Genomic DNA, 57,671 nt, shown 5'->3' with positions numbered 1-57,671 from the left:
AACCGATGGAGCCCCTGTTGAGAATTGCACAATATCGTCTGCCTGGCAGGTAGGTGCGTCTACAAACGAGAACGGTGAGTTCAACTACCGAATGTTGCCAGAAGAATTCGACTCAACAGGGAAACCAAGAGATGTAATGTTGCGAATCATTCCTCGCGACATCTCGCGAGGCCTGCTCTTGAAATCGCTGCCAATTACAGAATCGGAAGCAAAGTCGGGAGACGCGCTGTCGATCGAACTGCAGCAAGGAATCCCGTTAGTTGGCAAAGTGCTATCTGAACAGGGACTGCCTATCGGGGCGATAAACATTATGGCTTTGCCAAACGGAACGCGTCACTATGATCATCGATCCAGTTTCCACCAATCATCGTCCACTGCGTCCGATGGAAGCTTTCGAATGATCGTCCCGGAGGGATCCTATGATTTGTACGCCTGGGGATCCAAGTCGCCCTACGCACTGGCCGACGGACGGACACGTGCGATCGACCAAGGCCCAGCAAATACGATAACGGCCAGCCTGAACAAATTCATTTCCAGCGGTGAACCCCTGCAACTTCCTGACATTAAGATCCCCGAAGCTGCTCGAGTGCCTATCCGCGTTATGGATGAAGATGGCCGACCGGTAGTGGGCGCAGAACTAACGCTCATTCACCGTCCACCACCTTTCGAGAAGATGCTACCGCAGCAAGTGAATGCTGCACCGAAAGGAGTGTCCGATGTGCATGGTCGATTCACCTTCCGGCCGCCAGTGGTCTACGCTTCGTACTTGGTCGCTCGTGCATCGCTTGAAACCGACAGCGAGCATTTATGGGGCGAGGTCACTTTGCCTGCCGATCCGATTGGCAAGGACAACGTCTTGATTATGAAACCAATGTGGCGAATTTCCGGAAAAGTCACCGTCGACGGCATGCCAATGCAAGGTGTTCGCATTATGGTCTGGAGAGACAGTCCAGGTGTAATGCACGCGGGAGGCCATTCCATGAACGGCGATGGCAAACGAGTGGATGTCAATGGACATTACGAATGGTTTGTGCCGCCGGGCGGCAGCTACCATGTCGTGATGTGGGATTCACCGTTCAATGGAAATCCCCAGGGACACTATTCGGTAGTCAAGACAGGTGAAAATGAATTGCAGGCCGAAGAAATCAAATTCACGTTCGCCGAAGGTAGAATTTCTGGTCGGGTCACGCTTGCCGACGGAACCCCGGTCAGCGGAATTCGCGTGAACTCGTTTCCGAAGTTCAAAGACGCGAATCGCATGCTGCTGGCAAACCCCAGCCCGAACACGCGGCGATCGGTTACGCGAAAAGATGGAACATTCACCATCGAAGGACTACCCGATGGCCAATATCAGCTTTCCGCCTCTTCGGTCACCACACCCAAGACTCACTATACCGCAACGACGCACGCAAACGTGGGTGATCGAGACGTCCACATCGTCGTTACGCCGGTCGCAAAAGACACTGGCGAGCGGATCTAGACAACGACTTTGGTAGCGGCACGGCGCGAGCCGTCCGGTTGCAGCGTGAAAAAACGTTCGATTTCGACTGGGCGGCTATCGCCGCTTCGCTATCACGAGCTCCTGGTTTGGCGCCAAAGTAGATCGCATTGGGGCTGGCGGTTCTTGAAAAACATAGCCCAGCGGGCGATACAACCGCTGTCAGTGTGTCGGCCTCCGGCCTGCGGGTGATAGGTCGAGCCAGGAACCGTTGGCTTACGCCAACGGCAGACTGAGTGTCGGCCTCCGGCCTGGGGCATTCGCAATTATTTCCAACAGTCTCGCAAAAGTGTTGAGGGCTCTCGCCGTGGGTCGAAAGTCTTGACGACTTCCGCTACGTTAAAAAATTTCTCAATTAACGGCAGCCAGCACTCGCCACAATCCGAGTAGGCTGACAAGCACCACCACTGCCCAGGCGGCATAGACACTCGCGGGCGACATCGCTAGTGGCGAGCCCGCGGTGCGTTTTTGGATGACGACCAACATCAGCGCAGCGACGATTGGCAAAAGCATCCCATTGGTGACTTGCGCGACGACAATCGTGAAAACAGGGCTGCCATGCATCATCATGGCCGCTGTCACGCCCGCGGCGATTACCGAGATCGCGATCGCTCGAAACGCTTTGCTGCTGGGATCAGCCGGCCACCCCAAACAACCGCAAACCGCATAGGCGGTGGCCAAGGGCGCAGTCACCGCGCTGGTTAGCCCCGCACAGAACAGTCCGATCGCAAAGGCATGTCCGCTGAAAACGCCCAGCGTCGGTCGCAGTCCGGCGGCGATCTGATCGGGAGTGTCCCAGCGGATTCCTTGATCGAAAAACGCTCCACTGGCCGTCAATAGAATCGCGGCCGTGACCAACCCGCCGAGTGAAATCGAAACGGCGGTATCCCATCGCGAGTGACGAATCGCATCGCGTTCCGGAACGCCGCGCCAAGTCGACGCCGAGCGACTGGCGTGCAAAAACAAGTTGTAGGGAACAATCGTGGTGCCAATCATCGCCAACACCAACGTCAGATTCTGTGACGTAACCCGGGGCACGAATAATCCTGCGGCCACTCGCCCAAGCGAAGGCATTCCGGCCGCCGCGGTATACAGAAAAGCGACGCTCAACAGCACAACCAAGCAAACGAGCACGCCTTGCAGCAACCGCTCGCGGCCCATTGCGATGATCAACGTGGTGGCGATCCCCAGCACCGCGGTCCAGGCTTGCGTGGATCCACCCAACAACGCAGAGACGCCAACCACGGCGCCTGCCAGATTCCCCGTTTGATAGGCGGCGTTGCCAAACCCGATCGCGATAATCACCAACCCCAGCATAGGACGTAGCCAAGGCGATGTTTTCAGCACCGCGTGGATCGCTTCGCTGAGCCCGCTGCCGGTGAGGATCCCCAATCGTGCTGCCATCGATTGCAACAGAATCGTGCCGATCACCGCAAACAGCACCGTCCACAGTAACGTGCAACCAAACTCGGTGCCCGCTCGACTGGCCGTGACCACGGTCCCAGGGCCAATGAACGCGGCGGTGACCAGCAGCCCAGGGCCGCTGGCCAGCCGAAATCGCGGCTGCGTCGGTTGCTCCGCGTCACTCATGACCGTTTTCGCTCGCTTGAGTGCCTTCGCTTGCTTGAGTGAGCGCATACAGACCAAACGTGGCTAACCAGTGGTCACCCTCATAGTGCCCGCTGTTGACGTAAGCCAATCCCGCGGCCAGATGTTTCGCGGCGCTATCCAGCATTGGCTGGCGCAACCGATGATCATCGGGCAACGCGTTGGCGACGGACCGCAGACACCAGGCGCGGTTTAGATTCAGCCCCGCCAAATGGACCAACTTGCCATCGGTGAGATCGCTGACGTGTACCGGCGCGATCGTCCCATCGCTGAGTTGCACGGCGACGTCGGGCACAAATTTTTCGAGCCAGCGAACGAATGCTGCGGTGGGCATCACGCGGCGCATCAAATCCGCTTCGTTCCATCCCGACGAAAAGAAATCGTGCCCCGACGGTTCGTACTGCACCGGATAATCGACGTCGTTGCGGTAGAACGCACCGGCGCGATCGATCACCAGTTGTTCCAGCGGTTCGAGCTGCATCGCGCGGGCGTAGTCGAGAATTTGCCCCAGCGCAAATCCGGTATCGGTATGTTGGCCGGTGCGGATCGGAAACGTCAATAGCGGCAAATAGGCCGTGATCCGCTCGACGAACAACGTTTCCAGCGGCCTCAAGTTCTCGCGCCAAATTTGTGCCTCGGCGTCGTCCCAGCGGTCGAGTTCGAGCACCAATCGCAAATACCAAGCCCATCCGTACATGCGTTCGAAGGTCTTGTGTTCATCGCGGCGAAAGAACTCGGTTTCACGCTGGATGTTTTCTTGCGTCAAGTGCGCCGCCAGCGCGGTGCGGATTGTCGGGGCGGTCTGCATCGTGGGATGGGTGCGTAGCAATCGCGCCAGCAGCCAATGCCCATGCACGCTGCTGTGCCAATCGAAGCAACCGTAGAACGCTGGAAAGTTTTCCTGCGGCGTCTTGATCTGGTCCGCATCGACGTAGACCAGCGACAGCTTGTTGGGAAACTCGGTATCGATCGCCCCCAGCACCAACGCAGCCCACTCATCGGCCACCGCAGCGTCGATCGTTCCAAAGCGAGTCGTCGCGTCGTCGGTCCCCCCATCACTGGTCTGCCCCCTCAAGGAACTCGTCTGCGCTGTGAAGGCGAAAAGTGACAACAGACAGACTGAAATCGGACGGAAGTGCGGCATGGAAAACCTACGGGGGTGAAGAAGTGAAGTCGTTTGACGTGAACATCGCCCCCGCCATTCTAAGCCACGCCCGGCCGACGTTGCAGGCCGGAGGCCGATACACCCTCTGCCGGTGGCGTGAGTCACTGGCGAGCGGAGGTGAGAAAAAATAGCCCAGCGGGCGACACACTCTGCAGTCAGTGTGTCGGCCTCCGGCCTTGGGGTGGTAGGTCGACCAAGGTACCGTTGGCTCACGCCAACGGCAGGTCATGTGTCGGCCTCCGGCCTTGGGGGGCATTCGCTGTTGATCCGACCGTTTCATGAAGAGTTTCTGGGGAAGCTTGATGTGGATCGAAAGTCTTGACGACTTCCGCTACGGTAGAAAATGCACTATGGCTGGGCTGCGATTGGGATGGGGGACGCGACAGGGTGAGAGTTTTCTTCGGGCCAGTACTGCGGTTACCTCTCCACCGACGAAGTCAGGGGGAGAGGTCGAGCACGCCCTTAAGGCGTTGCTCGGGTGAGGGGGCGTCCGCGCTATCGACCGAGAAACTCCGGTGCAAGAATCGTTTTCGTCGCCATCGACTTGCTCGGTCAGCCCCCTCACCCCAGCAAAGGAGACTGCTGATTTAGCAGCGTTGACTACAGGCCGGAGGCCGATACACCCTCTGCCGGTGGCGTGAGTCACCGACTAGCGGAGGTGAGAAAAAATAGCCCAACGGGCGACACACTCTGCCGTCAGTGTGTCGGCCTCCGGCCTTACAGCGCCAGGTCGCCCCCTATACCGTTGGCTCACGCCAACGGCAGGTCATGTGTCGGCCTCCGGCCTACTCGTTTGTTACTACACCAGCAGTCTTCTAAGTTGATGGAGAGTTTGCAATGAGACTCCGGCCTTACTTGCTCGGTCGGCCCTCACCCGAGCATCGCTAAAGGCTCTGCTCGACCTCTCCCAAACTGCGTTTGGGAGAGGTGACAGCATACTCGCGCAACGCCGGATTCTAACTTTGTAATGCAGCGATTGAGGCTCGCGTATTTTTAGAATGCAACGTGCAAGTTCAGTGTCACCCGCCCTCCCCGGAAATCTCGCTGAAGGCTCGATTTCCGACCCTCCCGACGCAAGCTGGGAGGGTGAAGCAGGTGGTTGCTACGGTGAGATTCTAGCGGTGCACGACCTTGCGGTTGATGGAGAGTTTAAAACGAGACTCCGGCCGGTAGACTGCGGCCTTACTTGCTCGGTCGGCCCTCACCCGAGCATCGCTGAAGGCTCTGCTCGACCTCTCCCAAACTGCGTTTGGGAGAGGTGACAGTACACTCGTGCAACACCGGATTGTATCTCAACAACCACCAAAGTTGGTGGAGAGGTGACAGAATCGCTATTCACGCAAGGACTTCGTGGATCACGTCGCCTTCGACGTTCGTGAGCCGGCGTTGGACTCCGTTGTGCTCGAACGTCAATCGCTCGTGATCGAGGCCCAACAGGTGCAGGATCGTGGCGTTGAAATCGTATAGCGGACGAATGTCTTGCACCGCTTTCTGGCCCAGTTCATCGGTCACGCCGTGGCTGACGCCTGGCTTCACTCCCGCTCCGGTTAACCAACACGTAAAGCCGTCGGGGTTGTGGTCGCGGCCTTTTGCTCCCTTTTGAAAAAACGGCATGCGACCAAACTCGGTACACCACACCACCAACGTGTCTTCGAGTAACCCTCGTGACTTCATGTCCTTGATCAACGCAGCAGTGGGTTGGTCCAAGATGGCCGCGTGTTTGTCGTATTGTTCTTTTAATTTGCTGTGTCCATCCCAGTTCAACTCACCACCGCTGGCGTAGGCGCCGTTGAACACTTGGACAAAGCGGACGCCACGCTCGATCATCCGCCGCGCGAGGATACAGTTGCGTGCGAATGCGGCTCGCGTTGGATTCGATTCATCGTCGGCACCGTAACTGCGAAGCACATGTGCGGGCTCGGTACTCAGGTCGCTGATCTCGGGAACACTCAATTGCATCCGTGCGGCCAATTCGTAACTGGCGATCCGTGCCGCCAATTTTCCGTTGCCAGGATTCTGATCCTGATGTCGTTCGTTCATTCGCTGCAACAGCGACCGGGTCGCTCGATCGGCGTCCGTGGCAACGCCGTCGGCGGTCAGATGCCGAATCGGATTCTTTGAACTCAGCGGCGTGCCTTGGAATGCGGCCGGCAGGAAACCTGGCCCCCAATTATTCGATCCATTTTGAGGAACGCCGCGAGGGTCGGGGATCGCCACGTAAGCAGGCAGGTTCGCATTTTCACTGCCCAGCGCATACGTCGCCCACGACCCGAGACTCGGGAATCCGTCCAAAATATTACCGGTCGACAGGAAATTCTCGGCTGGTCCGTGCGTGTTACTCTTGCTCGTTAACGAATGAATGAACGCGATGTCGTCAGTCAATTCCGCCAAATGCGGGATCATGTCGCTGACCCATTTTCCGGTTTGACCTCGCTGCCGGAACTTGTATTGGGGGCGAGCCAAGTCTCCGGCCGGTCCTTGAAACGTCACCGCCGGGCCACCGGCAAGCGGCTTGCCGTCCTGTTTGATTAGCTCGGGTTTGTAGTCCCACGTCTCGAGTTGGCTAACCGCTCCAGCACAAAAAATCACCAGCACCTTCTTGGCCTTGGCCGGGTAATGCGAAGCACGAGGAACAAACGGCCGAGCGGGATCGATCTCGGGCGATGCGGCTTGGGCCGTACCGCCACCGAGTAAATCGAGCAGCGCGACCGAGCCGAGTGCCGAGGCAGTGCTGCTCAGAAACCCACGTCGATTCAGGGGCGAGAATTCGCTGCGGGATAGCATTGGATCGTGATCGTTCATCAGCGAGGTTTCTTCGAATCAGGGCAAGAACAAAAATTCGTTACTGTTAAACAGCGCTCGGCAAAGTGATTGCAGTCCGTAATCGCGAACGACGGGGATCGCGTCGGAGACCTCTTCCGCCGCGGGTTCTCGGTTTAGTGCAATCTGGTACACGCGGCGAATCTGTGACTCGAGTTCGTCCGAATTCGATTCAGATTTCACTCTGCTCGCGAACGCTTCGGATTGCTCGATCGTGAAGCGACTGTTGAACAGATTCAGGGCTTGAATCGGCGTGGTCGACTCGATTCGCCGAGCGGTACTCTGTCCGCCATCGGGACAATCAAACGCGCCAAACACGGCATCGCGTTCGCGGCGGACCTTGTGAGCGTAAATCATTCGTCTGAGCCCGTCGCCGCTGAACGACTCGACCGGAGTGAACCCGGACAAACCGCCACGCTGGTTAAACAGATTAAATCCGCGTCCGCCCATCTTGTAATCCAGTCGGCCGCCGGTCATCAGCATCGCATCGCGGATCGTTTCGGCATCCAAGCGACGCGTGGGGAAACGCCACAGCAACCGTCCGTCGGCATCCGTCGCAAACGCATCCTCATCGAACTGGGTTGATTGCCGATAGGTGGCTGATAAGACGATCGTGCGGTGCATTTGCTTGACCGACCAGCCAGAGTCGATGAATTGCTGTGCCATCCAATCCAACAGTTCGGGGTGTGTTGGTTTCGTTCCCATCCGGCCAAAATCGCTGGCGGTTTCGACGATCCCCATCCCAAAGTGACTTTGCCAAATCCGGTTCACCATCACGCGAGCGGTCAGCGGGTTGGCCGGATCGATGATCCAGTCCGCCAGCACGGCTCGCCGCTGTTGCTCGGGCGCGTCGACGGGTAGCGAGACCGATCCGAATGAAGCCAGCACCGTGGGTGGCACCAAGTCCTCGGGTTGCTCGGGGTCACCTCGGCGAAGCAAATGAATGGCGTCGGGGGTGCGGAATTTACCGGCAAACGCCAATGGAATTTCAGCTAAGCTGGCAATCCGCTTTTCCAGTTCCGTCCTGCGGTGGTGAAGCTTGGTCGCTTGTGCAGCTTCGTCGGCGGCGAGTCCTTCGGTCGAAAACGCAGCCGGCTTGGACTTGCCCGCGTCAAACGGAGCTCGATCCGACGCATCGGCGACCGTTGTCCACGCTCCATTTTCGTCCGCTATTTCGATCGTGTACTCCGTCGCCAACCGGTCGGCGAATTTGCCTTCGCGATCGCGGCCCCAGGCGACGCGGTCGATTTCCGCTGTTTCGGCAAGCTCGATCTCAACCCAGCCTGCGCCGGTTTGATTGGACATCCAGCTTCGCGAATTGCCGTAGCGTCCGTCGTTGATAAACCGCAGCTCGTGACGATTCTTTTGAGTTTTGTTGCCCGACGATGTGATGGTCGCACCGCGATTGTCCAATGCGAGATTGTTGCCCGCGGTATCAAAGATCTCCAGCTCGTCGATACACGGTTCTAACTTGTTGGTCGCGTGGATCGTGAACCGCACTCGTTTGGTTTGCACCGGGGCGAAACGGTCGGTATTCAGTCGTGCGTTGATAGCGGGACGCACGGCTGCGGAACCAGCCAGCGGTGTGAAGCGAGCAAGTTGGTTATCGAGATCGGTCAGTTGCTGTTTCAGCTTCGCCGACTCGCTGCGTCGCGACTTGGCTTCGGCGGGATCAAGTTCACGATCAGCATATTCGACTCCGGCAACAAACGCCTGCATCGCGTAATAGTCGTGCTGCGAGATCGGATCAAATTTGTGGTCATGACAGCGTGCACAGCCGACGCTCAAACCTAGAAACGTTTGGGTGATGTTGACGACGATCTCATCAATCGAATCTTGCCGTGCCAAACGCTTTGACGGTTCGTCTTTGCCGATCTGTCCCGGCAACAACACCGATGCGGTGATCAGAAATCCGGTCGCCGCATTCTGATCCAATGCATCGCCAACGATTTGTTCACGAATAAATTGGTCATAGGGAGTGTCATTGTTAAAAGCATCAATGACGTAGTCACGATAGGGCCACGCGTTTGGCCGTTCCGTGTTGACTTCGAATCCGTGCGTATCGGCATACCGCACGACGTCCAACCAATGTTGAGCCCAACGTTCGCCGTAGCGAGGCGATTGCAGCAAGCGGTCCACCACGGCTTCGTAGGCAGTGTCATCATCGCCCACCGCTTGCAGAAACGCATCCACATCCTCGGGCGTCGGTGGCAAGCCGGTCAAATCCAAGGTCACTCGTCGCAGCCAGACACGCGGATCGGCGGGTGGCGCGGGGGCGAGTCCTTCGCTTTCTAGGCGAGCGAGCACAAAGCGGTCCAGATCGCTGCGAGGCCAAGCGGTCTCATCGACGGCCGGTGCAACCGCGTCCGAAATCGGATGGAACGACCAGTGATCGAGTCGATCCTCGAGCACAGCGAGGTCAACGCCATCGGGCCAGACCGCATTTTGTTCGACCCAGCGAGTCAAGGTCGCGATCTCGGCAGGCGAGAGCGGATGGTCGCCGGGCGGCATCCGTGAATCTTCGTCGTCGCTGCTGACCAGTTCAATCAGCGGGCTGTCGTCCACGTCGCCTGGAACCACCAACTCGCCATAGCCATCGCCCCCTTTGAACGCTTCGGATTTGATATCCAGTCGCAGACCGCTCTTTTGCTTCGATTCGCCGTGACAGGAATAGCAATGTTTTTCAAAAATCGGCCGAACATCGCGAACGAAATCGACGACTTCGGCTGCAGCTTGGCTTTGCAGAATGCAGGCGAGCACGACGAAGGCGAGAGCTCTTTTCATGGGATTTCTCAGCACCATTGGCAAGCGACACAGGGTGCATCGTCGGGGAGGGTAGGATTCGGACAGGGCGAGGCTACTATCTTACCCTCAAATGCGACGGCGTGCTGCTGATTTAGCGGCACGCGGTGAGATGGCTGCGGCGAAGCGGGTTAGGTGGGTTTGAGGCAACGCTGCAGTGAGGCGCTGAGCGTGCTTCACCTCTTCGTGCTTTACCCTCCCAGCTAGCGTCGGGAGGGTCGGAAAACGAGTCCACAGCGAGTTTTCCGGGGAGGGCTTCGTCGCAGCTAAATGGAACGCTTTATCTCTAACACTCCGAGGCCCCACCCAGAGCTTGCTCCGCTCGCTCTGACCTCCCCAAAACAAGTTTGGGGGAGGTGAAGAATGCTGAGCGAAACTTTACTTCAGCTAACAGCATCGCCGCTACTTACGCAGGCGGCTTGGGGCGTTTTGATCGCAGAGCGATCAACGACAATCGATATTAGAACAGCGTGACCAGGTCGTTGTCGCCGCGACGCTCGCGACGGTCGTCGCTCAACTCGGTGAAGAACGCGTCTTGGCCGCGATCGCCATCGGAATTGTCGGTCGCTCCGTCGCTCGAGATCGCATTGGAGAGATCGCTGATCAACGTCGCCAAACGATCGGCCACTGACAAGCCCGTTCCGGACCAGCGATCGAGGATCACGTCGGGGTCGGTCTTTCCAGCATCGGTTCTCATGAACTCGGTGATCATTAAATCATCGCCATCGCCGCCGTCGAGCCGATCGGCTCCCCAACCACCAACGAGCACATCGTCGCCGTCGAAACCATACAGCCGGTCATCACCTGCACCGCCGTCCAGGAAGTCGTCTGCCGCACCGCCACGGATCTTGTCATCACCAGCACCGCCAAACAGCCGCACTGGAATCGCCAGTTGACGATCCGCCGAGAGGTCATCACTGCCTTCGCCACCGTACACATCGATGCGGCTGATGTTGGTGTACGTGGTTCTTGTCCACGCATCACCACGACTGTGACGGACTTCGACCGAGTTGGGTTCGCGGCGAACGTCTTGCAGCTTGATGTCATCATTGAACTGACTACCGCCCAAGATCAAAATTGATTGCCCAGGATGATCTGGATCGGGGACGATGCGAATGTCTTGCACGTCCAGCGAAACCGATGCCGTGCCCAACCCATTCTCACTGTCGGTCGCGGTCAGAGTCGCGGTGTACGTCCCGGCTAGTGCGGGCAAGAATTCAAAACTGGCTCCCTTGCCAATCGCCACGGTTTCCCCGGCGGCGTTTTTCACTTCCCATAACAAACGCGGCGTCGCTCCGGTTGGCAGATCCGTGATCGCTCCGGAAAGTACCATCGGTTGTCCCGTGACGGCAACGGTTGTTCCAGTCAACGATGCGGTACGAGCCACCGGGGGTGCGGGGGCATCGGGTTCACCATCGCCGCCATCGGATCCGCTACCCGATCCGCCGACGGCCCAGCCCGCTAAATTGTCGGCTCCGTTGGCCGCATCCAACAACAACTGGGTCGTCGTTGGTGTCAGCGTCGACGAGACGATAACGCCCATCGCATCACTCAAATCGAGTCGAGGATAGTCACCACCATCACGACGAATTTCGTTGTTGCCGGTGCCACCACGGAGGCTGTCGTTGCCGTTGCCACCGAGGACGACATCATCGCCCGCTTCGCCATTGAGATTGTCGTCACCGCCACTGCCCATCAGCACATCGTTGCCGTCGCCACCGGTGATAGAATCGCCACTGATCGACGCATTGACTCGCCGGAGCACGGGATTATCGACAAACGCTTCCATCGCATCATCGACGTACGCGACGACGTAGCCGGATCGACGCAGGGTCACGGATTGACCAGGATTGTTGACAACAAACGGCGCGACGACCGAAGCGTTGTCACCGAGCAGTGTGTCGTCACCCACATTGCCATCAATGTCGTCTTCGCCGATTTCCCAGCGACCATCGATGGCGTTGTGACGCGACTCGGGAGCCATCGCGTCGGTCGTTGACGCGGCGTGACGCTCTCGGCCTAAGTGAGTATCAAAGCTTCGCGGCACATCGTTACGATCCGCGTCGGAATATTGCTCCAACACCACTTCGACATGAGCATCCAAATCACGCAGCTCGGTCGCGGTCGTCGGTGTGTCCAACACCAACGGAGCGGCGATGACGCCATAGTCGCCGATCACCAAGTCCGCTCCATCGTCGCCTTGGATATCGTCATTGTCGAGCTCGCGATCAAGCGACGGAACATAGGCGATCCGGTCCAAGGGAGTTCGACGACCGAGTTCAGCGTCCATTTTCATGAGCCGTAGACCACGTCGTTCGGCAAGTTCACGTTCCTGCTCGCGAGCTTCGGTCCACAATTGCGTTTCGACCGCTTCGATTTCATCCGCCGTCAGTCCTTCGACAATCTTTGCGTTCGGCAAATCGGCCGTCGTTCCAGTGATCAGCGGAGCCACAATTTTCGCATCACCACCGACGATCGTATCGTCACCTTCATCGCCGCGAATAACGTCGTTACCGACGATGATTTGGTGGTGCTCGACAAAATCGATTCCAAATCCGCTGACCGCAGGCAACGACGGGCGAGCGGCCGCGGCGTCGGCAAGCAAGCGATCGATCACCCCAAGGTGAGCGACGCTGAGCAACTGCGATGCGTCATCGGCGATCGTTTCGAGGTCCGCCAAATGCTGCTGTAGAGCAGCCGATTTGACGACGACTGATTCGCTGCCCGAAAGCGTGCGAGTGATCGGCAGGGCGTAGGTGGCATTGTCGCCAACCAGCGTGTCGTCGCCGTTGCCGCCTTCGAGCCGGTCGTTGCCCACTTCGATTCGCTGTTGGTTATTGACCAAATGATCGATTTCGAAGTTCACAACGCTTTGGTCCAGTGCAAGTCCTTCGAACGCGTACACCACACCCGCGACCGCGCCAGTTGCTCGATCGATCGCTTCGTTGATCGGAGTGAGTCCGGTTTGCAGGTCACTACTGACGATCATCTTGTCGCCAAACAGCAAATCGGCACCATCGTCACCAAACAGCGAATCATTGCCATCGAGTTCACCGGCGTGGTCGATGAAGTGAGGCGTCATCGAAATCGCCGGTGAGAGCAACAAATCGTCGCTGGTCTTCAAATCGTCTTGCCCGACGATCTCGGCAAGCTTTTTGTTAACGCTGGTCACACGATCCCAACGAGGACGCTCGGCCACCAAGTCGCCTGGTTCGGCTACCATCTCGGGCACAACCACTTGCCCAAATCCAGGCAATTCCACCGTGATCCCGGACAATTGGTTTGCTGTCGCATCAACGCCAATCAAGCGGATCGAGTCGATCATTTGCGGCAGATCGGTTTCCATCGGAGCGGTGTTGATGCCGTGATCGCCGATCAGGGTGTCGTTGCCATTGCCACCACGCAGCGTATCGTCGCCGCGTTGGCCCAGCACGATATCGTCCCCATCGCCACCGTCGACGATGTCATCGTCCGCATCGACCAAGTCGATCAGAATTGCCACGGTTTGCCACTGGCCAGTCAGGTCGTCGGTGTTTTTCCACCCGTTCGATAGATTGACGCCGGACAGCAAGACGCGGTCGGCGGCGAGCAAACGAGCAGCCAAGTCGGCTGGCGGATTCGCCAGCCCCGTCGGGTCGATCGGAATGATATCGGTGATGCGTCCGATTTCTTCGGTCAACAAATCGCGGTGCCACGTGCCGTCGCTGTTCAATTGCGGAGTGCCATCGTCATTGAAATCACGAAGGATCTGGCCTGCGTCGGCAAGAATAAAGTCTTGTCCACCGTCGCCAAAGATCGTGTCGCTGCCGAGCCCGCCGATGATCTCGTCATCGTCGTCACCACCATGAATTTCGTCGTCACCGCGTTGGCCGCGAAGGATGTCCATCCCGCCACTGCCTCGCAGCGTATCATTGCCTTGGATCAGATCACGATCATCAAACGGTTGAACTTCGCGAATCACGATCGAGTCAAACGGAGCGAGGTAGGTTTCCCAAGTGCCCAGCCCGACACTCAGCAGCGTCCGCGTGATGATCCCGTTGTCGCCGAGGATTACGTCGGCTTCGTCACCGCCGTCGATCGTATCGTCGCCATCGGCACCAAATGGCACATTATGTCCGCCGACGATATCGTCTTGGCCTGTGCCACCGTTGATGGTGTCATTGGCTTGGCCGCCAAAGATAAAGTCGTCGCCACCATCGCCGTCGATTTGGTCGTCTCCGCCACCATCGGCTGCGGTGATAAAGCGGCTGACGACATTGCGATCGACGGGGCGTCGGTAGTCGATTTCGGCATGATCGCCAAACAGGATGTCATAGCCATCGCCGCCGTGAATCTCGTCGCCAGCGGTACCACCAATGATAATGTCATCGCCGGAACCGCCCTGAATCGTATCGACATCCCCGAGGGTCGGATCGATGGTAATGATTTGATCCAGCGTCGTCGGATCGGAATCAAACGCGGTAAATTCGACTCGCCCGTTATCCCCGAGGATCACGTCTTGCAAATCGCCTCCGGTGATATGATCCGAACCGCTACCGCCAAGCAAGATATTAAAGGCGTTGCCCGCGGTGATGGTGTCATCGCCACCGATGTTGGTTGTGGTGGTGGCGACATGCGTACGAATGCCGCTGGTCGGATCAAAGAGGGCGATTCCCTCATCGCCGATCACGATATCGGGCAGTGTGTCGCCGCCGGCCAACAGCGTATCATTACCGGCACCGCCAAAGATAATCTTCTCGCCTTCGCCCGCCGTGATGAAATCGTCGCTGCCGTGCGTCGGTTCATTGGTTTCGAGCTGCACCAGGATCGACACACCGGCCGATACACCGGCCGATACATCAAAGTCGGCGTTGCCGTTGTCGCCCACGATCAGATCGTTACCGGATTCGCCGGTTAGCGCGGCCGCGGTGCGATCAAAATTAACGTAATCGGTCCCAAAGCCGGCGAAGATGATATCGTTATCCTCGTCGCCCGAAATCATGTCGCTGCCGCCGATCGACGGCGATTTGGTACGAACCGATTGCACCAAACTTGCAACGGCCGTTCCTGTGACCGGAGTCACGGCGGCCCGATCGATCACGCCGGTATCGCCAAGCAAGATATCGTTGCCTTGTTGGCCCGACAAATCATCGTCGCCGGCACCGCCAAAGATTTGGTCGTCGCCGAGCCCGCCACGGATCACATCGTTACCACCGGCGGCATCGTTAACCGTCAGGATCAAATTGGCTTGCCGAACCACGCCATCGGTTTGGTTCTCGGGATATGTCGAGATGCGATAGGTGCTGGTGACGTCGAGCGTTTCAGTAAAGTCCGGCGTAATACTGAGCGAGGTTGCATCGCCACCGGTGATCAATCGCGGCGTTTGCAGGAACCCGGTGCCGTTGTTGATATCGACATACAGACCGACCAACCCAATATCGAAGCCATCGGCGATTGGGAATGCCGCGTTCGCATCGACCAGGTTCGCGTCGTTACCGAAATCGCCGGTCACCGTGCCGCTGATCGGCTGAGGTGTCGTTCCCAAACGCGTGACGATCGGGTGATTTCCGTTGCCATCATCGTCGCCAAAGAAATCGACACGTCCTTGGTCACCGAACAGGATGTCTTTGCCGTCGCCGCCAATGATTCGGTCATCGCCGAGTCCACCAAACGCAACGATACCGAGAGTCGATCCGCTGGCGTCAATCGTATCGTCACCGTCTTGGGCGTTGACTGCGAAGGCACCATCGGCCTGGTTCGTGATCGTGTAGGTATCGCCAGAGACTGGAATTTCGCTCCACACTCCATCCAACCAAAGAGTGTCGGCGGTATTGTCAAGGATCGTTCGTTGCTGCACGCTGCCGGCGGCATTGGTCATCGTCATTTTGAACCCGATCATGCTGTCGTCGCTGCCAAACGGTGACGTTGCATCGACCAGCTTGGTGAACTCGGTTGCTGATGCATTCGCACCGCTGGTCACGGTTCCGCCGGTGATTACAGCATCATCCAGCTCGTTCAGCTGGACGTTGACCACATCGCCCTTGCGATTGGTTACAGGCCAATAAACATCGTCGCCGGAATTGAGGAACGTCCATGTTTGATAGGTCTCGTCGGCGGCCGTGTTCGGATCATCACGACGAGTGTGAGTGCCAAGCACGTGGAAATCGTTGTTGCCGCTGCCCAAATCGATCTGCAGCACTTCCAAGTTTCCGTAGCTGATTCCGCCAGCACGCATCCGGCCACCGATGGTGATATCCGGCCCCATGTTCAGTCCCCACAAACGGGAATCGGTCAGATAGCCGGTGCTGTCCGCCGGGCTGTCCTCGTCGTGAATGAACATGTAGTCGACCGAGTTGGATTCGGTAACGAAGAAATTCAAACTTTCCGAAGTGATGGCGTAGCTCTTGATCAAGTCGTCCGAGCGGATAAAGAATCCATCGATGTCGGCAGCGATTACGGTAAAGTCGGCTGCGACCGTGATTGTGATCACGTCGTTGCCATTGTCGACGGCACTCAATATTTCACCTTCGCCGGTTTTCACGCCGGCTGCATCGGTGACTTCCAAGTAGCGACCAAGCAGGTCATCCGCACTACCGATCCCCAGCTTCAATTGCTGTTCACGCGAGAGCGTCACCTCGACATCCGACGTCGCTCCGGGAGTGATCGTGCCTACGGTGTTGCCGCCGATGCCAAAACGCTCGTTCAAACTCAGCGTGATTTTGCCACCAATCGCGGTCGCTGCGGTGATCAAGCGGAATTGGCCCACGACCGGATCATTCGGGCTGCCCGTGGTCGCCGATGGGAACACGCTCAACCAGTCGGTGGTCGGATACGTCGCGACCACTTCGATCGTTTTACCGACCAGGTCACTGACGTTACTGAGATCCGATGCCAGACCCAACTGCGTCAATTGCTCCGTCGTCAGCACAGGCAGGTTCACATCCAAGCCATTGACCGACTCGACGTCGCCGGTTTTCTGTTTGACATTGGTTTCGTAAGGGAATTTTTCTGGAGGTCCGATGCCGACCAACGAACCTTCGCCACCGGCGCCATCGACGACGACTGGGCCAAGGATCTCGCTGAGCGTGTTAGGTCCGTCGGCGAACACCTTGGTATCGCCACCGTCAACCTTGGCATCGTCGATCGCTCGCACACCGATGCGAACCGGAGTGTCCCAGTTCGATTCATCAAAGCTGATGATCAAATTGTCGGGATTGCTCGGATCGACACGCACTCGGTCGGTCGGCAGACCGTCCAAGTTGTAGATCGTGACCTGTTTCGCATCGGTCCGAACACCGCCGGTGCGAGTGGTCTTGGTGATTTCCGGAGTCACGGTGACTTCGACGCGTCCCGAACCGGTGCCGTCGTCGGGAGCGGCAGTCAGCACCAATTCATAACTGTCCGTTTCGAACGATTCGATCGTGCTGGACGTCACCAACAAGACCGCGGGCGTCGTGGTGGTACTTAATTGATACGTCCCGGTCGAACCGCCAGCGGCCTGGGCCGACACATAATAAGTGCCGGAAATGGTAGGCACGTAGGTGATCCGAGCGTTGCGATTGGTCGCACCATCGACATCATCGTTGGTGATGATTTCGTTTCCGTTGCTATCGATCAATCGCAGTAGCGGGTTCGCGAGCGTTCCATGACCGGTCGCGGAACCTTGCATATCGAAGGTATAGATGTTGCCAACCGACATCGAGACGGCATACCAATCTTGATCGCCCCCCGAATCGATCCAAGTGACGGAGGAATCGGGAACATACAAGCGTGCCGGTGTCGTGGCGTCGCCAGGAATGTCGTGAGTGAACTGGGTGCTCAGCGTGTAACTGCCAGTGCGATTGGAGTAACCGCCTGCTGACAACACATACATTCCGGAGGTGCTGGGGGTGAACACCAGACGCGAATTCAATCCAACGCCACCGTCATCGTTGTGAGCGACGCGTCGGTTGGAACTATCAAACAGCCACAGATACGGATCGGGATTGGATCCTTTGCCGGTCGCCGAACCCTCGAGGTCAAACGTGTAGCTCGTTCCTGCGACCAGGTATACCTGGTGGGCTTCGCGTTGGTAAGCGACGGCGATCGTGCCGGTTGCCGTGCCAGGAACTGAGAAACCCGCGACCACATCGTTCGAGATCGTCAGCGTGCTGGTGTTGTCCAGCGACACGCTCCAGGTGCGGTCCAGCGTCAACGTGGTGGCGGTATTGCGAATGATCGTGGCGGTTTGTCCTGCACCGCTGCCACCGGATACGGTGACGGTTCGATCGACAAGGCTATTGTCGGCAAACGAAGCCCCGCTGAATTCAATCGTCAAGAACGAAGCGGCTCCTTCGACCACATCGGTTGACCCATCGGTTTCGCGCACTAGCACCGTTGGTGCGTCCGCATCACTGGTGCGGACCAGCACCGGTTGCGTGAACACGTCCTGGTACCCAGGATTGTTGTACGTGTAGCTGACGTGCAGATCGCTGCCCAACACGGTCGTGATATCGCCCCCGGCGCGGAACACGATCTTGTTGCTGATCGATTGCCACACGGGCTTGCTTGCCGTGCCCGAGGGTACTAGCGGATCGTATTGGCTCAGAGTTTGACCATTGTAGGTCACCGAAGTGATCGACAGTGGCTGTTTGCTTAGCCCGACAAACTCAACCGACTCCCCATCGGCAATCTTAAAATCATCGGTCCTATTGAGCACCGCATCGACGTCGGCCGAAGTCGTTACAAATTGGATCAGATTGGTATGAAAACCTTCTCGCAGAAGATCATGCGAGCCGACCACGACGACTTGTTGAGCGGTGTTCCAGTTCGCGGAATCGAACGTCAACACGTTCCCAGCAATGGGGCTGCCGTCCAGATTCTGCAGCGTCAATTGCGTGCCATCGTATTGCAGCGTGACGTTCACCGCCGCGGTCGGTTGACGTGAAAGTTTGACAAGTACCACGTCGCGTTCGCCCAAGTGATCACCGTCACCTCCTTCGATCACCGAGGTAATCGTGTCAAAGTCCTTAACCACGGAACCGGTGACGCTCGAATTGATCCCCTTGGTCTCATCGACAATCAAGCTGGCTTCGTCGTTGTCGTGAATTTCCACACCAACGCTGGCGACCGCCAAACCGTCGTAACGAGCGATCCGATACAAACTTTCTCCGGCGACTGGATTGGTTCGCCAATCTCCATTCAATATCAATGTCGTGCTGTTCAATGCCCCCAGCACCAAACGCTGCTGGCCAGCACCCGGGCCGCCAACGATTTCGATCGTAGCGCCGCGTAGCCCTTCGGGACCGAAATCGGGATCGGTAAAGTCCGCAGCACTCGCAGTAAAGGTCGTTCGCGTATCCAATTCCGCGGGGAAGCTTGGATCGACAGGCAACCCCACCGGGCTTTCGTTGATCCCGGTGACTTTGCCGATCAACGCATCGTCGATGCGAATTTGGAATTTGCTGTCGACATCGGGCGAATCGCCTTGCTTCCAGCCTCGGTCGAGTGTCAGATTCAGATCACCGAGAACCCCTTTGTGGAACGTCGCCGTGCTGGCGTCAGCGGTAAACTGCAAATCAAACGAGACCCGCGAGGTGCCGTAGTAACCATCAAAATTGTTCACGTTTGCCGACGGCGTAAATGACAAATCAATGTGCCCATCGTCGAGCATCGCTTGCAATTGTGCTTGCGTTAGCGCAATCGACGCCGTCATCGGTGTAAACCAGCGTCCATCGCTGCCACTGAAGAACGATTGGATTTCGCTACCATCGACGTTGACGGTCAAGTATTCGCTGGTTTGATCAAAGTCACCTTGCACGGTGATTTTGAGGATGGCCCCCGAGGTGACATCCACTCGCTGGTCTCCCGGTGTCAAATCCAAGGCGAACGTCGCGACATTGGGCGAGTAGATTGCGGTTTGCGAACCAGTCAAGGTAACATTGCCTTCGGCACCGGTAATGAACCGGCTCTGCCCCGTGCCCAAACCGTCGACGATCGTGACTTGGCGACCGAGCAGATCGTCAATGCTGTCCAAAAACGGGTTCGTCGGATCCAACGGATCGATGATCGAGAAGGTGGCATTGGCTGCTGACAACGGATTGCCCGACAATGTGGTGCCGTCCAAGTCGATGGAATAGCTGCTGGCCACATCGGGCAGCTGGCTGCCCGCCAACCATGATCGATCCACGGTCAATTGCATGTTCCCGTCGACCAATCGAGCGTCTTCGATCCGGCGTTCTTGCACGGTCACGCCGTCGGCCAGAGTGACTCGAATGGTTTCGCCCAGGAATTTGTAGAACGGTTCGTTGGTGGCAATCGTGATCGTCGGCTGATCAACCACGGCCATCGGTTGCCCTTCGACGGATGCTGCACTGGAAACGACTAAGTGATTGACGACTGCGGATTGTTTGCCTTCCAAAGCGGCATCGTTGTAAGTGAACGATGCACTTTCGGACAATTCAGGCCGTGTGAACAACAGCCCCGTGTCCTGTTGAGTGACCCCGTCGGCGCGAATTTCCACTCGTTGAGGGATCATCCAATTATCGGCGGTGAATCGCAGGGTCACAGCCGAACCATCGGCCTTTTCCTCCGCTCCGCTCGCCGGACTGGATAAACGGAACGCCAGTGCACCGAGTTCGCGTCGGTCGGGACTCGGCAGTGGGGCGAGTGCTTTGACGAGCACATCAAAACCAAGCAGCGGGGCTCGCGTGAGCACGACTTCGTAATAATCCAGCAGCGATGCATCATCCGTCGATGACGTCTCGCTGATGATGCTCGATCCACCACTGGTGCGAATCGAGACAAACGGTTCATCGTTGTCGGCGACATTCGTGGAAACGCCAAACAACTTCAAATCTTGGTAACGCAAATCGTTCGAAAAGGTGACATCGTTGGCGATGATCCCACTGTGGCCGAGCAAGTCATTGCTAACGACCGGCGGTGTGTCGCCCGACATATTGAAGGTGTCTTCGCCAAGCCCACCAAACAATTCGGTCAAGAACGTGACCGAGGTGCTTTGCACAAAGAAGCGATCATTGCCCTCGGCACCATCCACACGCAGCGATTCAATGTTGGTAAAATCGATCGTCAATCCGGCACCGTAAACCCCGGCATTGGTAATGACAAAATCGTCGCCGAATTCGGTCCCGATCACGGTCAGCGTGTCAAATCCGTCGCCTCCGTTGATATGAACCGGTGCATTGACGGCGTATTGCACAAGGTCCGCTCCGGCACCGCCGGTGATATCGGTGCGAGCACGTTCGGGTTCGCGTGAACCGACCAGTGCAAACGCACGGACTTCGAAATCGTCGTCCCCTTCGTCACCGTTTAGCGACAACACGGCCTTGTTGTGGAACACGACAAAGCGATCGTTGCCAAGTCCGCCATTGACTGTCATTGGCGAACTGATGCCGTTGGACAGAAAACCGCGAGTGGTTTCGATGGTGGCAAACACATCGTCGACCGAAACGTTGGCGTCTTCTTCGTTTCGTTGACTGCGGAACAATTGGCCGATTTGGAAGGTGTCTTCGCCTCCTTCGCCATTGAGCGTGATTTCGGCGGCGGTATCGTCGGCGGCAAAGTAATCATTGCCAAGGCCTCCGTTAACCACAATTCGCTCGACGCCAAGGTAGTTGATCCGCTGGACGGCGGGATCGTAGGCGGGATCGGTCGGAGCGTGATCAGGATCGCTCAACATCGCGACGAACGCGTTGGATCCACTGACGCTGGCTCGCAACAGGAAGTGGTCATCAAACAGTGTCCCGATAGCGACAAAGATATCGGTGTCTTCGGCTGGCCCGCTCTCGACAATTTTGATCAGCGAGTTGGCTTTTCCAGCGACGAACAGCACTTGATAGGTATCGTCACCGGATTGGCCATCGAGGATATCGTTGCCATCGCGTGATTTGATCAAATCGTCGCCATCGCCTCCTTGGATCCGGTCGCTGGCCAAACCGCCATCGAGCGTATCGTTTTCGGATCCCCCTTGTAGCAAGTCATTGTGTTGTTCGCCGTACAGCGAGTCGGCGCCCGCGCCACCATCGATGGTGTCGTTACCGAAACCGCCAAACAGCAAATCGTCGCCATCTTCGCCGTACAGTGTGTCGGCATCGCGTCCGCCTTCGATGCGGTCACGTTGGGCACCACCGCGAAGCGTGTCGCGACCGATACCGCCCAGGATAATGTCGACGCCCGTACCACCTTGGATCGTGTCGTTGCCGGTTCCGCCATCGATTAGATCGTCGCCATCGCCGCCATCGATATCGTCGTCGTCTCGCCAACCGCGAATGATATCCGGTCCCGCGCCACCGCGAAGCGTATCCGCTCCGTCGCCTCCGAACAGGATATCTGCTCCGGTTAGCACCCCTGCTTCGTCGTCACCCCACAGCGTGTCGTCACCGCCGGCGCCATCGAGAATATCGTCGCCGCTACCGCCAACCAATTTGTCGTTGCCCGAACCGCCGACCAGGATGTCATTGCCGTCGCCGCCATTCAGATCGACGCTTAAAAACACATTGGGCATGACAAATACACTGTCATTTCCCGTTCCGCCAACGCCTGTGATGCGAACCACGTCTTTGAATTCTTGGTGGAAATGACGTCCTGAGACCACGATGTTTTGTCGCCCGGAATCATCGGGCGCACTGGAGGCACCGATGTACAGTGCGGTGTCTTGACCGTCATGGAATACGAGCGTCAGCACGCCGTCGCCGCCTCGATTCCCTAGCACGATCGCCGAGTACTCAGCGGGATTCACTGGGATCGTAAACCCAATGGTGATCAGGTTCACGCGGATATCGATCAACTTGAAACCGATCGGCAGCAGTGGAAAATCGCTGGCAGAATGGGTCAGAAAAATCCCGACCTTCACACTGGCGAAGACATCTGCGCGGACTTCGATCCGCAGCCCATCATCAAACGCATCGTCTCCGTCGCCGGAATAAGTCCCCGCAGAATAGTTTTGCGTAAAGCTGGTCAGAATATCGAATTCATTCGCGCGGACACGTCCATCGCCGTTGGGGTCGTGAAAGTTTTGATCCTGGCCGAGATGCAGCGACAACTCAAAACCCACACGGGCTTGGATAAAGTCCTTCAGCGCTCCGCCAGCGATCACCAAAAACGGGTCGACAAAAACACCGAGGCCGACGCCTCCGAGAATTCGCACTTGCGGTTCATCCATCCGCGTGCTGGCGCCGCTGGCCCCGAGTCCGCTGGCGGCACCCGATTGGCTGCCTGCTCCGACGTTCAAATTTCCGATCGCGCTAGGATTCGGTTCGACGCCTTCGAAATCGTCAAAGTAGAATCCATCGACGATATCGTCCGCGTTGCCGGTAATGCCAAGCCGTTTCAACCCGGTGGTGTCAAAGGCCATTGTGTAATCGGCGCGGGCTTCGAAAGAAACCGAGATAAACGGCACCGCATACTTGTAGGAATCCAGTGGTTTACCGACGACCTTGGCGACCGCTTTGTTGACGAGCGTTCCAATCGTACTTTCCCACGTCAATGGTTGCAAATGATACAAGATCAACGACAACTCGGGAGTGCTATAGGTCATCAGATGGCTGTCTGCTTCGGAGCGTCCATCGAATCCGGTTTCACCGAGCAATAACCCAAACGACTCTTCAAAAATCGGCAACGCGATCGCGTCATACGTCAATCCGGATCCTTGTTGAAAGTGATCGTTGTTGATGATTTTGTTCGTGAACCCACCGATCCCCTCGACTTTCTTTCGTCCAGGCAATAATTGGGTGGCCACCAAACTTTGCGCCGCCTCGTGAGCCGAGCTCGACGTGTCGCGAGCGATCGCTGCGATTTGACCTAGGATCGAACCGGATCGCGAACCATCCGCGTTCTGCACGGCGATATCACTGCCACGGAATCCGACAAACGACCCTGTGGTCGCAAACGTTCCGCCGCTGATCGTCAGCACGGTATCGCTGACCGAAGCGATCGTATACGTCCCTGGATTGTTGTCTCCGGTGATACGGATCGTTTGCCCGACGGCAAAGCCGGCGTCGATCCATGTGGCACTCTCGGCACTTGTCAATGTGATCGTGGTCGCTGAAAAGTTCACGTCGATCGCGCCGGCCATCCGCAGCGGCTTGTCTTTGAGCGATCCAAAGCTTCGTTCGGCGTTGACGCTGGGGTCAAACAAATCGCCCGATTGGCCTCGCGCCACCGATCCATCGACAACGAAGCTGCCGATATCGATCCACTCTTCACCGGTCAACATCATAATCGGCAGCAAGGTGATGTCGTCGAATTCTCGGTTTTCAAACAGATCCGAAAAGAATTCACCGATCGCGTCACGTTCGAACGGTTTGCCTCCGTCGGCCAACGCACGAAGCGCTGTGGCGGCACCGGTGAAGTCCCCGATCTGAGTCTCGCCGCCAAACGTGCCGGGAGCACTCGCGTAGGAGGTCTTGCCAAACAACAGCGACACAATCGGCATCGCCTCGCTCTGCAAAAAGACCAAAAGTGGATCGACCGCTTCCAGTGCGACGCTCATCCGAGTGATCGCAGGACCTAGAAAATCGCGAACGAAACCGACCACCTCGAACTGAACATCATTGAATGCGATCGACGGCGTGCTCGTTTCGCTGAGCAACGACGACGTCACATCCCAATCCCAATTCGTGATATCCAATTGCATGCGATACGGCGGAAACGCGGCGCCGGTAGGCAGATCGGTCTCTAGATCCAATGAAATCGGGTTTACTGTGAACTCCGCTCCCACCTTCTCGCTGATACTCAACAACGTTGGCAGCGGGGCCGCACTGAATCCAGTTTGCGGAATGTTGGGAAACGGGGCTGCGGCAATCAGATCGTTCAGTGACAACCGCGGGGTGCCGATGACCGAAGGATCCAAGAAATCGATTACAAACGTGCCGGACATCTCGGATTGTTGTGGCGTTTGATCCCAAACACGAAACGGCAACACACCCATCGTGGCGGTCATGCCATGCAGTTCATCCTTTCGCACAATACCGGTCGACGAGGTTTCGTTTTGCAGTACGGTGTCGACTGTGATCGTTCGTCCCGAAGGATCAATTGCAAGGATGGTGTAGACACCGTTGTTATTACTCGTGCCGGTGATTGTGATCGAATCACCGAGACGAAAACCATCGTCGACCCAACTACCGCTGCTGCGAGTGATCTCGTCACGCAGATCGATCGTAAACGTCTGAGGTGGCAGATTCGCAAACTCGAGTAACTTCGGCGTGAAGTTTTCGGTCACGTCGGTGAACGTCAAACTAGGGCGTCCGGTCAGCGAGACCTGATACACCTCGATGCTGATACCACTTTTCGGTCCTTCGGCGACCACGCGGTCAAGCGAACTGGAGGTCGGAGCAAGATTGGCGTCGGTCGACTCGAGCGTTAATTCCAAACCGAACGGATCGATCGAGGCGATCACATATTGGCCGTTATTGGCGTCCGAATGACGAACCTCGATGATTTGGCCGATGCGGAATCCATCGAGGATCCAATTGCCGCGATCACGGCTGATCTTGGGTGCTCCGGTCACTGGATTGGTGAACGTCAATTGAGGGTCGCCCGTCATCGACACGGCCGCTTGCGGCAATGCGACGTCCAGGACAATCTCTAGATCATTGGCACGCTGGACGTCGATGTAGACGCCATCCGCAATGCTGACACCGACCGACAACGGCAGGTGAAATCCGAACATGACATCGGCGAGTGCGTCAATTTCCAACCCCAGCCCCGGCAACAACAGATCAAGATCGACCGGGGACTCGAGCGTTTCCGTCGGAGCGACCAAGTCCATTTGAAACTCGACTCCGACGACGAGTTCGCGTCCCTCTACCGTCACTGAATCGGTGACCATTTTGACATCGTCGATGTTGACGACACTGTCGCCGGACGCAGGGTCGTTTTGTAACCAATCGAAACCTCCGGGACCAAACGCGTCAAAAATGCCTTGACGCACCGAGTCGATCGAAATCGATTTGCCATACAAATTCAAGTTGTCGACAACCGAATCACGCATCTGCAACAGAAAATCGGCGGCCTCGGCCAATTGGTTGCCGACCAACGGCAATTCATTCCCCAACAGCGACGTGTCTAGCGCCGCGTCAAGCTTGGTGAATAGGTCGTAAAACCCAAGCTTAAATCCGTCCATCGTGTCGGAGAGCGAGAAATTCTTGGTCAGATCCTCGAATGTGGGCCAGTTGCCGTCGCCGCCGACAAGGTTCGTCGTCAGCGAACTGCTGCCGCCGGCGGGAGCGTTGATATTGCTGACGCTGGCGGTAATGAACGGCACCGTCGTGGGCGCATCGCTGGGGATCACTTGCTCAGGAAAGGCTAGTTCAAATTGGGCATCCAATTCACCTGCCACCTGGATCGCCGTCGACGCAGCCGAAGCAGCATTCCGCGCTTCGCTTGGCGATGTCAACGTGGTGTTGGTTTGCAGGTCGACCGTGTAGGTGGCCGGCGCGGTGGAGGCCCCTTCACCGTCAGCGTCCAGAATTACATAACCACTAATGACTTGAGCGGGCAGACTGCCCAGCAGCGTGGTGAAGGTCAACGCATCATCATTCACACCTTGAATGTCAAACGAAGCTTCGGTGCCCGAACCGGATCCAGCGGCTCCGGCTAGAAACGGCGATGGAGCATTTGGATCGGACAAATCAATCCCGAGGCTGACTTCAACCACCCCGTCCGCATCAACTTGCATCGGGGCAGCGCTAAGTGTATCGACGATCGCAGCGACCTTCTGCAGTCCCTGAGCCGTTAAATCGATCCCCAACTTGGTCAAATCCAAGGAAACCGGAAGCGTCGTGCTGATCGCGTCGAGATCAAGCTGCAAATCGAGCATCAAATGTTTGTTCGCTGCATCGAAACTTAACCCCGCAACCAGCGAGGCACCTTCCAAAGGCGCGGACAATTGAGCATTCAGCGACTGTAGCGACTTGGGTTGCAGTTCCTCAGGCAACGCTTTTAGTTCTTGCACCCGTTCCTGGAACGCTTTGCCAAAACCAAACAACTCTCCGAGACTTTTCGAGAAGCCCGGCAACCGATCCGCCAGCTTCGATTGCGTCTGAAGTTCGACAAGGTAATCGCCCACCGAATCGAGATAATCAAACATATCGGCGAGCGTGAGGTGCTCGACGGCGACAAGCAGACTTTGAACATCATCCACTCCGGGGATGACCGGCGTGACGATTTCAAGATTGTCACGCACGTTGTACAGGTTGCTGATATCGACTTCGAAATCGGTTTTCAGCCCACTGCTGACTCCCGTGATCGCGGGCACCGGCTGCAGCTTCATGTTCAGATCGAGCGAGTTGGTGAAGTTCACCTGGTCGTTGACTAACCAAGGGAACGGGTTGCCCAAACCGCCCCACAATTGACCCACCGTTGCTGGTTCCAACGTCAACGATGCCGCGACATTGGATGTCGCACTCGCAATCGTCAAATCCGAAAAATCGACCGCTAACGCGCCGTAATGTCCACTACCACTGGCCCCCGATGCGGAAACATCCAGATCAAATTGCAGCGTCGGTGTCGAATCGGACAGGACCTTCAAGTGGGCTGCTGCGGTGTCACCGTGCAACGGATCGCCTCCGAGCAGCTTCGCCGGTGACTTCAGCTCGATCACAAACTCGGGATCCAATTCGTTGCCGGCCGGGGTGCTGAAATCAACGTTCACCTCCGAACCGCTGGCCAACCCAAGATCGGTCGCGGCAAAACTGCCTCCGGCATTGGCGACCGTAAACGTCGACACTGCGCCGGCTCGTCCGCGATCGATCAGCGAGATCGTCCCAGTTCCTGAATCGGTAAAGACTTCGAAATCAGCCGTCGTCACGCCGGCACTCGTGGCGGCGTCCGCAATTCGGCCCGCCAAATCATTGATCGTCACGGGCGGCACACTGCCATCAAGATCGACACCAAACGACGCGCCTCCTCCGCTGAGAGTGATGGTTAAATCAGCGGCAGTCGTGCCGTTGGTGCGAACCACCACGCCACCATTGCCGTCAAACAGCCGCGAGTCGGAAACGGAGGCTTGATCCTTTGCCTCGGAGGCTAAACCAAGGCTGACGCGGGCTCCGGAATTGTTCAGCGATGCGACAATCAGCTCGTTAGCGATCGTGTATGTCGAAGTCGCATCGATCGCGGTGTCCCAATCGGAATCCAACGTCAACGTATCGGCGGTGTTGGCAATGATCGTTGCACTTTGCCCTGCGCCGGTGCCACCGGTGATCGTCACGACGCGTCCCACCAAAGCGTCTGCGGCAAACGATGTAAACGCAGCGGTGTCCAAAAGTTCGTCGGCTGCGGCGCCGCTTTCCGCTGTGCCGGTAATCGAGGCTGCGGTTGACGTCCGATCCACCAACACGATCCCCGCATCGGCAATCTGTACATCAAAATCCCAACCCGTTGAGAACGACGATGAACTCGGCAGCGTCAAACCGGCCGCCGTCGCTGCCGCTTCGATCTTGCCAATCAAGTCACCCAGTGTCACCAATGAATGTTCAATCGCGGTCAACGTGCTGCCGCCGAAGTTGCGTTGTTCTGCTGTACCGTCAATGCCGAGTGAGGCGGCGGACGTACCGGTCACTGCCAAAGCGGGCGCGCCGACCGGCGTCGTCGCATCGATCAAACTGAGCGTGCCACGCGCCGCATCAAGGCTGGCGAACCCCGTCAAACGGCTTGACACTTCGTAGTTGTCGCCAGCGGTGGGTGGCGTGTTCCAATCGCTGCTCAGCGTCAATGTGTCGGCGGTGTTGGCGGTGATCGTCGCAGTTTGCTCGCCGACAACCACTTGACGCCCCACCAAGCTATCGACCGCTCCGAAGGGTGCCGAGGAATCGATCAACTGATTCGCGGTGGCGCCTGCTGCGACGGTCCCGGTGATCGCGTCGGCGGCATCGGCGGCGGCTCCGATGGCTTCGACCAATTCACCCAGCGTCGCGGGTGCCGCGCTGGTCGAAGCCACCGCAGCATCCAAATCGACGTCAAAGGTAGTGCCATCGTTCAAAGTGAACTGCAAGTCGGCGTTGGCATCGCCCGAAGTCGGCACGCCCGCGCCTGCGTTGAGGCTTGCCAGTGTGACGGAGGCGAGCGTCGGATCAAAATCAACAGCGAACGTGGTCCCATCGGCAAGATGAACGCGAATGTCGTCGACACCTTCGAGCAGTGCGATGCCGGCACCCAAGTTTAACTGCGAAATCGGCGTCGATGACGAAAGCGGCGTGTCGAAGCCGACGTTCGTCAACGCGAGTTCGAACGGCAGATGCAGCGTCGCGGTGGGATTCAAAAGATCGATACCGCTTGTCGTGCTCAAACCACTCAGCGATCCAAAATCGGGCAGGTTCAGCGTGTCGGTTGAATCCGCAAAGGTCTTAGCGATGTCAAGCGTGAAACGGAACGTCGACGTCGACGCGTCGTAGCTCATTGGACCTACGGTCGTGTAGGCGGAACCGCCACCGGTGGGCAGCGAGAGCATCTGCTGAAGCGTTGCAAAGTTTGCGCCGGGGTTGGGTGCTAATTGAATCACCGATTCGTCAGTGTCATCGCCGACGACGTCCTTCTTCACCGCAACCGCGGTCAAACCCAACTTGGCGGCCGCTGCGTAATCCTCGCTCGATCCATCCTGTTTGGCGGTCACATGAAACTTGTCACTGTCCGACGCACCACTGGTTTTATCGACCAAAAACAATGCACCATCGGATTCGGTGATGACCTCAAATTTCGCGGTCCCTGGCGATGCAGTTTGGATACGGCTTGCGACATCGGCCAATGTCGCGGTGCCATCGAGATCGACATCAAACGCAGTCCCGTCACGCAAAGTGACCGTGAATTCGGGAGCACTATCACCGCTGGTCCCCAACAATGAACTCAATGTTTCGCCCGACTCAGGCACCCCGACGATGTCGGTTAGCGGCGTGGTGGCGGTGTGCGGTGGCAATTCGATTCGCTTGAGAAACTCGTCCTCGTACAAACCGTCGACGTTAACCAAATCACCGAGGATGGTGGTGGTCCCCAACAACAGTCGCTCATTCTCAAATGTCTTCGAACCCAACACGTCCAAGTAGCTGCCGAACTGCTGCATCACTTGCAGCACCGATTTTGCGTTGAGGTTGTAAAAGTCCTCGATCCCTAGCGAAGTCAAGTTTTCGCTGAACGTTGGTGTGGTGGCACTGAACAAATCGTCGCTGAAATGAATTGTTGCGGGGGTGCCATCGGTGACCCCCGTCACGCCGGTTGCCGTAGCGTAAAGGTCGATGTCCAGCTGTGCGGTCGCAGCGGTGTCCAAGGCGAGGACGTTCACTCGATTTGCGTTTTGCAGTTCGTTGATCCGCAGCACTCCGTCGGACGCGCCGCCGTTGGTGCCGTCCATCCCCATCAACGCTTGGGTATTCAATGTGGTGTCGACATCCAAAACGATCGTGCTGGACGCACTCGCCGGCCCGTGCGGCCCGACGCCCAAGCCAAGCAGCCCCGCATTGAGGTCAAACGAGGCATTGGTGACGTTTACGTCAGCAGTGACGCTGATATCGTTGTCAAAATCAGCAAAGAAGAACGGCGTGGCGGTGGCATCCACGCCAACGCTGAAATCCCACTGAAACCCAGTGGTCAGGTTGGCGGTCACGCCAGAGGTCGTCATCCATTCCTCGAGCGCCCCATCGAGCCCCCGGATGGTCTCGCCAAGATCAAGCGAAACAGCCGAGTGCGTCACCGACGCGACGACGCTGAGGTCCAGCGTCATCACATCTCCGCTCATCACTCCGCTTGCGCCGACCGTAAACGTCAAATTGCCGGGACCGGAGTAGCTGCTGCCGCTGAGCGAGTCCAAGGCAGTTAGCAGCCCAACCAAGTCGGGATCATCCGACCCTAGGCTAGAAAAATAGGCCGCGATGGGCTGCGTCAGAGATTGGTCGAGAATCTCGCCGATCGGTAGGTAATCACCGATCGATTGCCCTACCAGCTCGATTTTCTCGCCCAGCTTGTCAAACGACTCAAGCTCGCCACCCAAGTCTGCTAGTTCATCGAGCCCATCATTGAGTGCGTCTTGGGCGGCGGTTTGATCCAAGACAAGTGGCAGCCCCGAAAAACTGCTGGCCGCTGCATAGCTGACTTCGCTCGAATCACTCGCTTGGACGACGACGTTTCCACCGGACTGAGTCACCCCTAAGGTGGCGCTAACGTCCGAGAAGTCGACGGTGCCGCCACCGGCGTCGACGATCGTCGCGGTGCCCCAAGCATCATCAAACCTGAACGTGTCGCTGCCAGAACCTCCGTTGAGCGTTGTCGATTTGCCAGCGAAGTTTTTCAGCGTGATCACGTCGTTGCCGCCGTCCGCATTGACGTTCACCCCTGTGATTGACCCGATCGCGATCGTGACTTTATTGGGATCACTATCGGAATCTGCTATTCCACTGGCCGTGATCGGACTGTTATTAGAGATCACATAGTTGCCACCCGAAACTTCGATCACGAAGTCATCGTTCGCGTCGGTATTGTCGGTCACCAGCAAGCGATTGCTGCTGAGCGAAACATCCGCCGCCAGTAGACGGCGAAGTTCGAGCGATTCAAACGACGATCGTCGTGCGGCGAGCCGGTTGCGAGATTTTTTCTTGGCTAACGACTTCCGAGCGGTGGCATGACGAGAGCGACGGCGCAGCTGAGCAAGGAGTGAGTCGAGTTTCATCGCTGAAAATCCCAAATCCATTCGGGTCAAATGGTCGACGCCGGCCCTCATGGCCGACGCTTCTCGGTCAGAATCAAAGCGAGCTTGAGGCAAACTTCGAAAATTTCTGACCTTCTGTCGAGCTATTAGTAGTCGAAACGGCGACACAGCTCCAGACGAGTTTCACGCAGAAACTCAATTGTTGATTTTCTGATATCTCCCTATCGGTGACGGTTCCCATTTGCTAGTTGGAGGGGACAACCACGAAGATTTTCGCTTATTAACGCGATTTCCGTGGCCCGATCGCTTGCTCGCGGCATCCATCACGGTTGCCGCATGGGCGAAAAAAATTCATGAAACCGACCTTTCGCAATGTCATCAGGCTGAGCCCCCCTCCTAAAATCTTGTAACTGCCCAGAAATTCACCATGACACCGCATCCCACCTCGCCTCACCTAAATGTCCCCGCGTTTCGACGCGCTTTCGTTTGCCTCGGCTTGCTAGCAATTTCGATTGCATCCCCCAGCTTTGCTCAAGAGTTCGATGACGAGAGTCTTTCCGGATTCCTGACCGAAGGTGTCGGACAACCGACGGCGAGTGAATCCGAACCCCAGATCGTGCAAACCAGCATGGAGGACTATGCCGGATCGAGCGATCTAAGTATCCAGGTTGCGGAACTGCAGGCTCAGATGAGCGAACAAAATTTCGAGATCGCCTCGCTTCGCTCGGAATTGCAAACTCCGCTTCGTCACGCTCACAGACCTCAACCAGCGAAATGGTTTGTCACTTACGAAAGCGTGGTCGTGCAACCGATCCAAAGCAATTCGACCGGTTTGATTACTGAACGCGAAGACGATGTGTTTTCGCATGTCATGTTTCCTTGGGGGATGGAACACAGCCCGCGAATTCAGTTGGGCCGCGAAGCCAATGATGAAACACTGGGTTGGCGAGTCCGCTATTGGCAATTCCGACACGGCGAATCGTTCGAAGCGAGTGATGCCAACGGGCTGATCCCCGCCAGCTCGTTCACGCTTGGTACCGTGGGCTATCTGTTCGAAGATGGCGACGCATCAACGGGACTTCAATTCGTCGAAGAGGGGGTCTTCACGAGCAGCATTCGCACCGATGTGATCGATTGGGAAATGCAACGACAAATCGTCAAACCGCTGGATGTCTACGCTGGGATTCGCTACGCCAAGATCGCGCAGCGTTATCACGCGATGACCGATGCAGGCAACCTTGACGCCCGCAGCGAATTTCGTGGTTTTGGCCCCACGGTCGCCATGCGGTTCACTCATTCATTGCCACTGAATACATTGTCGCTGTTCGCCAATGCGAGAGGCTCGTTACTATTCGGGCAAAAGAGTTTCACTGCAGAGGATGATGTGAATGAGCATGCTCAGTCGCTGAACGCGATTGATTTACATTCATCCGAAGACGCTATCCACTCGTTCGCTGGCAATGCCGAGATCCAGCTGGGTTTGCGATATGCACCGGCGACATGGTTCTCGATGCAAGTCGCACTGGAAGCTCAGCATTTCATGGATGTTGGCGGCGCGAATCCCACCGGCGTGTTCACCGGTCCTGATGGCGGCATGTCTGGCGACAGCCCGCTGGACGACAACCTCAGCTTCATCGGCGTCAGCAGCGGCATCGAATTGGCGTATTAAGCGGTGCCCCGACGCGCCGCTTCCCTCCGTAGCGACAGTCGCCAAGACTTTCGTTCTGACCGCGTATTTTTTTAGCGGTCCAGCGTCAGCCGCCCGGTCAATTTCGAACGTTTTATCACGCCGCAACCGGACGGGCCCCGCGCCGTGCCGCTACCAAATTAGTTGACATTAGCCGTTAGGCACCGGCTAACGGGCAGGATAAGGCTGAGCCGCTCACGCGCAAGCGGCTCTTCAAAGCAACAAGCCGTTAGCGTTCTGTCACTATGACCGCTGCGTGTTCCAGAGAGCGAGCAGTTCGATGAGATGCTCGGTTGCTTCGACCATTTCGTCCAGACACGCGAATTCACGAACGCTGTGAATGTTGTGCTGGCCGCTGGACAAATTCGGTGTCGGCAATCCTTTCTCGGTCAATTGGCTGCCATCGGTTCCGCCCCGCACGATCTCGCGGCTACAGGGGCGGCCGAGGTTCTTGAACGCCTGTTCGGCAAAATCAACCGACTGAGGCAGTTTTTCAAGACCTTCGCGAAGGTTGCGGTATTGGCGATAAATCTTGACGTCGGCTTTGACACCCGGCGTTTTCTTTGCCGCCGTTTCGGCTGCCGCGCGAACGATGTCGGCGTAGCCGTCCAAATCCTCAGAGTCAAATGAGCGCAATATCAATTCCACCGTCGCTTCGCCTACTCCGCCATGGATCGCGTTGGGGTGAATAAATCCCTGACGCTCCGAAGTGGTTTCCGGGGTCATCCCGTCGCGAGGCAATTCGGCGACAAAGTCGGCGGCCGCGCGCACGGCGTTGAGCATCACGTCTTTGGCGATCGCGGGGTGAATGTTGTTCCCCGTGAATCGAACGGTTGCTCCGTCGGCGGAAAACGTTTCGACATCGATGTCACCCGCGCCACCGCCATCGACGGTATACGCGACCGTGGCATTGAGTTTTTGGAGATCGATTTTGTCGGTGCCGTGACCAATTTCTTCGTCACAGGTGAATAACAAACGAACGTCCCCGTGTTGCAGATGCGGGTTTTCGATCAACGTTTGGGCAAGCTCCATGATGATCGCGATCCCCGCCTTGTCATCGCCGCCGAGCAAGGTCGTTCCGTCGGTCGTGATCAACGTCTTGCCGATCATCGAAGCCAATTCGGGTGTGTCAGAGAATGAAATTTCGATTCCCGAAGCCAGCGAGATATCGCCTCCGGCGTAGGCTTCGATGACTTGCGGGGTCACGTTTGCACTGGGGGCCTCGGGCGAGGTGTCCATGTGAGCGACCAATGCGACCGCCGGAGTTCCGCCGCCGTTGGTAGCCGGAACCGTGCCCCAAACCAAGGCGTTTTCGTCCATGTGAGCGTCCGAGATGCTCATCGCAACCAACTCTTGCTCCAATAGCTGAGCGAGTGTTCGCTGTTTTTGCGTACTGGGATATTCGTCACTGGTGGGGTCCGCTGCGGTATCGATTCGCACGTAACGCAAAAATCGTTCGAGCAACCGTGATGCATTGATGGTGACGGAGGGGTTTTGGTTCATGGTTTATCGTGTGAATATGGCCAAGTTTTGATATCTTTACTGCAGGTGACGTCATATTAAGAAAGAATGGCTGGCAGTTTAAGCCGAGCAGCGTCCAGATTCGATCGAAATACTCCCGCAACGCCTTTAACCGCGTCTCGGGGGCGACTAACCGTCAACCCAATCATAATCCTGCTTCGCGAACGGCCTCGCGAACCCACACTCTAGCGAAGAATCCCATGACCGAAAAAGTTGCCCATTTCATTTTCGACGTGGAGAGTATCGCGGACGGAGAGTTGATTGCCGACGTCCGCTACGGAGGTCAAGGACTTTCACCCGAGAAGGCGATCGCAACGTATCAAGACGAACTTGTCGAACAAAACGGCACCACGTTTATCCCTTACACTTACCAGATCCCGATTTCGGTCGTGATTGCCAAAGTGGCCCGCGACTTTAGTTTGATTGATATCGTTTCGCTTGACGAACCCCACTTTCGTCCTCACGTGATCACCGAACATTTTTGGCGAGGCTGGGAGATGTACGGCCAACCTCAATGGGTGACCTTCAACGGCCGCTCGTTTGATTTGCCGATCATGGAATTGGCAGCCTTTCGTTATGGCATCTCGGCCGCCAAGTGGTTCAAGAACGATGGTTATCGATCGCCGCGAAACCGATTTACCACCGAAGCTCACTTGGATTTGCAAGAATTATTGACCAATTACGGCGCCGCACGCTGCAACGGCGGTCTGAACCTTGTCGCTCAGCTAGTCAAAAAGCCGGGCAAGATGGATCTGCGTGGCGACCAAGTCCAACAGCAATATGACGAGGGAAAATTGACCGAGATCAGCGATTATTGTCGCTGCGATGTGCTCGACACCTACTTTATCTTTTTGCGATCGATGGTGTTGATGGGCAAAACCACGATCGATAATGAGATGCAGTTGGTGCAGAAGGCGAAAGAGTGGATCCAACAGCGCGCCGATACCTCCGAAGCCTACACGGCGTACCTGAACGCTTGGCGTGATTGGGAAAAACCGCAGGACAAAAAGGAGGAAAAAGCGGAAGCAGCGGAGGTGACGTCAAGCGAAACCTCAACCGCCAGCGAGGGCTCTGACACCAACGAAGCAGCTGCGGCCAGCGAAACGAACGACACCCGTGAAACAACGAACTCGAGTGAAACCAGCGGAACAAACCCAAGCTAGCCAACAATCTAAAGAGAAACACAATGAAGGCCTCCCCCCTCTTTTCCGTCTGCATCGGTGCATGTCTGATCCTGTTTTCGTCAATCACTCCGGCACAAGAGAACGGAGCGGCACAAGAGAACGGAGCGTCCGACAGCGAGACACCGACGGAACGTGCGGATCGGTTGTACGAAACGTTTGCGAGCACCGCAGCTGGCCTGGATCTAAAATCGCAAGGTGGAGCGGACGTTTTTAAACTGCAAACCCAGCCCTTGTTTCGCTTTACCTCCGATGGCGACATCTTTGGCAGCGTCTACGTCTGGCACGACGAAAACCAACGGTTGGCGGTGCTCGGCACAATCGGTTCGCTGCCAATCCAAGGGGTGACCGTTGAATTCATTGAATTGCATTTGCTGAGTCCCAAACCGATCGAACCGGTCATGATCAATGGTTTTCCAACTAAACGTTGGACTCCCCGCGTGGACGATCTGACGATGCATCCCGTCCCTGATGCTCCCGAAGTTGCGGGCACCCCCGCAGCTCGGCTGCTGCAAATGCGTTCGATGGCTCGCCAATTCAGCAGCGAAATGGTCAGCAACGGTGTCAAGAATCAACTGCGTCTGCTTCCCAAACCGCTGTATCGATACGCCAACCCCACCCAACAGCACGATGGTGCCCTGTTTGCATTCGTCTGGGACCAAGGCACGGACCCCGAGCAAGTCGTCCGACTCGAATCGATCGAGGTCAACGGCAAGGTGGCGTGGTACTACCAGCCGCTGCGGTTGACCTATCGCGAATTAACCTTGACTCACAAAGGCAGCGAAGTGTGGCATGTGAACGAATTTTTTGATCGTGACCAGCCGCTGCAGAACACACCGTACATCACCGGGCTGACCGCCCCGATCCCGCAGCCACAGTGAACAATGGGTGAAGTGCATCGTCAGTGTCTGAAATTAGCTTGGGTCATAGCGGAAGTCGTCATGACTTTCGTTGTATCGACCGAAGGGGATTGCCGAAGCACCCGTTTCAGATGCTAGCACCCCCCCCTTTCAGAACTCATCTTTACCTGGGAGGCGGTTTCCAGCTAGGGTCCTCCATCGGACTTTTCGTTCCACGGATCTTCTCAATTACAAACAGGTAGCCTGCTAGGGGCATGTTGATGGCTAGACAGGGAAGTCTTTGCCGGCAATTTTCACGTTTCACCCTTATTTTCGGGGCGAGCCTCCCCTGCTGCGCGCTTTTTTGTTGCGGCACGCTGTTTTTGATTGGCATCCTCTTTGCAAACAGTGCCGCATCGACAGCGATCGCGCAGGATGCTAGCACGCTGTCATCCGAGCTGCCGGGCGGCGAATCGCGTCAGCCCGAGGTCGCTGCGACCACCGATACCCCGCTGCCCGCCGTCGATGGCGAACCGCTTGATCTCCATTTACAACTGGATTGGAGTGCCGAAACGCTTCATCGCTGGAACGTCGAAGTCGAAGTGATCGACTCTACTGCGTCCGGCTCCAACGCGTCCGACTCCAACGCCGCGATCTCCGAACTCCGCAATCTGTGCGGTGACCCGGCGACGTGTGGGTCCATGCATCATTCAGATAAGGGCGTAGCGTGGCATTTCCACTCCTCCGTCGCGATGACATCCGGTGCAGCGGCGTTCCGCGTCCATGCTGCGAAAACCGCCGAAGTTGTCGTCACCATAAAGGCGTCCAACAGCAATTCCCCCCCCGCAAACGAAGCCGGTGGTTCGGCGGAATCATCGTCCGACGACCAGACACCCGCGCCATCCGTGACGCGGATACCGATCACGCAACTGCTGTCGGACTCGCATTCGGAAAGCATTGGCGACGAAGGTTCCCGCTGGACGCTGCAGCGAACCAAGAACGATTCGCTACGCGTTTGGATCGATCCCGCCGAAGGGGTCTCTCCATCGGGTGTGATTTGTGAACCCCATTCCGAAATGTCACTCTACGTTCGCGGCAACGCGGCCCAAGTTCCCAGCGAGGGTGACCTACGAATACACAGCTCGATGATTCGAGTCGCGGACAATCACGTCGTGGCCACCAAAACATCTCCGATTTCACTCGACGCCCACGGCAACAGCGAACCGGTCTTGTTTCAACACGTCACCCCGACCGAAGCCGGTGTCTACGAAATTCGTTTTGAATTAGAGCACAACCAAAATCCATTGTGGTCGCGATGGCGTCGACACCACGCGCCGATTGCACGCGTGAACCATGTGTTCACCGTGCTGCCCGAAGCAACGTCACTGCACGGCGACATCGATTTCGAAGCATGGCACACCCTTTCCAAGATCAAACCCACCGAGGGATCTCAGTGGACGGTACCGACGTTCTTTAACACTCGCAACAACCCGCTGATTCCCAGCAGTTTGATCAAACAGGATCGCACTCGCAGCAATACGATTGATGCGGGACAAAAAATCACGATTGTCCCGGGCGGCAAGACCTTTGAATCGAGTCTTGCCAAACTTCGTCCTGGTCACCCGCACCACATCACCGTTCGCTATCCTGCCAACCGGTCCATTCACGTGCGGATGGAACTGACAAGCGATGTAGCCGGGAACCTCCCGCCGACGCATTATGTCCTGATTGATGAAAAGCGAGCGTCCGACCGTTATCGCAACGATCAAAATCAATGGCGAAGCCAATCGTTCCTGTATTATCCTCGTGGAAACGACCAACTCCGTTTGACAAACTTGGATCTTGACCAAGACGCTGCAATTGAGTCGATTGAAATCAAAGTCGGTCCACAGAATTTCGCGGCACATCCGCCGACGCTCGAAGCGATTCCGCAGAGCCGTTCGCGAATGTCAACGTTGAACGTCCAAGATTTTAATTGGCCCCGTCGATTGGCGGGCGATGAGGCACTGCGGCTAGCAAAATCGGATTTCAGTAGTGCTGCCATTTCGCTGCATCAATTGTTCGTGGCCACCAGTCGTTTACAAGAATACGCATCGGTGCTAGGCGTCAACTCAATTTGCATCTCGGCAAACGAGGGTGGCAAGACGTTATTCCCCACAGCTCAGTTTTCGCCAACCCCCGCGTCGCGAGTCGCTGCTGATCACAAACATCAAACACAGCAGCTCGATCTGATCCTAAGTTTAATGGACCGCAGCGATTTCCAAGTGGTCGTCGGCATCCAGCCCACGATGACGATGCGACACGTGGAAATGCAGGCCCCTCACCACCGCAGCGGCAATCCCTTGTCGCAATACACGTTGATTGACCCCGTGGTTCAGCAAGCGTTGTACGCATGGATCCAAGAATTATTGCAACACACGAATCCTCACTCCTGTTTTGCGGGCGTGGCGATTCCTTGCAATGCATCGCATCACACTGCCGCGTATGATTCCGCAACCCCGCCGAGCGAAGCGGTCCTGCGACAATTTGCAATCGCGGTGGGCAAACCAAGTGCGACGATCAGCGAAGTTCAAAGTTGGATCCACCAAGACAAGCACGCCTCGCTGCAAAAATGGGCGATCCAATCAAACCGAAATTTCTACACCTCAGTTTCGCATCTACTTGGCAGCAAACTTTGCCTGCTGACTGATCTGTCGCCGACTCATCTGTCGTCCGAAACGGGCCTCTCCTTGGTCGACATGACTTGGCCGCCCATTGAGTCGAATTTGGTTCCATTGGCGTCGCACAAACATGAAGGGTGGACCACGTTGGCTCAGCAGATCGAGGACCAACAGAACGCGAACCATTCGGTATCGCTGCTGCAACCGATCACCGGCCGCGTCGGGCTAAACATTACCCCTCATCCCTTTGCCCCCGTGCCGCAAGCGAACACGGGGAACGACACAGCGGTGTCGCCTCAATCGACATCGCCGCAAGCGGTGTCCTCACAAGCAGGGTCCTCCCAAGCAGGGTCGTCACAAGCAGTGTCGCCACAAGCGGTGCCCTCCCAAACCGCGTCGCAGCAAGCCACGATCATCGACCGCTCACTTTCACCGCAGCTAAGCCGACTGATCGATCGCATCGACCCTCGCGTGGTCGTGATTGACCACAGGAGCTTGGGTGGAAGTTTCCCGCCAAATCTGCGTCCGATCCTGCTTGCTTACAATGCGTCGCCGAGCCGACCGATGAAAGAATTTGGGTCACCCGACCAAGCATCGCAAACCGTCCAAGTACGTTGGGGAATTGAAAACCAACATCTCGTTCTCAGCCTTACCAATCATGCTCCGTGGCCGTGCGAAGTCGACGTGATTTCGAAAAAGGCGATTCACTGGAACGAGGTGGGTCAAAACACCGACGTGATTCGGCACAGCGTCGATCAGCTGACGTGCACGGTGTCCCTGAACGCAGGCCAATTGAAAGTGATTCGCTCGGAACTGCCACAGTCCTCCGACGCGCTTTCGACTTGGGTCTCGCGTGTCCATGGCGATAACCAAACGATTGAAAAGATAAAATCCGATGTGACCGTCGTCGTCGAACGCTTGGGAATGCTGGCCGACAGCGAGCCGTACGCGGTGCTTTCCAACCCTGGGTTTGAGGTCGTTGGCGGCATCGGAATCACCGGATGGATGCATGCCCAGTACCCTGAGGGCGCGGTACAAATTGATGAAAACGAAGCGATCGAAGGGCAGCGATCACTCTGTTTGACCACCGCCAACGCGATGGCGACCAAGACATGGTTGGTCAGCGAAACGATCACGCCCCCAAAAACGGGCCGCTTGGCGGTATCGTTGGCATGCCGAAGCGGAGCCAGCGAAGTGACGACGCCGCACCGTGTCCGCGTCTCGGTCGAAGGAACGCAAGCAGGCGCCTCGTTCCGCCACTGCGAAGAGGTCGACGTGCCTCGCAACGGAACCTGGCAACCTCGCAAAGTGCTGGTGGAAGCCGACAAGATCGACCCGATGACGATGGATTCGCTGCGGATCACGATCGATAGTTTGTCACCGGGCAAGCTGTGGATTGACGATGTTCATTTGCATGATTTTTTTCCGATGAACAAAGAGCGTGCTGAGTTGCAAAGCCAAGCGTTCCTAGCGGTGCAAGGGTTGCAGCGAGGCAACTTGGCTCCGTCAGCTCGCCTGCTGAAAAACCGCTGGGCTCAATTTTTGCTTAACGACACGCGAGTTCGGCCCACCCCGGTGATCAGAACCGTTCCCGACGAGGTCGCCCCGCCGACCGGCGTCGCCGAGCGAATCAAGGGCTGGCTTCCGAAGCCGATCCGCTTTTAAGTTCCAAATAGCCCGCTGCGATCTCGACGATGCGGGACTGCATTCGGCCTTGAGCGTCTCGCCACGTGATCTCGGCGACAAACAGCTCGGTGTCGATTTCGACCATGCGGAAATGCCCGGTGATCACCTGACGCACCTCGCCGCGGTCGCCTCCGATATCGCCCTGGAAATCGAGATAGTGAACCCGGTGATCGGCTAACTTCTCTACCTTCGTAGAAATCCCCTCTTGAAACGTTTCAAGCGGCTCGGTGGCCCAGGTTTTCAGGACTCCGTCGACTTCAAACATCCAATCGTAGTGTGTGGGAACCGGCTCCGACGGTGCTTGGCTGCGGGTCCCCTCCGAGCCGGGGGTATGCCGCAGGATCACGAAACGGGGTGGAATTGCATTCAATTTTGCGTGCCTCGGGGTCAATTCGCTGGCGAAGAATCGTGGTTTGAGTCGAGAAAAGAGGGGACCGATGCTCTGTCAATCCGATTCGGGATTGACGGTTAGGTAGCGATATCATCATCCTTTTGGGATCGATCCATGCCTCCGTAACGTATGGACGGTTTCCATTTACGAAAACGAGTCTGAACACTCATGTCTAACGCATCCAGCGCGAACGTACAAATCCAGCTCCCCGATGGCACCCTTCACGAGCATCCCGCCAACACCACTGCGATGGATATCGCCAAAGGGATCAGCGACGGGTTGGCCCGCGGCGTGATCGCTGCCGAGATCAGCGGCCGAGTGGTCGACGCCAACCGTCCGCTGGGCGAATTGAGCGAAGATGATCAACCGATCGCCCTGCGTTTATTGACCAGCCGCGATGCCGAAGCGCTCGATGTCCTGCGTCACTCCGCCGCCCACGTGATGGCTCGCGCCGTGATGCGGCTGTACAAGGGCGTCTCGCTTGCGTTCGGCCCCACTACCTCGGGCGGCTTCTATTACGATTTCGACATCCCTGAAAAAATCAGCGAAGACGATTTCCCCAAGATCGAAGCGGAAATCAAAAAGATCATCAAGGAAAAAGAACCGTTTGAACGCTTCATCCTCGATCGCGATGAAGCTCGCAAGCTGTGCGACGACTTGGACCAAGATCTAAAAGTCGAACACATTGATACCGGGTTATCGGATCAATCCACCGTCAGCTTCTATCGCCAAGGCGAATTCGTTGACCTCTGCCGCGGACCGCACATTCCGGACGCCGGCAAGATCAAGGCGATCAAGTTGATGAGCGTCGCCGGGGCGTACTGGAAAGGCGACGCATCGGGGCGACAACTGCAGCGGCTGTACGGCACCGCGTTCTTTGACAAGAAAGAACTCGCCGCCTACCTCGAGCAACTCGAAGAAGCCAAACGCCGTGACCACCGCGTGCTCGGCAAACAGCACGGTTTGTTTGCGATCAACCCCGAAGTCGGCCAAGGTCTTTGTCTGTGGCTTCCCAAAGGCGCTCGCGTCCGCGTGACCTTGGAAGAATTTCTGCGCAAGGAACTGCTGACCCGTGGTTACGACCCGGTTTACAGTCCGCACATCGGACGCGTGGAACTTTATGAAACCAGCGGTCACTTTCCGTATTACCGCGACAGCCAATTTTCGCCGCTGTTCGGCAGCGAAGCGGGTGGATTGGTCGACGCTTGGAATCAGCGGTTGGTCGATGGAACTCTCGACAGCGACAGCGAAGAAAAACTGATGGAAGCTGCCAAGGTGCTTGGCGCGGAATTCCCCGACTACAAGGCATCGGCATCAAACGAAGACAAACAAAAGGTCCTGCATCGTTGGCAAACCGTCCATGAGCGGTACTTGATCAAACCGATGAACTGTCCGCATCACTGCCACATGTTCAAGGCGATGCCACGTTCGTACCGGCAATTACCACTACGATTGTTCGAGTTTGGAACCGTGTATCGGCACGAGCAGACTGGCGAGCTAAACGGGATGCTCCGCGTTCGTGGCTTGACTCAAGACGACGCCCACATTTTCTGTACTGGCGATCAAGTCGAACAAGAATTCAAAGCGACCATCGAACTGACCAAGTTCGTACTCAACGCCGTAGGGCTGGACGATTATCGCGTGCAATTGTCGCTACGAGATCCCAATAGCGACAAGTATGTCGGCAGCGAAGAGAACTGGGACCATGCCGAAGGTGCTCTGCGTGGCGTGTTGGAGAACTCGGGACTGGATTTCAACGAAGAACCGGGCGAGGCGGCATTTTACGGACCGAAGGCAGACTTTATGGTCCGCGATTGCATCGGTCGATCATGGCAACTCGGTACTGTTCAGCTCGATTACAACCTGCCCGAACGGTTCAAGCTCGAGTACACCGGCAGCGACAATGCGACCCATCGACCGGTGATGATTCACCGCGCTCCGTTTGGATCGCTCGAGCGTTTCACCGGGATGTTGATCGAACATTTTGCCGGTGCGTTCCCAATGTGGTTGTCGCCCGAACAGGTCCGTGTGTTGCCGCTGAGCGACAAGTCATTGGACTATGCCGTGGCGGTCGCCAAACAATTCGACGAAGCCGGATTGAAGGTGACCATCGACAACAACGATGGCAAGGTGCAAGCGAAGATCCGCAACGCGCAGCTCGACTTGGTCAACTACATGGCTGTGGTCGGACCGAAAGAGGCCGAAGCAGGCCAAGTGGCGCTCCGAGACCGGATTGATGGTGACCTTGGATCGATGCCGATCGCCGAAGCAATTGCACGACTCAAAGACGAGATCGCGACTCGCAAAGTGCGGCAAGCGGTCAAGAGCAGCCTCAGCACTGCGGCCGCCGTCGACTCTGGTGCGACCGGCCACGAATATTAATTCGCGGCTCGTTCGTTCATCAGCCCCCATTAAGTCGCCGCTGCGGTGGCGCCCCCCCAGTGACCCCATGCAAACGGACCCCACGCAAACGCGTGGGGTTTTCTTTTTCCGCTACGAAGTTTTACTCTTCTTCTTCAGGTGCGGGCTCGGCGTTGAGTTCCTCGTCAGAGATATTCAACTCGGGGTGCTCGTCGATGTAAGCCTGCATTTCATCTTGGTCGGTGGGCACGGTCGGAGCGTCCGAGCCGCAGCCAACCATCACGAAGCAAGCGGTCAATGACAGCAGTGTTAATCGAATTTTATTCATACAGTTTTTCCAAATGATCAATGGAATGAGGGTGGTTAAATAAGATGGGCTTGGAGCTTGGTTGACTAGAATTCCTCGATAGTTTCTTTCGAAGCTCGAGTCCCCAAAGCTCCCCAAAGCCCGTACGGACTGGCGATTCCTGGCGTCGAATTCGGGTCCGTGTGTTGAGCATGAATCCCAACTTGACCACGCCCCGAGTCACCGGACTCAATCGAATCCGTGATATACTTCACCGCACCATCGCCCATCAAAACATGCACACCGCCTTGGTGGCGGCTGCTCGGTGGCGCGACAACGATCGAGTAATAAAAGTTATTGCCGCAAAGCTCGGCGTTAGGCGGCAGGATCGTCAGCATTTGCGTATAGATCGGCAACAACGAAGCCCACTTCATTCCACGACGCTCTTCTCCGCTGCCGGTCAAGCGGTTCGGTGCGGGAGATTGGGACCAGAATTGCGGACGTTCTGGGTCGATGCTTTGACGACAAGCCAGATTTCCACCCATGTTCAAGATGTTCGAGACCTGGTTATCGGCCAAGTGACTTCGCTTATCACGATCCCCTAAGTCCGTCACGATCTCGCCCGCAAAAATTGTGTTGGACAATCCGTCGAGCACATCGCGGAACTTGGAATCGAGCTGGACCATGAACGCCCCTCGCTGCGAAGCTCGGACCCGATTGTACATACTAGGCGTTCCACCCGTTTGAGTCGCTCCCGTCAAACGATTCAGTGCACCGCCATACCCTGTATCACAAGAGTCACCCGTACACATCGCGTAGTTCGTACGACCAGTCGCGGGAAGTCCCACCCCCGGATCGCTCGGGCAACGAAGCGTCGGAATGTTTGTCAACCAAGGGTCATAGTTACCCCAATTCAAGTGCGCCGAGAGAGGCATTCCGGGCCAAGGCCCCATCGCATTGTAGGTACGAACTCCTCCGCTACTGTCGGTCGTCTGAAATGGGTTGCTGATCTGCTCCCATAACGCTTGTTGTTCAAAAAACGGGGTCAATGCAACCAAGGCCGAACGCTCGAGGCGATTGTTGCCTCGTCGTCCGCTCTCGTGTCTGCCGGCATGGGTGCCTTGGGTACCGCCGCCGTGGACCGGCAGCTGTTTGTAGGCCGCGTGATAGTTGTGGATCGCGAGACCAATTTGTTTGAAGTTGTTGCTACAGCTCATCCGACGAGCCGCTTCGCGAGCAGCCTGGACAGCGGGCAACAGCAGCCCCACAAGCACCCCGATGATCGCGATTACAACGAGCAGCTCCACTAACGTGAACCCTTTGGATCGGCTTGATTTTCTCATCACGCTCTTTACCTTCGAAGAAAAGTACAATTGAAGAAATGGCATCAGACTCGACTTACCACTGCGAGCAGTACCTGCGGACCGAGCCGCACCGACGTAAATGAGGAGACAAGTTGATTAATCGTCGGATGTCGATGGATGCAGAACGACTCGTTCCGCAATGATGCCCTGCGATAGCAGTTCTTTAACCATAGGGGGTGGGGGATACGAGCGATTGGCCGAATTGATTGCCATGCCGTTAAACTGCGCACAAATCCAGCATTTTCCCCCTATTTTGAGAAAACTCGGGGTGCACTTAGTTGCTTTTCCACCCACAAATCAGCCGATTCGGGCTTGGTCTTCGAACCCCACCTTCGAAGCGTCTAAGGGGACATCCAGCGACTGTGCAAACACGCTCGATTGCATAGCCACGGTCCCGAACGATGAATCCGATCCGAGGGGGGATGAAATGCACCGAAACTCTCCGCAGACCTGCCGGCCCCCCTTTGGAAGACGATCCAACAGTGGTAGCGGCGGCTGCGATTTATCCGCCGCAACGTGACGACACGAAACCGATCGACGAGACTGGTCGTTGAGCCTGTGTGCTGAGCAAGCCCGTGACCCGCAACAGGCCAACGAAACATCCGGGACTGGGGTTAACGCGCGGGCCCTGACACCAATTCCTTCGCTTGAGGTACTCGCGAACCATCTGTGTCCGACGCCGAATCAGCCACCGATTCGGTGACGCTCGGTTCGCCAGCCGATGGTCGATTTTTGGCGTGTCGTGGCCGACGTTTCCGCCACCACACGATGGCACCACTGATGTACAGCAGCGCCGGAGTCAGCCCCAGAAACAAGACTGCCCAGCGCCCCATTAAGCCAAACGCCTCTCCGTTGTGAAGTGGAAACTGCCATGCGAAGAATGCGTCGGCGGCTGAAAAGTCAGCCGGGCTTCGGACACTCAAGACACGACCGGTGTATTGATCCAGAAAGACCTGTGAACGCCCGTAGCTTGTTTGAACCTCATCGGGCTGACGAAACGCGACTTCGTAGGTTCCATTCTCGCTTGCCGGTGGATGCAGGTGATCAAATTTCGCATTCGGAAATGTGGATCTCGCGATTGCAATCGCTTCGTCGGGTGTTAACGGTTTGCGAGAGTCTTGTGGTTCGGAGGTCAGATCGTGGGGCTCTTCACTCACCTCGCTGAAGACACCCGCAACGGCCGTGAACACGGCGGGGAATTCCATGTAGACGCCGGTGAAGGTGATCACAACCAGAAAGCTAGCACTGATGATCCCAAACGTCTTGTGAATGTCGTAGTTGAAACGCCGTCCACGACGGATCGCAAACGCGGCGCGCCAACTATGTTTCCACAGCGGCCACCAGAGCAAGACTCCGGAACCGATCGAAAACAAAACCAAAACGCCAATGATGCCGACAATGATCGAGCCGATTCGGCCGGCCACCAGTTGAAAGTGCAATCGGTAGATCCATGACATCAAATCCTCGCCCCAAACCCGTTGTCCGGTGACCGAAGCGGAATAAGGATCGACATAAACCGCAATGTACTTGGGCGATTGATCCGTCCCGCCAGCAAACCAGACCGCCCAAACGCCATCATCGACGCGAGGCCGGCTGACGGAGAGCGCGTGCTTAGCACCGTCGTCATAGGAGGCTTCCGCCGCCTCGATAATCTCGGCCACTGTACGCGTTTGTCCGCTACCCTTGGTCAGCAATAGATCCGAGTTCAGTTGCTCATCGATCGCGTGATCGAACACCAATAAACTGCCCGTCAATCCGACCAACACAAACACCAGGCCAATCGTAAGACCGAGCCAACGATGAGCGACCAGCCAAAGTTTGCGCAAGCGAAAACTAACCCTGCGGTTGCGATCGGCGAGCTTTGCAGTATCGAACGCGTTCATTGCCCTCGCTCCATCTCGGGACCACGCGGAATCCGACGTTTCTTGGTGTTTTGAACTTTGGATTGAAGCTTCACCCCGTCGATTGCGATGGTGGGAAGCAAGTTCTCACCGTCTTGGATCTCCACCTTCCACTGAGACTGTTCGGGACGAGCGAACTGGCCATCCAATTGGTCGATCATTGCCAAGTCCATTTTGGTGACGTCCAGCGGCCATGTCACGGTCACGTTGTACTCACCGATTGGCGCCCCATCGCCAGCTTCATACGTCTGCAATTCAAAACGGCCCTCTTGGTCCGCGATTGCCCAAGGCCGCGAGTTGCGAACATCCACCTTAGCGCCGATCGGATAAAGCGTGACGACTGCTCCGTTAGCAGCAACTCCATTGACGGTCACCGTTCCATTTGCAGGGTACGTCGCCGCTTGCCAACCTTCGCGACATCCGACGCAAACGCATGCAATCAAGACCAAACCAATACTGATTAGAAATTTCATGACGTTCCCCTAAAACTCGCCAACGACTTCATGACCATCAATCGAAGTCAATGCACTGAGAATGTCCATGTCGATGTTTTCTGTCATGAATCGAACCGAGCCGTCCGCCAAACTGATTTGCATCCCTCCGGTATGAAACGCGTAGGGAGCGCCGTAAAGATTGCTGACGTTGATGATGTCCGTGCCCACGAACCAAGTCACATTCGGATTGCCAGTATTGGGGTCCAATTCCACTTGGTATGGATAGAGCCATCCCGAATTAAAGTGCCCCGCCCATGCCTTGTATTCTTGAGTCCACCACGAAGGCGACACGGCAGTTCGGCCTTGGACATACAATGCGGCACGACCTGCCGATTCGTATTGCAAGATCGTATGGCTAAGACCATCGGTGACGTCGCGAAATTTGCGGATTTCGTTCTGCTCGAACATGGAACGATTCGGCGTCGGATCCGTGATCCATCCCGTATCGCTACGAATGTGGGCGTAGTCGCAGGTCTGAAAACCGCTATCAGGTTCGGTTGCTCCCGCTTCGGGATTGGACGGACACTGATACGTCACCGGCATATTCGTGGCCATATCGGCGTTGTCGGCATGATCCCATCGCACGTGGTAGTCGTATTGGCTCTCCGCGTTGCCGCCTTCGAGAAAAGGAAGCACGGCGACATTCGCGTGTGCGACATGCAGGGGATCGGCATACAATCCGTCCCAATCGACCCATGCCGGAGGAAGGCTGCGGTGAGTCGATTCGTAGTTGTGCAGTGCCAAGGCAACTTGTTTCATGTTGTTACTGCATTGCATCCGCCGGGCTGCCTCGCGGGCCGCTTGCACGGCGGGCAAGAGCAAACCGACCAACACACCAATGATTGCAATGACAACGAGCAGCTCAACGAGCGTAAAGGCCGATCGAGGCGAGTGGGCCGATTTGCTGGCGCATAGCGAGCGTGGGTACATGAAAAATCTCCAGCCAAGAGAAAGGGAGGCGCGTGATGCTTCAAACCCCGCGAAAACGCGTCGGGGGGCGAGTCAAACGTGGCTGGCTAAAGAGATAAACTCGTCGCTGGCTTCGCGGACAATCTAGTTCTTGCGAATCGTTCTCAACAAGCTAGTAGCCGCCTAGAACACCGTCAAGCCACATTGCCAATGTTTTCGCGGCAACGAGGTCGATCGAATGTTTGCAAGCATCCCCAATCCTATGGTTCCGGTTGTGACCGACTACTGTTTTCAGTAACGTTGACCTTAGGCAAAGCCCCATCCTTGCCCTGCCTCTGTTGGTCAACTTGTTGACTTGCTCGGTATGATGCCTTTGATGCAGAGCAAAAGTGACGGTAGGTAATCCGTGTGTGCCGGCGGCTTGTTCTCGCTGCTCACATGACCTTGGTTTTCTGAAACCAGAAACCCAAATCCGTGGGGACAATGATTGCGAGTGCCAAAAGTGTATTTGCGAAAGTTGCTTCGAGACTGCGCGCGATGGTCGAGTGCGGTGAGGCGACGCTATTCTGTGGTGCCCTTCCAACAAGGAGTTTTGGCATGTCAAATTGGGTTCGTAGTACCGGTCTTGTGGCTGGTTTGATGTTGTTAGCCGTCTCTGTCTTTGTCAGCTCACCTGCCCAAGCGGCGGATCCAGCGAAGTCGCAAATCATAATGACGGTGGGCGAAATGTGCGGCGGCTGCGTGAAGAAGATCAGCAAACGCTTTGAAGGTGTCAAAGGCGTTGCCAAGGTGCAGTGCAGCATCGAAAAGAAATCCGTCACCGTGATCCCCGATCAAGGCGTGCGGCTGAGTCCGAAGGGCGTTTGGGAACTGATGGAAAGCATCGGCAAAACTCCCGCGAAGATGGTGACACCAAACGGAACGTTTACGTCAAAGCCCAAGAGCTAGAAGGACGTTTGAGCAGGGGAGAGATAAAGAGTGTTTCGAGTCGCTCCCCATTGATAAATGCTTGAATTCGTCAATCTCTCATTTTCAATCGGCAAAAGGGGCGGAGTGAATCCCATTCGCCCCGTTTGCCGATCCGACTGCCCCAATGCCTTACAAGTACGTCCGGCTCACGGCGCCGACTCGACCTCTTGTTTTGTTAAGACGCCGTCGCCGTTGGCATCCAAATCATCGAACACTCCATACAGTTTCTTGGGGGTATCGCTGCGGGCGAGCTTGCCATCGCCGTCGCTGTCGAGTTGTTCGAACTTTTGCAGGCGAGCCGCATTGCGAATCAATGCTTCAGCTCGTTCTCGTAGTGTCATCGCAGGCTTCTTCACTCCGGCTCGCTCTTGCTCGCTGAGCGGCACCGCGTAGTGATAGTAGCCGATCATCATCTCGTCCCACGTTTGATCACCCCAGCGAACCGTCGCCGTCGGATCGGGATTGTTCAAATTGTCTTCGCTGTTGTCATACGTCGCGGTACAAACGATCCGGCTTCCCTCGGGGACTGCCAACGGATTCTGCAGCACGTAGGTGGTCTGCCAATTGAAATCGTAGTGCGGAATATCCAGCAGCGTCGTCCGTTTGCCCGCAGCCGTTTCCAGCTCGTAGCGAAACGATTTGCCCCGCACATGCATGTGCGGACTCATGCTCAACAACGTCGCCTCTGCGGGAAAGCGTGGACTGGTTCCCGATGTCTCGTAGTTCGCTTCGCCTGGCGGGATTTTTAAACGCGGCTGCAATGCACTGGTCGTCACGATCTCGTGGGTGATCGATTCAGGATCGGCAAAACAGATTCCCAGCGAACTTTGGTCCTGTTGCTCGGTTCCAATCGGAGTGTAGTGCACTTGGAAAATCAGTTCGCTGCCCGCGGGAATTCGCTTGGCATGTCCCTTGGGTGCCAATTCCAATCGGGCGCCGGGAACATAGCCGACCAAAAAACCACGCGCTGCGTCCAAGCCGCCGCGGGTTCCCTTGGGTGCCGCGAAGGCCAAAATGTGATGGACCACTTCGCGATTGCCCGGTTTCAACTCGGCTGCTTCGATCCACATGTCTTCGTCCAACTTGGGATCAACACGATAGTACTGATAACGCACCTCGCCGGTGGCGGGAATCTTCACGCTCTCGGTACTGACGGGCACCACCAAATCAGGTTCACGTGGCAGTTGCCATCCCGGAATTTTTTCGGGCAGCGGCGGCAATTCGCTGGCGTCACCTTTGGGTGACCCTGCATCGACCCAAGCATAGAGCGTTTCTTTTTCTTCGTCGCTCATCATGCGGTCGTTAGCGAACGGCAAGTGATCGCCGCTGGCGTGCCACGGCGGCATCCGGCCTTCGCGCACCACCTCGGCCATCATGTCGGACCAACCCGCGACCTCGTCGTAATCGGTCAACGAGAACGGTGCGATCTCGCCATCGCGGTGACACTCGACACACCGCTTGCGTAGAATCTCAGCGACTTGGCCACCGTAGGTCACGTCACTGTGCTCGGCCACTTTTTTGGTCCGGCCGATGATGCATCCGACCGTGTCGGTTTGCGGCAGTGAGACCTCACGTCCCGACGCCAGTTCATCCAGTGCGATCCGCAGATCGTGTCGACGCGGTTCGTCGCGGATGTAACCGATTCCATATTGGTCATCGACTCGGCCTCGATAACGAAGTTCGCGATCGGCGTCGTAAACAAACACCTCAGGGGTCCGCTCAGCAGCGACTTGGTCGGCAAACCGATTGCCGGCGTCTTTGAGCAGCGGGAACTCGATCGACTGGCGTTTGGCGAACGAGGCGATCTCTTCGAGCGAGTCTTGGCGATTGCTCATCACGCCGATCACGCGAACCGATTGCGATTGGTATTGCTGCTGAATTTCCCCCAGCCGGATCGCGTACAATTTGGCTAGCGGACACTCGGTGCCCAGCATGGCGACAACCAGTATCGAATCGGACTGAAAATCATCGAGTTTCCACGTTCGACCGCGGAAATCGATCAAATCGATTCGCTCGAGCGAGGTGCCACCGGCGGCCGCAGGGTCACTGGCAATTGTCGTCGTTGTGGGTACCGCTGCAGACAGTAGAACGACCAGAATGGACGCAATTCGGAATCGAACGCAATTCACAGAGCACCTTCGTGGTTGGATAAGTATGTTGGTTGAACGAGTCAGTCAGTTTCCGTAGCGAAACTCGTCAAGAGTTTCGGGGGCAAACGTCAATCGAACGAAAGTCTTGACGACTTCCGCTACGCTAAATTAGCACAAACTGTATAAGAAAAAATGTTTCACAGTGTTGCGTTTGGGCGCTAGTCCCGATTGGATCGCGCCGAAACCGTGGCTAGCGGTAAAGCGGCTAACGAGAATCCGCTCTACTCGAATCTTGCACCCGTACTTTTTGGCTCATTCCTCAATAATGAAACCACCGAGCGACTCTGATGTTTCGGCGGCTTTTTGCCAGCTGATCGACCCGAGCACCAAGATATCCGAAGTTCGCAGCGTCGGTGGCGGCTGCATCAGTAGCGCCATGCAAATCACGCTTCACGATGACCGGCTCGGCAATCGTACGGTGTTCGCCAAGGCAAACGAGCCTGGATTTATCGACAATTTCCAATCCGAATGCGATGGTTTGACCGCGTTGGCGGAAGCCGAATCGATTTTGATCCCAAAACCGCTCGCCGTGGGCACGGCGGCCGAGCGAGCGTGGCTGGTCACCGAGTGGGTGGAAACAAGGCCGCAAGCGAAAAATTTTTTTACTGACTTCGGTCGACAATTAGCGAAGCTGCACCAGGTGACCGCGGGCAGCCAAATCGGTTGGAGTAGCGACAATTTCCTCGGTTCGGCGATCCAGCCGAACACGGCGACCGCCGGCTGGGCCGAATTTGTGGCCGAAAACCGCATCGGTTTTCAGCTCCGCTGGGCCCTCGACCAGCACCGAGCCGATGCGAAGCTGCGCCGCGATGGCGAGGCGATTGTCGCCGCGATGCCTGAATTGCTGTCCGGTCGTGCCGCCGAAACCTCGCTGCTGCATGGCGATTTATGGAGTGGCAACTATCTTTGTGGGGCCACGGACGCCGCTGCGGGTGGCGTCCCGGTGATCATCGATCCGGCGGTCTATTATGGGTGTCGTGAGGCGGAATTTGGGATGCTGAAGCTGTTTGGTTCCTGCCCGCCCGAGTTTTACGATGCCTATCAAGCGACTTGGCCGCTGCCCGATGGTTGGCAACATCGCATAAACGTCTATGTTCTTTATCATCTGCTGAACCATTTGAACTTGTTCGGCAGCGGTTATCTTGGCCAATGCCACCAAGTTGCAAGCGAAATCTTGCGTTCGAAGTAGTTTCATTGGCCTCCTCGATCGCGAACGACTCGTCAATTTCCCATCGAACCCCTCCCATCGAACCCCTGAGAAACCGTCATGCTCGCCGCGCGAGTGATCCCCTGTTTGGACGTCCACAACGGACGCGTCGTCAAAGGCACCAACTTCGTCAATCTTCGTGACGCCGGCGATCCGGTCGAAGTCGCACGCCGCTACGAGGCCGAAGGGGCCGACGAGCTGGTGTTTTTGGACATCACCGCTAGTCACGAGGATCGCGACATCATCTTGGATGTCGTCCGCCGCACCGCCGAACAGATTTTCATGCCGCTGACCGTGGGCGGAGGCGTTCGTACGGTCGAGGACGTACGTGCGTTGCTGTCGGCGGGGTGCGACAAGGTTTCGATCAATTCAGCCGCCTGCAAAGACCCCGAATTTGTTCGCCGCGCCGCCGACCGCTTTGGCAGCCAGTGCATCGTCGTTAATATCGACCCCAAACGTGTTCAGCGTGACGGCAAAGAGTTTTGGGAGGTTCACATCAACGGCGGACGCACTCCGACGGGATTAGAGGCTGTCGCGTGGGCCAAAGAGATCGAAAATCTTGGGGCGGGCGAGATTGTGTTAACCAGCATGGACGCCGACGGCACCTGTGACGGCTACGATTTGCCGATCACTGCCGCGGTCAGCGATGCGGTCTCGATCCCGGTCGTTGCCAGCGGCGGAGCGGGAGGCCCTCAACACTTGATCGACGCAATTAAACTAGGCAAAGCCGATGCGGTGCTGGCCGCCAGCATTTTCCACTTTGGCCAATTCACGATCGAGGAAACCAAACGAGCGATGCGAGACGCCGGAATCCCGGTGCGTTTACAGGCCACCGCCTAAACCTCCGCCCCCGTAGTGGACGAGGCTACCAGTCCCATCCAGCGTGGACGAGTCCTATCCCCGTAGTGGACGAGGCTACGAGTCCTATCCAGCGTGGATGGCCCCTACTTGTTCATGGATGAAATCGGATGACGAGCAAATTTGGCAGCGAACTTTCGCCGGAATTCTGACATGACACTCTCCTCCACTTCGTTTACCGCTCGTTTCCGCGTACTTTCGGAACCCGAGAGGCCCAATGCCGCCTCGGGCGATGACCGTTGCCCGACGGTCTACTGGTTCAACCACGCGGGCGGCACGACCAACACGCTAGCGTTTCGCGTCCGTTCGGCCCCACCGCCGCGTCCGATGCGGTTGCTGACGCCGCGGTTACCCGAGCGAGAAGAGGACTTGGACGTGACGTTTGATGGCGATTTGGAACAACTCGCCCAAAAATTTGCGACGCAGATCGCAGCCGACTTCGAAACCGTACCGGCTGATCAACGGCCGCCATTGGTGATCATCGGCCACAGCTACGGAGGGGCAGTGGCGTACCGCGTCACCAAACAGCTGACGCGTCTGGGAATTTCGCCTCATCGATTGGTAATCTGCTCGACGCGATCCCCCGAGCGGCTTCGCTATCACAAGTCGCTTCACACATTGGACGATGCGGAATTGATCGAGGACGTTGACGAGCTATTTGGCGGAATTCCTGACAATATTCGTGCCGACCCCGACGCCTTGAGCTTCTTTGTGCGTGCCCTGAGACACGATTTAGCGATTTTTGAGAGCTATGTGCACATGCCGGGCGATGAAATGCTATCTGTCCCGATAACGGCCATTTGCGGGACCGATGATCGTGCGATCGATTTAGCCGACATGCAGGGATGGAGCCGAATCACGCAGGCGGCATTCCGGTTGCGAGCGATCCAGGGCGACCATTTTGCCCCGCTACAGCGGATCGCCGAAGTGCTCGAGATTGCCACCTGGGACCTGTGACCGGGTTGACCGCCACGCGGGCCGATGCGACAGTCTTCTATTGGCGAATCGTCCTCTTTTGCGTCGCCCGTTTTGCGATCCTGTTGCCAATCCCTCTAACCCGTGCTGAATACCCGTGCCAGACCTCGTTCCCGTTCGTAATGCCCTCATCAGCGTCAGTGACAAAATGGGCTTAGCCGATTTTGCCATTGGTCTTCAAAACGCGGGCGTCACCATCTACAGCACCGGTGGCACACGCAAGCATCTCGAGGAATCGGGCGTCAGCGTTGAAGACGTCGCCGACTACACGGGATTCCCAGAAATGATGGACGGCCGCGTGAAAACGCTGCACCCCAAGATTTTCGGCGGCATCCTCGGTATCCGCGACCGTGACGACCACGTCGACAGCATGGAAGAGCACGACATGGTTCCGTTTGACCTAGTCGTCGTGAATCTGTATCCGTTCGCCGCCACCGCTGCACGTCCCGGTGCCACTCGCGAAGAGTGCGTCGAACAGATCGACATCGGTGGCCCCAGCCTCGTTCGTGCGGCCGCAAAGAATCACAGTCACGTTGCGATCTGTACCAGTTCGGAACAATACGGCGACCTGCTCGAACAAATCGAATCAGGCGGATCGACGCTGGCGCAGCGACGCAAACTCGCTGGCGAAGCGTTCGAGCACACGGCGTCTTATGACCGCGCGATCGCCGATTACATGCAAGGCGAAACATTGACGGGCGAGTTCCCTTCGTCGCTGCATTTCTCGCTCAAGCGAAAAGCCCAACTCCGATACGGCGAAAACCCTCATCAACGAGCTGCGTTGTACGTCGACCCATCAGTTCGCTCGGTCAACCTCGTTTCGGCTCGCCAGCTCAACGGCAAAGAGTTGTCTTACAACAACTTGTTGGACTTGGACGCCGCTCTTGAAATCGTTCGTGGCTTTGCTCAACCAGCCGCCTCGGTAATCAAGCACAACAACCCGTGTGGCGCCGCAACCGATGCCAAGATCGCGCGGGCATGCCGCAAAGCACTCGCCGGCGACCCCTTGAGTGCGTTCGGAAGCGTGTTGGGATTCAACCGCACCGTCGACATGGAAACCGCCGAGATGTTGTGCGAACCCGGCTTGTTCATCGAAGCCATCGTCGCACCTGATTTCGAAGCCGGTGCGGTCGGCCTGCTAACGACCAAGCCTCGCTGGAAAGAAAACGTGCGACTGATGCAAGTCGGCCGGCTCGATGACGGCCCTGCGGCATTCCAGCGTCGTTTCATTAGCGGCGGTATGTTGATCCAAGACGCCGACCGTTTGACCAGCGTCCCGCTACAGTGGAAAACCGTCACCGAAACACAAGTGGCCGACGAATTGTGGGACGACGTTGCTTTCGCCTGGGAAATGGTCCGTCACGTCAAGAGTAACGCGATCGTGTTGGCCAAAGACACCTCGTTGATCGGTGTCGGGGCGGGCCAAATGAGCCGCGTCGACAGCGTCGAGATCGCGATCGACAAAGCAGGCGACCGTGCCAGCGGATCAGTGTTGGCGTCGGATGCGTTCTTCCCTTTCCCCGATTCGATCGAATCCGCTGCCGATGCCGGCGTCGTTGCGGTCATCCAACCAGGCGGATCGCGACGCGATTCCGAAGTCATCGATGCCTGTAACAAGCACGGGCTACCGCTGGTTCTCACAGGTCGTCGACATTTCAAACACTGATGAATGTCCTTGATAAAATCCTGGTCGAGACTCGCAAGACGATTCTCGCCGATAAGGCCAAGCGATCCGCAGCCGAGCTCGAATCGGCAATCGCCGATCTGCCGGCGTGCCGTGACTTTCACGCTGCATTGGCGGCCGGTGACGCCGTCCAACTGATCGCCGAGGTCAAACGTGCGAGTCCTTCGGCGGGTCTGATCCGCGCGGATTTCGATCCGGCTCGAATCGCAACGTGTTATGAAAACGCGGGTGCAGCATGCATCAGCGTGTTGACCGACGCACCGTTCTTTCAAGGATCGCTGGACTACCTTCGCGACGTCCGCGCGGCGGTTGAACTGCCGATCTTGCGTAAAGATTTCATCATCGACCGCTACCAGTTGCTACAAGCACGCGACGCGGGTGCCGATTGTGTGTTGTTGATCGCCGAGTGTCTTTCGGCGAACGAGCTCCGCGAGCTGCATCAGCAAGCGGTGGAGCTCGGGTTACAAACGTTGATCGAGTTATTTGAACCGCAGTATTTGGAAGCCGTATTGGCGACCGGCACATCGCTAGTGGGCATCAACAATCGCGATTTAAAAACCTTCCACACGGACCTGGACCACACGGTACGAATGTGCGAGTCGATCCCCGGCGATCGGCTGGTGGTTGGCGAAAGTGGCATCCGCATGCACGCTGACGTCCTGCATCTTGGCAAAGCCGGCGTCAAAGCCGTACTCGTGGGCGAGTCCTTGATGCGTCAAGACGATATCGAAGTCGCCACCCGCCAATTGCTGGGCAAATAAGCAGTTTTCCACGGGGACAGCAGTTTTCCACGGGGACAGAGCTTGATCCCTACGCGCTTTCCAGGGAGTTTTCCACGGGGACAGTCCACGGGGACAGAGCTTGATCCCTACGCGCTTTCCAGGGGGACAGAGCCCAATTGTTGGGGGTTGACTTTTGATCAGCTCACGCGAAGGATTGAATGTTAAGCCCATCGGCTCCTTCTGCCTGCAAACTCCTTCGCCCGAAACGAGGTGTGATGATGGCTCGTTTAACGCGATCGGAAGTCTTTGATCCCGACGAAATT

General features: G+C 56.8%; 25 protein-coding genes (1 of these 25 running past the window's edge). 12 read left to right on the top strand and 13 right to left on the bottom strand.

From position 1 onward, the window contains the following. On the top strand, positions 1–1,480 hold the end of the coding sequence (locus tag ABD971_RS22665; RefSeq protein ID WP_345325832.1) for a carboxypeptidase regulatory-like domain-containing protein. Its footprint begins 2,084 nt before the window's first position; 1,480 of the gene's 3,564 nt are visible here — the last part of the coding sequence; its start codon lies off the left edge, out of view; the stop codon is at positions 1,478–1,480. Positions 1,481–1,849: 369 nt separating this feature from the next. Here the strand turns inward: ABD971_RS22665 and ABD971_RS22660 are convergent, their stop codons facing one another. From ABD971_RS22660 to ABD971_RS22640, 5 genes are all read right to left on the bottom strand, one after another. After that, on the bottom strand, positions 1,850–3,088 hold the full coding sequence (locus ABD971_RS22660; protein WP_345325830.1) for an Nramp family divalent metal transporter: 1,239 nt from the start codon (positions 3,086–3,088) through the stop codon (positions 1,850–1,852). Continuing rightward, the gene (locus tag ABD971_RS22655; RefSeq protein ID WP_345325828.1) at positions 3,081–4,250 is read right to left on the bottom strand and encodes a DUF2891 domain-containing protein; all 1,170 of its coding nucleotides are present in this window, start codon (positions 4,248–4,250) and stop codon (positions 3,081–3,083) included. Before ABD971_RS22655 ends, ABD971_RS22660 begins: the two co-directional genes overlap by 8 nt. Before the next feature lie 1,356 nt (positions 4,251–5,606). Then, complete coding sequence (locus ABD971_RS22650) at positions 5,607–7,073, bottom strand: DUF1501 domain-containing protein (RefSeq protein WP_339944628.1); 1,467 nt, start codon at positions 7,071–7,073, stop codon at positions 5,607–5,609. An 18-nt stretch (positions 7,074–7,091) separates the two neighbouring features. Then, positions 7,092–9,875 carry a DUF1553 domain-containing protein gene (locus ABD971_RS22645; protein ID WP_345325825.1) on the bottom strand — a complete coding sequence of 928 codons (2,784 nt, stop codon included), beginning with the start codon at positions 9,873–9,875 and terminating at the stop codon, positions 7,092–7,094. Positions 9,876–10,353: 478 nt separating this feature from the next. Continuing rightward, positions 10,354–31,524: a hypothetical protein gene (locus ABD971_RS22640; protein ID WP_345325823.1), complete on the bottom strand. Its 21,171-nt coding sequence runs from the start codon at positions 31,522–31,524 to the stop codon at positions 10,354–10,356. Between the two features lie 406 nt (positions 31,525–31,930). Here ABD971_RS22640 and ABD971_RS22635 point away from each other — a divergent pair, with 406 nt between their 5' ends. Further along, a complete protein-coding gene (locus tag ABD971_RS22635) occupies positions 31,931–33,172 on the top strand; it encodes an Lpg1974 family pore-forming outer membrane protein (protein ID WP_345325821.1) in 1,242 nt (413 codons plus the stop codon). 261 nt (positions 33,173–33,433) lie between these two features. Here the strand turns inward: ABD971_RS22635 and pepT are convergent, their stop codons facing one another. Next, positions 33,434–34,693, bottom strand: coding sequence for a peptidase T (pepT, locus tag ABD971_RS22630; protein WP_345325819.1), 1,260 nt, complete (start codon positions 34,691–34,693; stop codon positions 33,434–33,436). Positions 34,694–34,911: 218 nt separating this feature from the next. On the opposite strand from pepT, the gene ABD971_RS22625 reads away from it, so the two are divergent. The 3 genes from ABD971_RS22625 to ABD971_RS22615 all read left to right on the top strand — a co-directional run bounded on the left by ABD971_RS22625 (position 34,912) and on the right by ABD971_RS22615 (position 41,056). Then, positions 34,912–35,874 carry a 3'-5' exonuclease gene (locus ABD971_RS22625; protein ID WP_345325817.1) on the top strand — a complete coding sequence of 321 codons (963 nt, stop codon included), beginning with the start codon at positions 34,912–34,914 and terminating at the stop codon, positions 35,872–35,874. 23 nt (positions 35,875–35,897) lie between these two features. Beyond that, entirely contained in the window at positions 35,898–36,773 is an 876-nt protein-coding gene (locus tag ABD971_RS22620) for a hypothetical protein (protein WP_345325815.1), read from the top strand. A 341-nt stretch (positions 36,774–37,114) separates the two neighbouring features. Next, positions 37,115–41,056, top strand: a complete 3,942-nt coding sequence (locus ABD971_RS22615; protein WP_345325813.1) for a hypothetical protein — start codon at positions 37,115–37,117, stop codon at positions 41,054–41,056. Here ABD971_RS22615 and ABD971_RS22610 read toward each other — a convergent pair. Continuing rightward, positions 41,022–41,447 carry a hypothetical protein gene (locus ABD971_RS22610; protein ID WP_345325811.1) on the bottom strand — a complete coding sequence of 142 codons (426 nt, stop codon included), beginning with the start codon at positions 41,445–41,447 and terminating at the stop codon, positions 41,022–41,024. The genes ABD971_RS22615 and ABD971_RS22610 overlap by 35 nt on opposite strands. Positions 41,448–41,636: 189 nt before the next feature. Between ABD971_RS22610 and thrS the strand changes: the two genes are divergently transcribed. Beyond that, the gene (thrS, locus tag ABD971_RS22605) at positions 41,637–43,850 is read left to right on the top strand and encodes a threonine--tRNA ligase (protein ID WP_345325809.1); all 2,214 of its coding nucleotides are present in this window, start codon (positions 41,637–41,639) and stop codon (positions 43,848–43,850) included. A gap of 121 nt (positions 43,851–43,971) precedes the next feature. Here thrS and ABD971_RS22600 read toward each other — a convergent pair whose 3' ends face one another. The 5 genes from ABD971_RS22600 to ABD971_RS22580 all read right to left on the bottom strand — a co-directional run bounded on the left by ABD971_RS22600 (position 43,972) and on the right by ABD971_RS22580 (position 48,804). Beyond that, the gene (locus ABD971_RS22600; protein WP_345325807.1) at positions 43,972–44,157 is read right to left on the bottom strand and encodes a hypothetical protein; all 186 of its coding nucleotides are present in this window, start codon (positions 44,155–44,157) and stop codon (positions 43,972–43,974) included. 65 nt (positions 44,158–44,222) lie between these two features. Beyond that, complete coding sequence (locus ABD971_RS22595) at positions 44,223–45,458, bottom strand: DUF1559 family PulG-like putative transporter (protein WP_339944682.1); 1,236 nt, start codon at positions 45,456–45,458, stop codon at positions 44,223–44,225. 635 nt (positions 45,459–46,093) lie between these two features. Further along, complete coding sequence (locus ABD971_RS22590) at positions 46,094–47,362, bottom strand: PepSY-associated TM helix domain-containing protein (RefSeq protein WP_345325804.1); 1,269 nt, start codon at positions 47,360–47,362, stop codon at positions 46,094–46,096. Further along, positions 47,359–47,853 (bottom strand): hypothetical protein, encoded by a 495-nt coding sequence (locus tag ABD971_RS22585; RefSeq protein ID WP_345325802.1) that lies wholly within the window; start codon positions 47,851–47,853, stop codon positions 47,359–47,361. The genes ABD971_RS22590 and ABD971_RS22585 overlap by 4 nt, the downstream gene beginning before the upstream one ends. 9 nt (positions 47,854–47,862) lie before the next feature. Further along, complete coding sequence (locus ABD971_RS22580; RefSeq protein WP_339944606.1) at positions 47,863–48,804, bottom strand: DUF1559 family PulG-like putative transporter; 942 nt, start codon at positions 48,802–48,804, stop codon at positions 47,863–47,865. A 576-nt stretch (positions 48,805–49,380) separates the two neighbouring features. On the opposite strand from ABD971_RS22580, the gene ABD971_RS22575 reads away from it, so the two are divergent. Continuing rightward, a complete protein-coding gene (locus ABD971_RS22575; protein ID WP_425571346.1) occupies positions 49,381–49,731 on the top strand; it encodes a heavy-metal-associated domain-containing protein in 351 nt (116 codons plus the stop codon). Between the two features lie 167 nt (positions 49,732–49,898). Here the strand turns inward: ABD971_RS22575 and ABD971_RS22570 are convergent, their stop codons facing one another. After that, the gene (locus tag ABD971_RS22570) at positions 49,899–51,881 is read right to left on the bottom strand and encodes a redoxin domain-containing protein (protein WP_345325799.1); all 1,983 of its coding nucleotides are present in this window, start codon (positions 51,879–51,881) and stop codon (positions 49,899–49,901) included. A gap of 286 nt (positions 51,882–52,167) precedes the next feature. Between ABD971_RS22570 and ABD971_RS22565 the strand changes: the two genes are divergently transcribed. From ABD971_RS22565 to trpC, 5 genes are all read left to right on the top strand, one after another. After that, positions 52,168–53,091: a fructosamine kinase family protein gene (locus ABD971_RS22565; protein ID WP_345325797.1), complete on the top strand. Its 924-nt coding sequence runs from the start codon at positions 52,168–52,170 to the stop codon at positions 53,089–53,091. A gap of 78 nt (positions 53,092–53,169) precedes the next feature. After that, the gene (gene hisF, locus ABD971_RS22560; protein ID WP_339944600.1) at positions 53,170–53,949 is read left to right on the top strand and encodes an imidazole glycerol phosphate synthase subunit HisF; all 780 of its coding nucleotides are present in this window, start codon (positions 53,170–53,172) and stop codon (positions 53,947–53,949) included. 171 nt (positions 53,950–54,120) lie between these two features. Further along, positions 54,121–54,924: a thioesterase II family protein gene (locus ABD971_RS22555; RefSeq protein WP_345325794.1), complete on the top strand. Its 804-nt coding sequence runs from the start codon at positions 54,121–54,123 to the stop codon at positions 54,922–54,924. Positions 54,925–55,090: 166 nt separating this feature from the next. After that, positions 55,091–56,608, top strand: coding sequence for a bifunctional phosphoribosylaminoimidazolecarboxamide formyltransferase/IMP cyclohydrolase (gene purH / locus ABD971_RS22550; protein WP_339944678.1), 1,518 nt, complete (start codon positions 55,091–55,093; stop codon positions 56,606–56,608). After that, a complete protein-coding gene (trpC, locus tag ABD971_RS22545) occupies positions 56,608–57,387 on the top strand; it encodes an indole-3-glycerol phosphate synthase TrpC (RefSeq protein ID WP_345325792.1) in 780 nt (259 codons plus the stop codon). The genes purH and trpC overlap by 1 nt, the downstream gene beginning before the upstream one ends. Positions 57,388–57,671: the final 284 nt, after the last annotated feature.

The organism is Novipirellula rosea (assembly GCF_039541335.1).
In the GTDB taxonomy this organism is placed as follows: Bacteria; Planctomycetota; Planctomycetia; order Pirellulales; family Pirellulaceae; genus Novipirellula; species Novipirellula rosea.
The sequence above is the reverse complement of the archived record's forward strand: the minus strand, read 5'-3'. Positions and strand labels throughout refer to the sequence as shown.

What these genes read in the sequence shown, in the direction of transcription:
- thrS (WP_345325809.1), top strand. Translation starts at nt 41,637, where the DNA reads ATGTCTAACGCATCCAGCGCGAACGTACAAATCCAGCTCCCCGATGGC.
- ABD971_RS22565 (WP_345325797.1), top strand. Translation starts at nt 52,168, where the DNA reads ATGAAACCACCGAGCGACTCTGATGTTTCGGCGGCTTTTTGCCAGCTG.
- ABD971_RS22595 (WP_339944682.1), bottom strand. Translation starts at nt 45,458, where the DNA reads ATGAGAAAATCAAGCCGATCCAAAGGGTTCACGTTAGTGGAGCTGCTC.
- ABD971_RS22585 (WP_345325802.1), bottom strand. Translation starts at nt 47,853, where the DNA reads ATGAAATTTCTAATCAGTATTGGTTTGGTCTTGATTGCATGCGTTTGC.
- ABD971_RS22555 (WP_345325794.1), top strand. Translation starts at nt 54,121, where the DNA reads ATGACACTCTCCTCCACTTCGTTTACCGCTCGTTTCCGCGTACTTTCG.
- ABD971_RS22600 (WP_345325807.1), bottom strand. Translation starts at nt 44,157, where the DNA reads ATGAATAAAATTCGATTAACACTGCTGTCATTGACCGCTTGCTTCGTG.
- ABD971_RS22580 (WP_339944606.1), bottom strand. Translation starts at nt 48,804, where the DNA reads ATGTACCCACGCTCGCTATGCGCCAGCAAATCGGCCCACTCGCCTCGA.
- trpC (WP_345325792.1), top strand. Translation starts at nt 56,608, where the DNA reads ATGAATGTCCTTGATAAAATCCTGGTCGAGACTCGCAAGACGATTCTC.
- ABD971_RS22635 (WP_345325821.1), top strand. Translation starts at nt 31,931, where the DNA reads ATGACACCGCATCCCACCTCGCCTCACCTAAATGTCCCCGCGTTTCGA.
- purH (WP_339944678.1), top strand. Translation starts at nt 55,091, where the DNA reads ATGGGCTTAGCCGATTTTGCCATTGGTCTTCAAAACGCGGGCGTCACC.
- ABD971_RS22620 (WP_345325815.1), top strand. Translation starts at nt 35,898, where the DNA reads ATGAAGGCCTCCCCCCTCTTTTCCGTCTGCATCGGTGCATGTCTGATC.
- ABD971_RS22650 (WP_339944628.1), bottom strand. Translation starts at nt 7,073, where the DNA reads ATGAACGATCACGATCCAATGCTATCCCGCAGCGAATTCTCGCCCCTG.
- ABD971_RS22655 (WP_345325828.1), bottom strand. Translation starts at nt 4,250, where the DNA reads ATGCCGCACTTCCGTCCGATTTCAGTCTGTCTGTTGTCACTTTTCGCC.
- ABD971_RS22645 (WP_345325825.1), bottom strand. Translation starts at nt 9,875, where the DNA reads ATGAAAAGAGCTCTCGCCTTCGTCGTGCTCGCCTGCATTCTGCAAAGC.
- ABD971_RS22575 (WP_425571346.1), top strand. Translation starts at nt 49,381, where the DNA reads ATGTCAAATTGGGTTCGTAGTACCGGTCTTGTGGCTGGTTTGATGTTG.
- ABD971_RS22640 (WP_345325823.1), bottom strand. Translation starts at nt 31,524, where the DNA reads ATGAAACTCGACTCACTCCTTGCTCAGCTGCGCCGTCGCTCTCGTCAT.
- ABD971_RS22660 (WP_345325830.1), bottom strand. Translation starts at nt 3,088, where the DNA reads ATGAGTGACGCGGAGCAACCGACGCAGCCGCGATTTCGGCTGGCCAGC.
- ABD971_RS22625 (WP_345325817.1), top strand. Translation starts at nt 34,912, where the DNA reads ATGACCGAAAAAGTTGCCCATTTCATTTTCGACGTGGAGAGTATCGCG.
- pepT (WP_345325819.1), bottom strand. Translation starts at nt 34,693, where the DNA reads ATGAACCAAAACCCCTCCGTCACCATCAATGCATCACGGTTGCTCGAA.
- hisF (WP_339944600.1), top strand. Translation starts at nt 53,170, where the DNA reads ATGCTCGCCGCGCGAGTGATCCCCTGTTTGGACGTCCACAACGGACGC.
- ABD971_RS22590 (WP_345325804.1), bottom strand. Translation starts at nt 47,362, where the DNA reads ATGAACGCGTTCGATACTGCAAAGCTCGCCGATCGCAACCGCAGGGTT.